At 38.9% G+C, this 57,671-nt stretch carries 45 protein-coding genes and 5 pseudogenes (1 of these 50 running past the window's edge); 34 read left to right on the top strand and 16 right to left on the bottom strand.

Annotated elements, in window-relative coordinates:
- The 6 genes and pseudogenes from G6069_RS03725 to xerH all read left to right on the top strand — a co-directional run.
- Nucleotides 1–1,539: pseudogene (locus tag G6069_RS03725) on the top strand (type ISP restriction/modification enzyme) (it extends 3,291 nt beyond the left edge of the window).
- The gene (locus G6069_RS03720) at nucleotides 1,536–2,978 is read left to right on the top strand and encodes a P-loop NTPase fold protein (protein ID WP_197293418.1); all 1,443 of its coding nucleotides are present in this window, start codon (nucleotides 1,536–1,538) and stop codon (nucleotides 2,976–2,978) included. Before G6069_RS03725 ends, G6069_RS03720 begins: the two are co-directional and overlap by 4 nt.
- Nucleotides 2,979–3,200: 222 nt before the next feature.
- Nucleotides 3,201–4,013, top strand: a complete 813-nt coding sequence (locus G6069_RS03715) for an outer membrane protein (RefSeq protein WP_079369389.1) — start codon at nucleotides 3,201–3,203, stop codon at nucleotides 4,011–4,013.
- A 159-nt stretch (nucleotides 4,014–4,172) separates the two neighbouring features.
- Nucleotides 4,173–5,345 carry a pyridoxal phosphate-dependent aminotransferase gene (locus G6069_RS03710; protein WP_147780964.1) on the top strand — a complete coding sequence of 391 codons (1,173 nt, stop codon included), beginning with the start codon at nucleotides 4,173–4,175 and terminating at the stop codon, nucleotides 5,343–5,345.
- A 298-nt stretch (nucleotides 5,346–5,643) separates the two neighbouring features.
- Nucleotides 5,644–6,019: pseudogene (locus G6069_RS07965) on the top strand (hypothetical protein); the annotation flags it as partial.
- A 20-nt stretch (nucleotides 6,020–6,039) separates the two neighbouring features.
- A complete protein-coding gene (xerH, locus tag G6069_RS03705; RefSeq protein ID WP_197293417.1) occupies nucleotides 6,040–7,110 on the top strand; it encodes a tyrosine recombinase XerH in 1,071 nt (356 codons plus the stop codon).
- Nucleotides 7,111–7,196: 86 nt separating this feature from the next.
- Here the strand turns inward: xerH and G6069_RS03700 are convergent, their stop codons facing one another.
- The 7 genes from G6069_RS03700 to glmU form a co-directional block, all read right to left on the bottom strand.
- On the bottom strand, nucleotides 7,197–7,679 hold the full coding sequence (locus G6069_RS03700; protein WP_197293416.1) for a methylated-DNA--[protein]-cysteine S-methyltransferase: 483 nt from the start codon (nucleotides 7,677–7,679) through the stop codon (nucleotides 7,197–7,199).
- Nucleotides 7,679–8,446 (bottom strand): sulfite exporter TauE/SafE family protein, encoded by a 768-nt coding sequence (locus G6069_RS03695; RefSeq protein WP_197293415.1) that lies wholly within the window; start codon nucleotides 8,444–8,446, stop codon nucleotides 7,679–7,681. Before G6069_RS03695 ends, G6069_RS03700 begins: the two co-directional genes overlap by 1 nt.
- A gap of 121 nt (nucleotides 8,447–8,567) precedes the next feature.
- Nucleotides 8,568–9,515 (bottom strand): Gfo/Idh/MocA family protein, encoded by a 948-nt coding sequence (locus tag G6069_RS03690; RefSeq protein ID WP_197293414.1) that lies wholly within the window; start codon nucleotides 9,513–9,515, stop codon nucleotides 8,568–8,570.
- A 61-nt stretch (nucleotides 9,516–9,576) separates the two neighbouring features.
- The gene (locus G6069_RS03685; protein ID WP_197293413.1) at nucleotides 9,577–11,943 is read right to left on the bottom strand and encodes a ribonucleoside-diphosphate reductase subunit alpha; all 2,367 of its coding nucleotides are present in this window, start codon (nucleotides 11,941–11,943) and stop codon (nucleotides 9,577–9,579) included.
- Nucleotides 11,944–12,108: 165 nt separating this feature from the next.
- Nucleotides 12,109–12,603: a hypothetical protein gene (locus tag G6069_RS03680; RefSeq protein WP_197293412.1), complete on the bottom strand. Its 495-nt coding sequence runs from the start codon at nucleotides 12,601–12,603 to the stop codon at nucleotides 12,109–12,111.
- 39 nt (nucleotides 12,604–12,642) lie between these two features.
- Nucleotides 12,643–12,963, bottom strand: coding sequence for a pantothenate kinase (locus G6069_RS03675; RefSeq protein ID WP_197293411.1), 321 nt, complete (start codon nucleotides 12,961–12,963; stop codon nucleotides 12,643–12,645).
- A gap of 289 nt (nucleotides 12,964–13,252) precedes the next feature.
- A complete protein-coding gene (gene glmU / locus G6069_RS03670; protein WP_197293410.1) occupies nucleotides 13,253–14,554 on the bottom strand; it encodes a bifunctional UDP-N-acetylglucosamine diphosphorylase/glucosamine-1-phosphate N-acetyltransferase GlmU in 1,302 nt (433 codons plus the stop codon).
- A 95-nt stretch (nucleotides 14,555–14,649) separates the two neighbouring features.
- On the opposite strand from glmU, the gene fliP reads away from it, so the two are divergent.
- A complete protein-coding gene (fliP, locus tag G6069_RS03665; protein WP_197293409.1) occupies nucleotides 14,650–15,396 on the top strand; it encodes a flagellar type III secretion system pore protein FliP in 747 nt (248 codons plus the stop codon).
- Between the two features lie 38 nt (nucleotides 15,397–15,434).
- On the opposite strand, the gene G6069_RS03660 is transcribed toward fliP, so the two are convergent.
- Both G6069_RS03660 and feoB read right to left on the bottom strand, forming a co-directional pair.
- On the bottom strand, nucleotides 15,435–17,738 hold the full coding sequence (locus tag G6069_RS03660) for a TonB-dependent receptor family protein (RefSeq protein WP_197293408.1): 2,304 nt from the start codon (nucleotides 17,736–17,738) through the stop codon (nucleotides 15,435–15,437).
- A gap of 247 nt (nucleotides 17,739–17,985) precedes the next feature.
- Nucleotides 17,986–19,914: a ferrous iron transport protein B gene (feoB, locus tag G6069_RS03655; protein WP_197293407.1), complete on the bottom strand. Its 1,929-nt coding sequence runs from the start codon at nucleotides 19,912–19,914 to the stop codon at nucleotides 17,986–17,988.
- 142 nt (nucleotides 19,915–20,056) lie between these two features.
- On the opposite strand from feoB, the gene G6069_RS03650 reads away from it, so the two are divergent.
- The 18 genes and pseudogenes from G6069_RS03650 (at nucleotide 20,057) to G6069_RS03565 (ending at nucleotide 38,308) form a co-directional block, all read left to right on the top strand.
- Nucleotides 20,057–20,869 (top strand): 3'-5' exonuclease, encoded by an 813-nt coding sequence (locus G6069_RS03650; protein WP_197293406.1) that lies wholly within the window; start codon nucleotides 20,057–20,059, stop codon nucleotides 20,867–20,869.
- Nucleotides 20,870–21,152: 283 nt separating this feature from the next.
- Nucleotides 21,153–22,328 (top strand): acetyl-CoA C-acetyltransferase, encoded by a 1,176-nt coding sequence (locus tag G6069_RS03645; protein ID WP_197293405.1) that lies wholly within the window; start codon nucleotides 21,153–21,155, stop codon nucleotides 22,326–22,328.
- Between the two features lie 10 nt (nucleotides 22,329–22,338).
- Complete coding sequence (locus G6069_RS03640; protein ID WP_001045194.1) at nucleotides 22,339–23,037, top strand: CoA transferase subunit A; 699 nt, start codon at nucleotides 22,339–22,341, stop codon at nucleotides 23,035–23,037.
- A complete protein-coding gene (locus tag G6069_RS03635) occupies nucleotides 23,034–23,657 on the top strand; it encodes a 3-oxoacid CoA-transferase subunit B (protein WP_128025588.1) in 624 nt (207 codons plus the stop codon). Before G6069_RS03640 ends, G6069_RS03635 begins: the two co-directional genes overlap by 4 nt.
- A gap of 19 nt (nucleotides 23,658–23,676) precedes the next feature.
- Nucleotides 23,677–25,041, top strand: a complete 1,365-nt coding sequence (locus tag G6069_RS03630; protein ID WP_000479419.1) for a TIGR00366 family protein — start codon at nucleotides 23,677–23,679, stop codon at nucleotides 25,039–25,041.
- 123 nt (nucleotides 25,042–25,164) lie between these two features.
- On the top strand, nucleotides 25,165–26,175 hold the full coding sequence (locus tag G6069_RS03625) for a lipid A deacylase LpxR family protein (RefSeq protein ID WP_197293404.1): 1,011 nt from the start codon (nucleotides 25,165–25,167) through the stop codon (nucleotides 26,173–26,175).
- A gap of 233 nt (nucleotides 26,176–26,408) precedes the next feature.
- A complete protein-coding gene (locus tag G6069_RS03620; RefSeq protein ID WP_197293403.1) occupies nucleotides 26,409–28,550 on the top strand; it encodes a hydantoinase/oxoprolinase family protein in 2,142 nt (713 codons plus the stop codon).
- Between the two features lie 11 nt (nucleotides 28,551–28,561).
- A complete protein-coding gene (locus G6069_RS03615; protein WP_079353520.1) occupies nucleotides 28,562–30,859 on the top strand; it encodes a hydantoinase B/oxoprolinase family protein in 2,298 nt (765 codons plus the stop codon).
- 16 nt (nucleotides 30,860–30,875) lie between these two features.
- Nucleotides 30,876–31,376, top strand: a complete 501-nt coding sequence (locus G6069_RS03610; protein ID WP_040164045.1) for an acetone carboxylase subunit gamma — start codon at nucleotides 30,876–30,878, stop codon at nucleotides 31,374–31,376.
- Nucleotides 31,377–31,577: 201 nt separating this feature from the next.
- Nucleotides 31,578–31,771 (top strand): annotated as a pseudogene (locus G6069_RS03605) (DUF262 domain-containing protein).
- Nucleotides 31,772–31,780: 9 nt separating this feature from the next.
- The gene (locus G6069_RS03600) at nucleotides 31,781–32,809 is read left to right on the top strand and encodes a hypothetical protein (protein WP_197293402.1); all 1,029 of its coding nucleotides are present in this window, start codon (nucleotides 31,781–31,783) and stop codon (nucleotides 32,807–32,809) included.
- A complete protein-coding gene (locus tag G6069_RS03595) occupies nucleotides 32,802–33,188 on the top strand; it encodes a diacylglycerol kinase (RefSeq protein ID WP_197293401.1) in 387 nt (128 codons plus the stop codon). The genes G6069_RS03600 and G6069_RS03595 overlap by 8 nt, the downstream gene beginning before the upstream one ends.
- Before the next feature lie 15 nt (nucleotides 33,189–33,203).
- Nucleotides 33,204–35,705: a DNA topoisomerase (ATP-hydrolyzing) subunit A gene (gene gyrA, locus G6069_RS03590; RefSeq protein ID WP_197293400.1), complete on the top strand. Its 2,502-nt coding sequence runs from the start codon at nucleotides 33,204–33,206 to the stop codon at nucleotides 35,703–35,705.
- On the top strand, nucleotides 35,705–36,178 hold the full coding sequence (locus G6069_RS03585; protein ID WP_197293399.1) for a hypothetical protein: 474 nt from the start codon (nucleotides 35,705–35,707) through the stop codon (nucleotides 36,176–36,178). The genes gyrA and G6069_RS03585 overlap by 1 nt, the downstream gene beginning before the upstream one ends.
- Entirely contained in the window at nucleotides 36,175–37,320 is a 1,146-nt protein-coding gene (gene flgR, locus G6069_RS03580) for a transcriptional activator FlgR (protein ID WP_197293398.1), read from the top strand. Before G6069_RS03585 ends, flgR begins: the two co-directional genes overlap by 4 nt.
- 171 nt (nucleotides 37,321–37,491) lie before the next feature.
- The gene (locus G6069_RS03575) at nucleotides 37,492–37,779 is read left to right on the top strand and encodes a hypothetical protein (RefSeq protein ID WP_097551689.1); all 288 of its coding nucleotides are present in this window, start codon (nucleotides 37,492–37,494) and stop codon (nucleotides 37,777–37,779) included.
- A gap of 64 nt (nucleotides 37,780–37,843) precedes the next feature.
- The gene (locus G6069_RS03570; RefSeq protein WP_097551690.1) at nucleotides 37,844–38,026 is read left to right on the top strand and encodes a hypothetical protein; all 183 of its coding nucleotides are present in this window, start codon (nucleotides 37,844–37,846) and stop codon (nucleotides 38,024–38,026) included.
- A gap of 3 nt (nucleotides 38,027–38,029) precedes the next feature.
- Nucleotides 38,030–38,308 carry a hypothetical protein gene (locus G6069_RS03565; RefSeq protein WP_097551697.1) on the top strand — a complete coding sequence of 93 codons (279 nt, stop codon included), beginning with the start codon at nucleotides 38,030–38,032 and terminating at the stop codon, nucleotides 38,306–38,308.
- Between the two features lie 648 nt (nucleotides 38,309–38,956).
- On the opposite strand, the gene uvrA is transcribed toward G6069_RS03565, so the two are convergent.
- A complete protein-coding gene (gene uvrA, locus G6069_RS03560; RefSeq protein WP_197293397.1) occupies nucleotides 38,957–41,782 on the bottom strand; it encodes an excinuclease ABC subunit UvrA in 2,826 nt (941 codons plus the stop codon).
- Between the two features lie 175 nt (nucleotides 41,783–41,957).
- Here uvrA and hopE point away from each other — a divergent pair, with 175 nt between their 5' ends.
- From hopE to G6069_RS03530, 6 genes are all read left to right on the top strand, one after another.
- Nucleotides 41,958–42,779: a Hop family outer membrane protein HopE gene (hopE, locus tag G6069_RS03555; protein WP_197293396.1), complete on the top strand. Its 822-nt coding sequence runs from the start codon at nucleotides 41,958–41,960 to the stop codon at nucleotides 42,777–42,779.
- Between the two features lie 176 nt (nucleotides 42,780–42,955).
- Nucleotides 42,956–43,882, top strand: a complete 927-nt coding sequence (gene rsmH / locus G6069_RS03550) for a 16S rRNA (cytosine(1402)-N(4))-methyltransferase RsmH (protein WP_197293395.1) — start codon at nucleotides 42,956–42,958, stop codon at nucleotides 43,880–43,882.
- 20 nt (nucleotides 43,883–43,902) lie between these two features.
- Nucleotides 43,903–44,247, top strand: a complete 345-nt coding sequence (locus G6069_RS03545; protein WP_060473163.1) for a hypothetical protein — start codon at nucleotides 43,903–43,905, stop codon at nucleotides 44,245–44,247.
- Between the two features lie 447 nt (nucleotides 44,248–44,694).
- Nucleotides 44,695–45,597 (top strand): SAM hydrolase/SAM-dependent halogenase family protein, encoded by a 903-nt coding sequence (locus G6069_RS03540; RefSeq protein WP_197293394.1) that lies wholly within the window; start codon nucleotides 44,695–44,697, stop codon nucleotides 45,595–45,597.
- Nucleotides 45,598–45,868: 271 nt separating this feature from the next.
- The gene (locus tag G6069_RS03535; protein WP_197293393.1) at nucleotides 45,869–47,848 is read left to right on the top strand and encodes a porin family protein; all 1,980 of its coding nucleotides are present in this window, start codon (nucleotides 45,869–45,871) and stop codon (nucleotides 47,846–47,848) included.
- 190 nt (nucleotides 47,849–48,038) lie between these two features.
- Complete coding sequence (locus G6069_RS03530) at nucleotides 48,039–49,259, top strand: HD domain-containing protein (protein WP_197293392.1); 1,221 nt, start codon at nucleotides 48,039–48,041, stop codon at nucleotides 49,257–49,259.
- A gap of 73 nt (nucleotides 49,260–49,332) precedes the next feature.
- On the opposite strand, the pseudogene G6069_RS03525 reads toward G6069_RS03530, so the two are convergent.
- From G6069_RS03525 to G6069_RS03500, 6 genes and pseudogenes are all read right to left on the bottom strand, one after another.
- Nucleotides 49,333–50,280, bottom strand: a pseudogene (locus tag G6069_RS03525) (outer membrane protein); the annotation flags it as partial.
- Nucleotides 50,281–50,598: 318 nt separating this feature from the next.
- Nucleotides 50,599–51,843 (bottom strand): RNA polymerase factor sigma-54, encoded by a 1,245-nt coding sequence (locus tag G6069_RS03520; protein WP_041051390.1) that lies wholly within the window; start codon nucleotides 51,841–51,843, stop codon nucleotides 50,599–50,601.
- A gap of 2 nt (nucleotides 51,844–51,845) precedes the next feature.
- Nucleotides 51,846–52,568, bottom strand: coding sequence for an LPS export ABC transporter ATP-binding protein (lptB, locus tag G6069_RS03515; protein ID WP_000353241.1), 723 nt, complete (start codon nucleotides 52,566–52,568; stop codon nucleotides 51,846–51,848).
- 12 nt (nucleotides 52,569–52,580) lie between these two features.
- Nucleotides 52,581–52,982, bottom strand: a complete 402-nt coding sequence (tsaE, locus tag G6069_RS03510; RefSeq protein ID WP_079373854.1) for a tRNA (adenosine(37)-N6)-threonylcarbamoyltransferase complex ATPase subunit type 1 TsaE — start codon at nucleotides 52,980–52,982, stop codon at nucleotides 52,581–52,583.
- A complete protein-coding gene (locus G6069_RS03505; protein WP_197293391.1) occupies nucleotides 52,979–54,748 on the bottom strand; it encodes a DNA polymerase III subunit gamma/tau in 1,770 nt (589 codons plus the stop codon). The genes tsaE and G6069_RS03505 overlap by 4 nt, the downstream gene beginning before the upstream one ends.
- Before the next feature lie 66 nt (nucleotides 54,749–54,814).
- Nucleotides 54,815–55,447, bottom strand: coding sequence for a LysE family transporter (locus G6069_RS03500; RefSeq protein WP_000498379.1), 633 nt, complete (start codon nucleotides 55,445–55,447; stop codon nucleotides 54,815–54,817).
- 267 nt (nucleotides 55,448–55,714) lie between these two features.
- Here G6069_RS03500 and G6069_RS03495 point away from each other — a divergent pair, with 267 nt between their 5' ends.
- The 3 genes and pseudogenes from G6069_RS03495 to G6069_RS03485 form a co-directional block, all read left to right on the top strand.
- Nucleotides 55,715–56,137 carry a DUF1104 domain-containing protein gene (locus G6069_RS03495; protein ID WP_120929608.1) on the top strand — a complete coding sequence of 141 codons (423 nt, stop codon included), beginning with the start codon at nucleotides 55,715–55,717 and terminating at the stop codon, nucleotides 56,135–56,137.
- A 28-nt stretch (nucleotides 56,138–56,165) separates the two neighbouring features.
- Nucleotides 56,166–56,624: a sialic acid-binding protein gene (locus G6069_RS03490; RefSeq protein WP_041051396.1), complete on the top strand. Its 459-nt coding sequence runs from the start codon at nucleotides 56,166–56,168 to the stop codon at nucleotides 56,622–56,624.
- A 323-nt stretch (nucleotides 56,625–56,947) separates the two neighbouring features.
- Nucleotides 56,948–57,671, top strand: a pseudogene (locus tag G6069_RS03485) (SabA family sialic acid-binding adhesin); the annotation flags it as partial.

Raw genomic sequence — 57,671 nt, 5'->3', positions numbered from 1 at the left:
TCTAAAAGCGGCGATGGGTTCAGGAAATGCGTGGCACAAGAATTTTCGCGCCTTTATGCGCTGAATTTGAGGGGCAATGCTAGGACTTCAGGGGAAACTTTTAAAAAAGAGGGAGGGAAAATATTTGATAGCGGATCCAGGGCGACGGTAGCGATCATCTTTTTTGTGAAAGATAAGGATGCCCCCAATCATACGATTTTTTACTATGAAGTGGGAGATTACTTGAAAAGAGAAGCCAAACTCCACTTGCTCGCGGGTTTTGAAAATCTGGATTCGGTGCCTTTTAAGGAGATCACCCCAAACGCCAAAGGCGATTGGATCAACCAAAGGAATGACGATTTTGAAAAGCTCATCCCTTTGAAAAGAGACAAAAAACTCAAAATATTCAATACTATTTTTGATCTCAATTCTAATGGGGTGGCAACTAATCGTGATCCTTGGGTGTATAACTTTTCTCCAAAAATTTTAACCCAATCGGTGCAAACATGCATTGACACCTACAACGCTGATTTGAAGCGCTTCAATGAGGTTTTTAGGGAAGCTTTCAAACAACGCGCCAAAGGCGTTAAATCAGCCGAACTTTATAAACACCTTAATGATAAATAAATCACCGCCGATAAAACGAAAATTTCTTGGACTGATGACTTGAAAAACAAACTCATCAACAATGAAAACCTGCCAGCAAGCGGCATGGAGCGCGCAAGGTTAGCCCTGTATCGCCCCTTTAACAAACAATGGCTTTATTGGGATAAGGATTTAATAAGCAGACAAAGACGATTTTCAAAAATTTTCCCGGACAAAGACGCTCAGAATGTGGTGATTAATACCAGTTCAATGGCTTCAAGAAATTTTTCTTGCTTGATTGCAAACGAGATTACTGACATCCAAACAATGGCGAACACCCAAGCTTATCCCTTGTATTATTACGACGATTTGGGGAATCGCTATAACGCTATCAGCGGCTATGCGCTCAACCTCTTCAGGAGGCATTACCAAGATGACTCTATCGTTGAAGAAGAAATTTTTTACTACATTTATGCGATTTTCCACCATAAAGGCTATTTGGAAAAATACAAAAATTCCCTCGCCAAAGAAGCGCCGCGAATCGCTTTGAGCGAAGATTTTAAAGAACTCTCTATGCTTGGCAAAGAATTGGCCGAATTGCACTTGAATTATGAGAGCGGGGAAATGCACAAGAGCGTTAAACATAACCTACTAGAGAGCGCCGAAGTGGAGGGTTATTATGATGTGATCCAAATGAAAAAGGATAAAAAAGGGGATCGCATCCAATACAACCACCATATCACCATCACTCAAATCCCCAAAAAAGCCTTTGACTATGTGGTGAATGGCAAGAGTGCGATTGACTGGGTGATCGAACGCTATTCAATCACTAAAGATAAAGACAGCTTGATTGAAAACAACCCGAACGATTACGCCGGCGGCCAATATATTTTTGAACTCCTTTGTAGGGTCATCAAACTCTCTGAAAAAAGCGTGGATTTGATTGAAAAAATTAGCGAGAAGAGGTTTGAGTGAGCGAAAATAGTATCATAGAAATTAAAGAGCGAGAGATCTTAAAAGAAAAAATTATTGAGCTTCTAAAAAAGAGCGAGGATCAAAATAAGCCTGTCGCTATTGCCATCAATGGGGAGTGGGGGATAGGAAAAACCTATTTATGGAAAAATGGATTAGCTCCACTCATTAGAGAAGAACTTAAAAAAAATCCCATTTACACCTCTGTTTTTGGAAAAAAAGATGAGCAAGCGATCATTGAAGATCTAGTCGCTCAATTTTTAAGCGCTGAAAAACAAAAAACTAATTCAATAAGAAACATCATTAATGGGATACTTTCATTTCTTAGTGTGCATTTTGGAGTAAAAATAAATGTTAATGTTGATTTTTTATTTAAAATGCTTAAAAAAGAGCATATGGAAAATACCATTGTGTGTATTGATGAGTTTGAAAGACTATCTGATAAGATTCAAGCGCAAGATATTTTGGGGTTGATTTCTGAACTCAAGGAACATAAGGGGTGTTGTGTTATTGCGATTTACAATAACCTTAAGCTCTTTACTGATGAGACACAGAATGAACAAAAAAGAAAAATATTTGATGCTTATTGTGAAAAAGTTTTTGACAGAATTTTTAACTTTTCTCCTTATACAAAAGAACAAATTGAAGTAATGGGCGATCATCCAATTAAAACTGATTTTGAAGCTTATCCCTATATGAAAGATATTTTCAATATTGATGATAACACAATCAATCTTAGAACATTTCAGAAATTAAATAATATATATGATGAATTGCAACTAAAAGAATATCCAAATGATGACTTTAAAAAAATATACCAATATTTACTATATTCAATATTATATATATACTATTTTAATTTATATGATAAATATTTTATTCCACCTAAAGATCTAAGACCAATAACAAATCTCTTTTCTCCAAACTCTACAATCTTTAAAGAAGTGATGGAGCAACAATCACTAACAATAAAAAATGGTATAGAGAGTATAAAAACAAACGCTTCTTATAATCCAAAAGAACTCCAAAATTGCCTTAAAAACATGACAAATAAAATCATTCAAGATACAAAATACCACAATGATTTTTTAAAAACATGTCAAACAAGCAAAGACTTTGAAGAGGCATCAATTGAGTTTTTTCTTGAAAATAAAGACAATCTCAAAGCTTTCCCTTATATTTTTGGTTTTAGAATTCTTAATTATAACTCTAATTTTTTATTAAGGGCAGTTATGGAAAATCATAGAGATGAATGTTTGGAATTAATGGAAAAATGGTATAAAAGTGCATCCCAATATCGCAATGAAAATCAGCAAGATTTGGGGGAATATTTTTGGATCAACGATCACACTTTTAGTTTGCCACTAAAATATACAATTGAGCAACTAGACATCAATCTTCCAAAAGATTTTCTTTTATATTCATACAACCACCCACTTTAATTGATTTTCTCAAATTAAAAAACGCATTTTTCCAACTATCCTAAACGACTTATCCCAAAATCCCCCCAAAAACAGAAAAAATCACCGAGCCAAACCGCTAAAACCCCCTAGAAAATTTAAAATTTTAAGTTTTAGGGGTGTTTTTCTTAAGAATTTAGGTTTTTTATAGATTATTATGTTATTATTATACGAAATGTAGACTTTTAGAAGGAAAAATGTTGTATGAAAAAGTTTGTAGTGTTTAAAACGCTCTGTTTATCGGTAGTGTTAGGTAATAGTCTTTTGGCAGCAGAAGGTAGCACAGAAGTGCAAAAGCAATTGGAAAAGCCAAAAGACTATAAAGCAGTGAAAGGCGAGAAAAACGCTTGGTATTTGGGGATCAGCTATCAAGTCGGTCAGGCTTCGCAAAGCGTTAAAAACCCCCCCAAAAGCAGTGAATTTAACTACCCTAAGTTCCCTGTGGGTAAAACCGACTATTTGGCCGTTATGCAAGGCTTAGGGCTTACTGTGGGTTATAAGCAGTTTTTTGGGGAGAAGAGATGGTTTGGTGCGCGCTATTACGGCTTTATGGATTATGGGCATGCCGTGTTTGGAGCGAACGCTTTGACATCAGATAATGGTGGGGTGTGCAAACTCAATGAGCCATGCGCGACCAAAGTAGGGACTATGGGCAATCTGTCTGACATGTTCACTTATGGTGTGGGTATTGACACTTTATACAATGTCATTAATAAAGAGGATGCGAGTTTTGGTTTCTTTTTTGGGGCTCAAATCGCGGGTAACTCTTGGGGTAATACGACAGGGGCCTTTTTGGAAACTAAAAGCCCTTATAAGCACACCTCTTATAGCCTTGATCCGGCGATTTTCCAGTTCCTTTTTAATTTAGGGATTCGCACCCATATTGGTCAGCATCAAGAATTTGACTTTGGCGTGAAGATTCCTACTATCAATGTTTATTATTTTAACCATGGGAACTTGAGCTTCACTTACCGCCGTCAATACAGCCTTTATGTAGGATATCGTTACAATTTCTGATTTAAAACGCTTGTTTTTCTCTAATTGAAGTTTTTCAATTAGAGTTTTCTCCATAGACCACCGCTTTCTTTTGAAATATTTTTGAAAGTTTTTTGAAAATTAGAATTAAAATCTTTTTGATCATGTTATGATAATCCAAAAATTTAATAAGGATTAAGCATGCCCTATTCTTTTAAAGTCCAATCCCTTTCAGAATCCGCAACGATCGCTATCAGCACGCTCGCTAAAGAATTGAAATCGCAAGGAAAAGATATTTTGAGTTTTTCAGCGGGCGAGCCTGATTTTGACACCCCACAAGCGATTAAAGATGCGGCTATAAAAGCCCTAAATGACGGCTTCACCAAATACACTCCAGTGGCTGGAATCCCTGAATTACTCAAAGCGATCGCTTTTAAATTGAAAAAAGAAAACAACCTGGATTATGAACCGAGTGAAATTCTAGTGAGCAATGGTGCTAAGCAAAGCTTGTTCAATGCGATTCAAGCTTTAATAGAAGAGGGCGATGAGGTGGTTATCCCTGTGCCTTTTTGGGTAACTTACCCTGAGCTTGTGAAATACAGCGGAGGAGTGAGCCAATTCATTCAAACCGATGAAAAAAGCCACTTTAAAATCACTCCCAAACAGCTTAAAGACGCCTTAAGCCCCAAAACAAAAATGCTCATTCTCACCACCCCATCAAACCCTACCGGCATGCTTTATAGTAAGGCGGAGTTAGAGGCTTTAGGCGAAGTTTTGAAAGACACCAAAGTTTGGGTGCTTAGCGATGAAATTTATGAAAAGCTTGTCTATAAAGGGGAGTTTGTTTCTTGCGCGGCGGTGAGCGAAGAGATGAAAAAACGCACCATTACCATTAATGGCTTGAGCAAGTCAGTGGCGATGACAGGCTGGCGTATGGGCTATGCGGCGAGCAAGGATAAAAAATTAGTCAAATTGATGAACAACTTGCAAAGCCAATGCACTTCCAATATCAATTCTATCACGCAAATGGCTTCTATTGTGGCGCTTGAAGGGTTAGTGGATAAGGAAATTGAAACGATGCGTCAGGCTTTTGAGAAGCGCTGTCATTTAGCCCACGCAAAAATCAATGCGATTGAAGGGCTGAACGCTTTAAAACCTGATGGGGCGTTTTATCTGTTTATTAATATTGGCAGTCTTTGTGGGGGGGATTCGATGCGATTTTGCCATGAGCTATTAGAAAAAGAAGGCGTGGCGTTAGTGCCTGGAAAGGCTTTTGGATTGGAAGGCTATGTCCGTTTGTCTTTTGCATGCTCAGAAGAACAGATTGAAAAGGGGATTGAACGCATCGCTCGCTTTGTCAAATCAAAGGGATAAAAAAATTGGTATTTAAAAAAAAGGGGGGGGTTAATCTTGTGGGATTTTATCTTGGAATTTTATATTGTAGTTTAATTGTAGTTTAGCGGCATAGTGTGGTATAATGGTTAGATTTAAAAGTTTGAAAAGTGCAGTTTTCATAACTAAATGAATTTTTGAGAGGAATAGAGGAATAATTATGGCAGTAAGATTTGATAACAACAATAACTCTGAATGGTATGGAAGAAATGCGAATGTTTTTTGGCAAAATCAATAATGGCTCGCCTTACTTCTAAGTGCAAAAAGTCATGATTTTGGAATGGATGATGAGAATTTAAAGGATTTAAAAAAGTTGCTATCACAAGATCAAATAAATCTATCAAATGTTATTGTAAAACTCATCAATCAAGAAGTAAGTCTTACAGAGAATGTAAATGGGATAAATCTTACTTCCGCCATAATTGACAAGATTGAATACCATTTCCATGATAACACATTCCATTTTATCTTTAATGTTAGCAATAACTTCTTAAGCGGAAAATCAAGATTAACTATTGAAGTGCCTAGTAGCATTAGAAAATATTAAGTTACCTAACATGAAAGAAATATATGTTAATCAATGGTATATAAACATTTTTGGAAATATGTTGATATACTTTATCAATGAAGGCTCTTATATACTGACAGGCGTTTGAAAAAATAATCTAAAACCCCAATGAAACACCCCCTAGAAGAATTAAAAGACCCTATAGAAAATCTTTTGCTATGGATTGGGCGCTTTTTGCGTTATAAATGCACAAGCCTATCTAATTCCCAAGTGAAAGATCAAAACAAGGTTTTTGAATGCTTGAACGAATTCAATCAATCGTTCATCAATTCAAGCCAATTGGAAAAAGTTTGCAAAAAAGCCCGCAGTGCCGGATTACTAGGGATCAACACCTACGCACTGCCCCTACTCAAATTCTACGAATACACCAAAAAGATTTCTTTAAAATCGCTCAAAAGCATTGATGAAGTCATGTTGGCTGAATTTTTGAGTATTTATACCGGGGGTTTGAGTTTAGCCACTAAGAAAAACTACCGGATCGCCCTACTAGGGCTTTTTAGCTATATAGACAAGCAAAATCAAGATGAAAATGAAAAATCTTATATCTATAATATCACGCTCAAAAACATCAGCGGAACCAATCAAAGCGCGGGCAACAAGCTCCCTACTCATTTAAACAATGAAGAATTAGAAAAATTTTTAGAGAGCATTGATAAAATAGAAATGTCCGCTAAAGTGCGCGCACGAAACCGCCTGCTCATTAAAATCATCGTTTTTACAGGCATGCGTTCTAATGAAGCCTTGCAGCTTAAAATAAAGGATTTTACTTTAGAAAATGGCTGTTATACGATTTTAATTAAAGGTAAGGGCGATAAATACAGAGCGGTGATGCTCAAATCTTTCCACATTGAGAGCCTTTTGAAAGAATGGCTGATAGAAAGGGAATTATATCCCGTTAAAAATGATTTATTGTTTTGCAACCAAAAAGGCAGCGCTTTAACGCAAGCTTATTTGTATAAGCAAGTGGAGCGTATTATCAATTTTGCCGGACTCAGGCGGGAGAAAAATGGGGCACACATGTTAAGGCATTCTTTTGCGACCTTGCTTTATCAAAAACGCCATGATTTGATTTTGGTTCAAGAAGCTCTAGGGCATGCGAGCTTGAACACGAGCAGGATTTACACGCATTTTGACAAAGAGCGTTTAAAAGAAGCGGCGAGCATTTGGGAAGAAAATTAAAACACCCCCTTACCCCCTTAAAAAAAGGATTTTTACCATAAAACAACTAAAACCCCATTTTTTTAAGAAATTAAAGAGTTTTTAGCTTACTCATTTAAAATTTTGCTTTCAAATTCTAACAGCCACTTTTTGACTTCTATGCCCCCATTATACCCCCCTAAAGCGCCATTTTTACGCACCACTCTATGACAAGGCACGATCAAAGAAATAGGGTTATTATAATTAGCGTTGCCAACAGCTCTGCAAGATTTAGGGTTATTGATGAGCTTTGCGATTTCATCATAACTTTTTGTCTTGCCATAAGGGATAGTCATTAACGCAGACCAAACTTGTTTTTGAAAAAAAGTCCCTATCAAATCTAAAGGCACATCAAATTCAAAAAGTTGTCCCAAGAAATAACGCTCTAAGGCTTGAACGCTGAGTTTTAATGGGGTATTCATAGGGGTGTTATGAGAAAAATTGGCCGTATCAAAATCCAATCTCAATAAATGGCTCTCATTAGCGTACAAATGCAAATACTCTAAAGGGAAACCCTTAGGGGTCTTAAAATAGTAGTGGTATAAAGTCATCAAAAAAAGATTTTGTATAAAACAATCAATAGCGACAAACCATACACCCCTAAAATCAAAGCTTTATGCATCTTTTCATTCAAAAGCCCTATGATCCATTTAATCCCAATGCTCACGCCCATAACTGATCCTAAGCCCACAATCGCCCCTGCTAAAAGCACCTCTTTATTGATGATGTGATGATACATTAAAGAAAAAGCTCCTGAAATGGAAGAAAACAGAATAAAAAATAACCCCAACGCCACGCATTTTTTAGAATCATACCCTAAAAAATAATGCATCAAAGGCACCATGAGCATTCCCCCACCAATCCCTAAAGTGATGGCAAAAAACCCTGTGAGCGCGCCAATTAAAAATAATTTTAAACCTTGCAAATGGTAGCGTTTATTATCCGCTATCAAATCTTTTTTTTTGGGTTTCAAAACAAATTGGATCATAGAATACACGACTAAAAGAGCGAAAATAACCATTAAAATTTTACTGGAAACGATTTTTAAAACAAATCCGCTAAAACTCGCCCCTATCAGCCCCCCTGTCCCTATCAACAAGCCTAAAGAAAAATCAAGCGATTTTTTTTTGAAATTCAAAACAGATCCCACGAACGATGAAAGCGCCATTTGCAAAATGGAAATCCCAATGGATTCTTCAAAAGAATGCCCGGTTGCGAGCATGATAGGGACAATGATCAACCCCCCACCAATGCCAAAAATCCCTGATAGAATGCCAGTAAAAAGCCCTATCGCTATGTATAACGCATAAATATCCATAAAAACCCTTAAAAAAGTAAAAACCCCCTATAAATCTCTCTAAAAGAAAATTAAAAACAACCCTATTCTAATCAAACGCTAATACCAAACCCTCCTAAACAACGCTTTTAAAAGTGGTGCTTTATTGGTCTGTTTTGTTTTTGCAACACAAAGCATGCGAATCATCATTGGGTTCGCTAAGAGAGAGATTCCTTAATTCATAAGCCAATTTAATAGACGCCGTAGCTTCATCCAAGCCAAACCCCCCTTGAGCTAAAATCTGTTTGTAGCTTTCTATATACAGGTTATCAAAGCTCTGCGTGAGATTGACTTCTTCACCCTCTAGGATCATTTTATGATAAACCTTTTCTTTAGCCACTCCCATGTGTTCTGGATTGATGGAAAAAAACCATCTTATTTTGGCATGCTCTAAAAAGAGTATCCCGCACACGCAGTCAGGCTCTTCTCTATTGATAACCTTGTCTTTAACGCCTCCAAACAAATACAATAAAGCATCAAAGATATTCACTCCCATTTGAGTGGCTAGCCCCCCACTCCTATTCACATCCGCTCGCCATGAAGAAAAATACCATTTCCCTTGAACGCTAATATAAGTGAGCGTGATGTCAAACACCTTTTCAGGGTTTTTGTCTAATTCGATCTTAATTTTTTCTTTCAAAGCCAGCGTGTCGCAATGCAAGCGCAAGGGCAAAAGACTGAACACCCTTTTTTGGTGTTTCACCTCTAAATCTTTCAATTCTTGTATTTCGCCAGGGTCTAAAACTAAGGGTTTTTCACAAATCACATGCATGCCGTTTCTCAACCCGAAACGGATGTGATCAAAATGCGTGTGCGTGGGCGTGCAAACACTCAAATAGTTGATTTCTTTACCCATAGCCCTAGACTGCTCTAAATGCTTTTCAAAATCTTCAATATTGGTAAAAAACTCTGATTGCGGGAAATACTCATCTAAAACCCCCACGCTATCATGAACATCAAAAGAGCAATCCAAAAAATGCCCTGTATCTCTAATCGCTTGCAAGTGCTTGGGCGCGATAAACTCCCCTGAACCAATCATAGCAAAAAGCATTCATCTTCCTTAAATAATTTTGAATCTCATTTTAGCAAAGATTAGCTTATTTAAGCTTATATTATTGGCAATTAAAACACTCCACCGAGCGATCCAACACGCTTTTTTCATCTATGCTAGGGCTTTCGCTGCGCAAATAATAAGTGGATTTGAGTCCCAATTTCCAAGCGAGCGTGTAGATTTCATGCAAGGTTTTACCGCTAGCGTTTTCTATGCGTAAAAACACATTGATGCTTTGGCCTTGATCGATCCATTTTTGACGCACGGCCGCTGCTTTAATCAAATCTTTAGCGTCAATATCATAGGCTGATGTGTAAAAATTCCATGTTTCTACATTCAAATTAGGCACTACCACAGGAATTAGCCCGCTCAAATTTTCTTCAAACCATTTTTTCTTATAAATGGGTTCAATCGTTTGGGTTGTGCCTACTAAAATAGAAATGGAGCTTGTGGGAGCGATCGCCATTAAATAGCCATTACGCATGCCATTAGTTTTGACTTTTTCCCTCAAACCTTGCCAATCGCAAGCGTGATTGAAAAGCCCTTTTTCGGTGAGCTTTAAGGCTTCATTGTTGGCTTTATCAATAGGGAAAATCCCCTTACTCCATTCTGAATTTTCAAAATCCTTATAAACCCCTTTTTCTTTCGCTAAATTCGCGCTCGTGTCAATCGCATGGTAGCTGATTTGCTCCATTAAAGCGTCAATTTTTTCTAAATGCTCTTTAGACCCCCAAGCGATTTGGTGTTCTGCGAGCATTTGCGCTTCACCCATAACCCCTAACCCTATGGCCCTATTTTGTAAATTAGTGGCTTTGACTTTGCGGTTAGGGTAGAAATTCAAATCAATCACATTGTCTAAAAGCCTAACCATGATCGGCACAACCCTTTTAATGTCTTCTTCGGTGTTGATCTTGCTTAAATTGATGCTCGCTAGATTACACACCGCCGTTTGCCCATCTTTAGCGACTTTAGTAGCGATATAGATTTTTTTGCCTTTTAGAATATCCGTGCTAGTGAGCTTGTTAGCGCATTTAGTGATATTATTATCTGTCGTTACCAACTCTTTTTCTTCAAAAAACTCTATGGCACCATCGGTGTATTCTATTTGCATGTAGTAGTGGTTGGGTGCGGTATTTTGAAAAATCTCCGTGCACAGATTGCTGGATCGAATGATTCCTGCATGAGCGTTTGGGTTGCACCGATTGGCGTTATCTTTAAAGGCTAAGAAAGGCAAGCCGGCTTCAAAATAATTCATTAAGATTTTTTTCCATAAATCTTTAGCGTTAATGTATTCCTTAATGATTTTGGGATCTTTTTCATACTCTAAATAGCGTTTTTCAAAATCCTGCCCATAAAGCTCAGTCAAATCCTTACACTCATAAGGGTCAAACAAAGTCCACATCGCATCTTCTAAAACCCTTTTCAAAAACAAATCGCACACCCAAAGAGCCGGGAATAAATCATGCGCTCTTCGCCTTTCATCGCCGCTATTTTTCCTTAAATCAATGAACTCCATCACATCAATGTGCCAAATTTCCAGATACACCGCAATCGCACCCTTTCGTGTGCCTAATTGATCCACCGCAATCGCCACATCATTAGCGATCTTTAAAAAAGGGATCGTGCCAGCGCTCGCATTTTTATGCCCATCAATATAACTCCCAATAGAGCGCACCAAAGAAAAATCCCAGCCAATCCCCCCGCCGTATTTAGACAATAACGCCATTTCCTTATAGCTGTCAAAAATCCCCTCAATATTATCCGGCGTGCTGCCAATATAGCATGAGCTTAGCTGGTGCTTGGTGGTGCGAGCGTTCGCTAGAGTGGGAGTTGCGCACATCGCTTCAAATTTGCTTAAAACTTCATAAAATTCCAAAGCGATTTTGTTAGGTTCTTGTTCGTTTTGCGCTAAAAACATCGCAATGCTCATAAACATGTGTTGGGGCAGTTCAATAGGGTGATTGTTAGCGTCTTTTAACAAATAACGATCATACAAGGTTTTAATCCCTAAATAATTGAATTGGAAATCCCTTTCAGGCTTGATCTGGCTATTTAAAAACTCTAAATCAAATTTTTCCTTAAAGCCCTTAAGGATGCGGCCCTTTTCTTCAGCGTTTTCAAAATACTCTTTCAAATGCCTATACCCTGTAAAACCACTTACTTTATGGTATAGATCATACAAAAAAAGCCTTGAGGCGACAAAGCTCCAATTAGGCGTGTCAATATCTATTTTATCCACAGCGGTTTTAATCAAAGTTTGTTGGATTTCTTCAGTAGTGATCTTGTCTCTAAATTGCAACCTCGCATCCACTTCCAGCTCACTTTGGCTCACGCCCTCTAAATTGTCCGTAGCGTCCTTAGTGTATTTTTGGATTTTTGTAATGTCCAAAGGCTCAATGCGCCCGTTCCGTTTAACCACCGTAATCAAAATTTTTCCTTAAATTTGAATTAAATCGTTTGTTTTTTAAATTTGGAATTGTATCAATAAAAAACTTAAGAAAAAGAAAAGTTCAAGTTGGATCTGTTCTATTAATGAGAATGAGTTTTAAAGTTTTTTAATTTTTTATACCCCCTCCATTTAATGGCACTTAAATCACCACCCTAATTTAGCGCAAAGCTTAAGAAAACCTTGAAACCCCAAAATGACCAAACACTCTACAAGAAAGTTGCTAGGGTGCCCGCAATACGCTGAAATTTCATGCATAGCGATAGCAAAGGGCATCATTGAAAGCACCATATAAAAATCCCTTAGTCTCGCTCCTAACACAGCGTCATAAAACGTGCCAAAAAACCTAGCCTTAAAAATGGCTTTAAAAAACTTGGGGAACCCTTGGAAAGATTTATAACGATCCCTGCCTCGTGGGTCAAATAAAAGGTTAGACAATAGAGTCGCTATTAAGAGTGTTAGCCACATATAATAGCTATTTTTAGGGTCAAAGGTCGAATCGCTAGCTGAACCATTGATCTCAAACAGAATGCTAGTGACCATGGAGAGACATCCCCCATAGACTAGAGCCACTGCCCATCGATATTCGGTATTGCTCAAACGCTTTTTTGAGCCATTCAAGTTCTCTTTTGTAGTATCCATATTATTTCCTTTCCCCCCATCACCTTGGCTCATTTAAGATTACCAAGCATGCCCAAAACTATAGCCGTAATCATAAAAATCACGGATAGGTTCTCTTGGGGCTTGTGGTTCTCTAGTTTGAGGCTCTCTATCAACGCCACGGATATAATCTTCTACCCTATCGCCTATTTCAGACCCAATATATCCTCCTATTGCACCACCAACAAATCCGCCCATTTTATCACCAACAAAACCCCCAACACCACCCCCTATAAATTTGCCTAATTCACCCCTTGCTTCTATTTTAGGACCAGCTATAGCCGTATTAGCCATTGCACCGCATAAAACCAACACACAACTAAATGTTTTCAATTCACTCATAACAAATCCTTTCATAAAATTGAGATTCAAGGCATGTTCGGCACACCTTGATAAGAATATTTATACCACAATCCTATTTAAAAGCATTGTTACAGATCAGCGAAATATCACAAAAAAGATAAGTAAATGTTTTGTTTATACACAAATTACAGGATTAAAGTAAATAATTATAATAATTTTTGGGTTTTTCATTATTGAAGCAAATTCAAAAGGATAAAAAGAGAACTTTTTAATCCATTAAAAATACGCTCAATAAAGTTTTAAAACATTACAATTCTTTTCAAGCTCTTTAAGGCTTCTTAAAAAACTTAAAATACCCATTTTCAATGTTAATTTGAGGGAGGCGTGAAAGGCTCAACGAACCGCTAGGAATGTCTTTAGTGATGGTGGTGCCGCTGCCGATTAAGACATTAGAGCCGATATTTATGGGGGCGACTAGCTGGCTATCGCTCCCTATAAAGACATTTTCACCGATGATCGTTTGGTGTTTCTTTTTACCATCGTAATTGCAAGTGATCACGCCAGCCCCTATATTTGTGTTTTTCCCTATCTCGCAATCCCCTAAATAGCTCAAATGCCCTGCTTTAGCGCCTTGAAGTTTGGCGTTTTTAGTCTCTACAAAATTCCCCACATGGCTATCACAAATCACGCTTTTAGGGCGCGCATGGGCAAACGGCCCCACACTGCTATTAACAATCTGGCTCTCTTCTATCACGCTATAAGCTTTAATATGCGCGTTTTCTATCAAACAATTCCCAATCAAACGCACCCCTTGCTCTAAAACGCACTCCCCCTTAAAACTCACGCCTTTTTCTAAATAAATGCTATTAGGCAATTGCATCACTACCCCCAAGTCCATGGCGTTTTTTCGCAACCTTTCTAGCATGATTTCTTCAGCCTTCGCTCTTTCTGTTTGGCTATTCACCCCTAAAAAACACTCTTCTTCTAAAAAAATAGCGTTAATTTTTTCATTCCCCTTAATACCCAAAGCGATTAAATCCGTGAGGTAGTATTCTTTTTGGGCGTTTTGATCGTTTAGTTGGGGCAAATATTTTTCTAGAAAATCCCTTTCAAACCCATACACGCCAGCATTCACGCTTTTAATGGTTTTTTCTTCATCATTAGCGTCCTTTTCTTCTACAATCTTTTTAACCTGATGGTTTTCTAAAACAACGCGCCCATAACCTTTAGGGTCAGCTAAATGCAGTAAGCCTATGGCGTTATTCTTGCTTTCTAATAAGGGGGTGAGAGCGCCTTTAGTGATTAAGGGCATGTCCGCATTCAAAATCAAAACCCGATCATGTTTGGTAAGAATAGGCGTTTTATTTTCTTGCATGATAGCCCCACCTGTCCCTGAATATTTTTCCACGATTTGAGTGTGAAAGATTACGCCCTTAAAACGCTCCAACACCGCTTCTTTAATGCGTTCTTGTTGGTGGTGTAAGACAAGATGCACATCATTACTGATTGAAAAAGCCACTTCTAAAATGTAAAATAACATAGGCTCTCCGCAAATCGTGTGTAAAGTCTTAGGCAGGCTAGAACGCATGCGAGTGCCTTTGCCAGCGGCTAGTATGATTACAGAAAGCATTAAAATCCTTCAATTTATGGGGTTATTTTAGGGAATTTTAACATGCCTTATCTTATAATTTGACCTTGTTTTTATTAAAGATTTAAGGCTAGAATTTGCGTTTTTTTATTTTTTTAATTCTCATTTGCCCTTTAATATGCCCTTTAATGAGCGCTGATAGCACGCTGCCTAGCGTCAACCTCTCTTTAAACGCTCCTAGTGATCCTAAACAGCTTGTAACCACCTTTAATGTCATCGCCCTGCTCACGCTTTTAGTTTTAGCCCCATCGTTGATCTTAGTGATGACGAGTTTCACCCGTTTGATCGTGGTGTTTTCTTTTTTAAGGACCGCTTTAGGCACGCAACAAACCCCACCCACTCAAATTTTAGTCTCGCTCTCTTTGATATTGACTTTTTTCATCATGGAACCTAGCTTGAAAAAGGCTTACGATACAGGGATCAAGCCTTATATGGATAAAAAGATTTCTTACACCGAAGCGTTTGAAAAAAGCGCTCTGCCTTTCAAGGAATTCATGCTTAAAAACACACGAGAAAAGGATCTAGCGCTTTTTTTTAGGATCAGAAACCTGCCTAACCCTAAAACCCCTGATGAGGTGAGTTTGAGCGTTTTGATCCCGGCATTTATGATAAGCGAGTTGAAAACAGCGTTTCAAATCGGCTTTTTACTCTACTTGCCTTTTTTGGTGATTGATATGGTTATCAGCTCTATTTTAATGGCGATGGGCATGATGATGCTCCCGCCTGTAATGATTTCTCTGCCTTTTAAAATTTTAGTGTTTATTTTAGTGGATGGGTTTAATTTATTAACCGAAAATTTAGTGGCGAGTTTTAAAATGGTTTGATATTAAAAACATTCAAGCTATAAAAGCTTGAAATTAATTTAAAACTCATAATTCAAATACGCTGTAATGGAGCGTCCTGGTGCGGGCTCTCTCCCTGTAGGGCTTGTGCCAATTCCCCTAAAATAATATTTCATGTTAAAAAGGTTATTGATTTGCAAACTCCCTGTGATTTTATGCCTACCGCTTTGCCATAAGATTGAGCTTACTTGAACGTTCAACACAAAATACAAGGGCAATAACCCCACTGAATTACAACCATACTCTAACCCTCCTGTGTATTCTGGGTTTAAGGGCAGGCACACGGTTTGGCTTTTAGCTTGATTGAGCATGGAACTATAAGCGCGGCTATAAAAATAGCTACTGATTCCAAAAGTCGTGTGCTTGTAAGTATACATCATGTCAAATATGAATTGGTTAGGACTCACATAAGGCAAACGCTTCCCTTTAATGTCAAAGGGTTTATTGACAATGCCTGTAAAATAATAAGCAATATCATCAGCGTTAGAAGTGATGCACGCATCAATGTAAGTGTAAGCCACATGGAATTGCAAACCCCTAATCGGCGCGTAATACAATTCCAATTCCACCCCTTGGCTCCTAGCATTCACAGGCTGTGGACTATAACCTCCCGCATAGTAACGATTGGCAAAAATCACAAAATAATTGGTATTAAAACTCAATAGATTCTTATAACTATAGCGTTGCCCCACTTCAATTTCATTAAAAATTTGGTTGTAATTAGTCCTAGTAATGCCTACCATTGTGTGTTGTGGGGGGATAAAACTGCGGCGGTAGTTCGCATACCATATCCAATTTTCCATAGGTTTATAGCCAATATTAAGGGCAGGACTCCATTCGTTTTGACGCTGTTTTTTACTGGTCCATACGGAAAAATCGTGCTTTTCTGGCTCTTTGTTGTTATAGTTCAAAAAAGTGTATCTAAGCCCTGGAGTTATCACCAATTTAGAATCAAAAAGCTCTATTTTATCGCTCAACCATACCGCTGTATAGTTGTTAAACATTTCTTGATTATTATTAGGCGTTTTAGAAAGGACATAAGGGGGCATGTGGCACACCCCATTGATAATATCTGTTTTTTCGCATGTGCTTTGATCGGATCTAATGAACATGTCCATCGTCATGAAACGCATGCCCACATTAAAAGTTTGCTTAACTTTATTGGTATTGACAACTAAGTTCAAATTAGGCTCAAAAGCGTTCATCACATAACGCCTTAAATGATCGAAGATAAAAAATCCTGGATAATTTTGATTGGTATAAACAGGGCCTAATTTAGGATTGGTATTGACATTTAAATAGTTAGAATCAAATTTAAAATCCCTTGACATGTCATGCCCATAGTAACTGAAAGTGAAATCCCCCCCTACCCTATCCGTGTCCCCAAAAAAGTTTTGATACACAGCCCCCCATCGTTTCGCTCTCCCGCTTTTATCGTTATTGGGGCGGTTATTTTGAAAACGATTTTCATTATAGGCAGCTATACCTAAAGACCCAGGGTCTGTTAAAAAATAGCTGTAATATTGAAAAAAAGCAGTGATTTTATTGCTATCATTGATTTGATACAACGAATCTAGCAAGTAGTTTTGAATGTTGGTAGGGCTGTTGTATCTAAACCCTTGCCCTTTGAGCCAATTGACTTGAGCTTGGATTCCAAAATGCTTATTCATCATACCCCCAGTTCTTAAATAGGTGTTAAAAAGCATGTTATTAACTAAGCTTTTATCAATGTTTTTAGAATTTTGATTGAAAAACCCCCCATTTTCAGATTTACCCCAAAAAGTGGTCCTCTCGCTCACCTGACTTTCCCAATTGGTAGGAATACCTTTGGTGATAATGTTGATCACACCGCCAAAAGCGTTAGGGCCATAACGCACGCTCTCCCCACCCTTGGTTACACTGATTCTATCCACAGATTGAAAGGTTACAGGAAAAATAACCGTGCCAATTTCAACATAGGGTGCGACATAAATAGGAATCCCATTGACTAGAATCATTCCCGTATTAGAATGCCCTGGGCCTCCCGCACCAAACCCCCTAATGGAAATGCTAGGCACAGCTCCAATACCTGTAGAGTTTCTAATATGCACGCCTGGCACATTTTGCAAAGCTTCTTCAATGCTTTGATTCGCACTTTTAGTGAGCTGCTTGTTAGAAATCACCGTGCGAGAACCCATATAGTTTCTAACTTCCTTGCTCCTCCAGCTTAAAGGCGCTTCTTTATCGTTAGCCACCCCTGAAGCTTCCACCCTTTCCAAATTATGAGTTTTGACAGCATGCGCGCTATGACTCAAAACAGCCAAAGAGACTAAAATTCTTTTCATTTACCACCTTTTATGAAAAATGTTCTTTTTTACAACAAGGTGAAATTTATAATAACCATTATTAGTTCTAGCTTAAATTTTTAAAAAATTATTATTTAGATAATATTAATGACTTTTTTTATCAAAAATACCGATTAATGCGAATGTTGATAGAAAAGATTGGGAGAAAAATAAAAATTTTTTAATATTTCTAATGAGATGAATTTTAAACAAATAAAGGGTTTAAAAACTCTTTTATGGCTAGCCTTTAAACCAAAATTTGAGTCGCATAAAAAGCTATCAAGGAAAACGCATACGCTACAACGGTTGTGAAGATGAATAAATACGCTACAAACTTTATCCCTCCAGCTTCCCTACCAAAAGTAATGGTCGCTGCAAAACAAGGGATATAAAACATCACAAACACGATAAAAGCGATCCCGCTAGGCACGCTGACTTCTTTTCTTAAAATTTCTCTAAAAGCGTCAGATTTTTCATTTTGATCCCCTAAAGAAAACAACACGCCCAAAGTAGAAACCACCACCTCTTTAGCCATAAATCCGGTTACAAGCGACACACTCAAACGCCAATCAAAATCCATAGGGCTAAAGACTTTTTCTAAATACGCCCCACCTCTCCCTACAATGCTATTTTTTAAATTCTTTTTATCCAATTCTGCTTTTAATTCTTTTAATTTTTCTTCTTTGGCTTCGCTTGAAAGAGTGGTGTTTTTATCCACTAACAAGCTTTCTTGTTTATAAGTTTTCATAGCCGTATCGCTTTTAGGGTATTGAGACATAAACCAGATTAAAATCGCTCCCACTAAAATATAAGTCCCGGCCTTTTTAAGGTAAGAAAGCGATTTGGTGTAGATACTGAAATAGACCATTCTCCAACTGGGAAAGCGGTATTTGGGCATTTCCATAATAAAAGATTCGGTTTGTCCTTTAAACACGCTTAATTTGAGTAATTTGGCCATCACTAACGCCACAACCGCCCCCAAAATATAAATGCAAAACAGCACAAACCCAGCGCTTGAAGAAGGGAAAAACGAGCCTACAAACAGCACATAAATAGGCAGCCTTGCCGAGCAACTCATAAAGCCGATCACAAAAAGCGTGATCAGTCGTTCGTTATAATTTTGTAAGGTTCTTGTCGCCATGTAAGCGGGCACAGAGCAACCAAAACCGGTGATTAAAGGGATAAAACTCTTCCCATGCAAGCCAAATTTATGCAAGATCCCATCTAGTAAAAACGCTACCCTACTCATATAGCCTGTCGTCTCTAGTAAAGAAATCCCAAAATACAACACCACAATTAAAGGCAAGAATGAAACCGTCGCTCCCACTCCCCCAATAATGCCATCGCCCACCAAAGATGCTAAATCTTCATTAGCCACATTTTCTTTGATGCCATCGCTCAAAAATTTAAACCCTGCTTCAAGCGCTTTTTGCACTCCCCCCCCTATTAAAAAGCTCAAGGAAAAAATGATAAACATAAACCCTAAAAAAATGAAAATCCCATAACGCGGGTGCATTAAAATCTTATCAATCTTATAAGTGTGTTCAAAGCTCGCGTTTTGTTGGTTTTCACTGATCACTAATTGAGCGATTCTTTGAGCACTCTGGCTGTATTTTAAAGACTCCTTAAAGCTTTGAGACGGGACTTTTATGTTTTCATTGTTTATAGTGTTTTGAGAATAAAGTCTGACAATTTCATCTAATAAAAGCTCTGTATTCAAGCGATCTTCTTTGGATCTTGCGCTTGTAGGCACGCACACAACCCCTAATTCTTTAGAAAGCTTTTCTGTATCAATTTTAACGCCTTCTTTTTGCGCCTCATCCCACATGTTGAGCGCAAGAAGCATTTTTTTATTCGTGTCTAATAGCTGAGCGCTTAAGGCTAAATTACGCTCTAAATTGGTGGAATCCACCACATTAAGAATGAGATCGTATTGCCCTTTTTCTAAAAAATCTTTAGTAACCTTTTCTTCAGTGGTGAAATCATTGAGCGCGTAAGTGCCCGGTAAATCAATGATAGTGATTTGATGCTCTTTGTGTATCAAACCCACTTCCATTTTATCCACGGTAACCCCGGCAAAATTCCCCACTTTCAAATGGGCGTTACTCAAAGCGTTGATGAGGGATGATTTCCCTACATTAGGCTGGCCCACAAGGGCGATAGTGATTTCTTTCATTGGGTTTGAATGCTCCACATTAAAGTTTTTTAATTTTTAGTTATATCGTTTTTAGATTAAAAGTCAGCACTATAGCGCTATAAGACTAATTGTTATATAATAAAAGCGAGACAAGAATGTTAAAAAATGAAAGGAGCGTGTGATGTTGTGCGTGTTTGATATAGAAACCATTCCTAGCGTGAGCTTGTGTAAAGAGCATTTTCAATTAAAAGAAGATGATGCGCTAAAAATCTGTGAATGGAGTTTTGAAAAGCAAAAAGAAAAAAGCGGGAGCGAGTTTTTGCCTCTTTATTTGCATGAAATCATCTCTATTGCAGCAGTCATTGGCGATGATTACGGGCAGTTTGTCAAAGTGGGGAATTTTGGTCAAAAACACGAGAATAAAGAGGGTTTTACAAGCGAAAAAGAGCTTTTAGAGGACTTTTTCAAATACTTTAACGAAAAGCAACCGCGCCTAATAAGCTTCAATGGCAGAGGTTTTGATATACCCCTACTCACGCTCAAAGCCCTTAAATACAATTTAACTTTAGACGCTTTTTACAGCCAAGAAAATAAATGGGAAAATTACCGCGCGCGTTATAGCGAGCAGTTTCATTTGGATTTAATGGATAGCTTGAGCCATTATGGATCCGTTAGGGGGTTGAATCTAAATGGCGTTTGCTCTATGATGAATATTCCTGGTAAATTTGATGTGAGCGGGGATTTAGTGCATGCGATTTATTACAACCCGCATTTAAGCCAAAAGGAGAAAAAAGACATTATTGATGGCTATTGCCAAAGCGATGTGCTTAACACTTACTGGCTTTTTTTAAAATACGAAGTGCTGAAAGGGGCTTTAAATAAGGAGCAATACCTTGGGCTATTGAGCGATTTTTTAGCCAAATTCCCTAAAGAAAAATCCTATTCAAGCGTTTTTATTAACGCTTTAGAGAAAGAAATTAGGGAGTTTGCTTAAAACCCTATTAAAACCCTGAAACTAGGTAAAGACTGCTTAGAAAGAAATTTTTTTAAAGCGTTAGAGAAACATGAGCCTAAAGTGCATATCTGCTTGATTTTAGATCCCCACTTGAAGCTATAATTATGCAATAATTATTGAACGATAAGAATAATATTTTTGTGAAAAAAATAAACGGATCGCCCTCAATCCAAAACAAAACCTAAAACAAAATCCAACCTGTTAGGGCGTCAATTATCTAAAAGTGATACTATGACTGATAAATCAACTTAAAGGCAAAGACATGAATGAAGTGGTTGTAGTGGCGGCAAAACGGAGTGCGGTGGGGAGTTTTTTAGGCTCTCTAAAGAATGTAGGTGCTAGAGAAATGGGTGTTTGCGTGCTTAAAGACGCTTTGAATGCGAGCTCTCTTAAGCCTAGCGATGTGGATTCTGTCATTTTAGGCAATGTTTTAGGCGCTGGTTTGGGTCAAAATATCGCCAGGCAGATCCAACTAGACGCCGGCATCCCTAATGACAGAAACGCTTTTAGCGTCAATATGGTTTGTGGATCGTCAATGAAAGCCATTCAATTAGCGCATGATGCCATCATGCTTGGGCGCGATGAGGTGGTGGTGTGCGGTGGCGTGGAAAACATGAGCATGGCACCTTATTTGTCGTTTGACATGCGAGAGGGGAAAAGAATGGGGAATGCGAACATGATAGACTCCATGATACATGACGGATTATGGGACGCGTTCAATGATTACCACATGGGGATCACCGCTGATAATGTCGCTCAAGCATACCACATAAGCCGAGAAGATCAAGATAATTTCGCACTCCAATCGCAACTCAAAGCAAGAGCCGCCATTAATGCAAAGAAATTCCAAGAAGAAATCACGCCTATTGAAATAGCGAATAAAAAAGGCGTGGTGGTTTTTAAAGAAGACGAATACCCTAGAGACACGACGCTAGAATCCCTTGCAAAGCTCAAACCCGCTTTTAAAAAAGACGGATCGGTAACGGCAGGAAATTCATCAGGGATCAATGATGGCGCGAGTATTATCATTTTATGCAGCGCTAAAAAAGCGCAAGCATTGGGGTTAAAAGCCATGGCCACTATCAAGGGGTTTGGTTTGGGGGGTTGCAGTCCGGATATAATGGGTATATGCCCTAGTATTGCGATTAAAAACAACCTTAAAAATGTCAAAATGAATCTCAACGACATCAATCTTTTTGAACTCAATGAAGCTTTTGCCGCGCAAAGCATCGCCGTGTTAAAAGAGCTTGAATTAAACCCCAATATAGTGAATGTGAATGGAGGTGCGATAGCGATTGGCCACCCTATTGGCGCGAGCGGCGCTAGGATATTGGTTACTCTCTTACACGAGATGAAGCGTAGCGGTCATGGCGTGGGCTGTGCGTCGTTGTGCGTGGGTGGCGGGCAAGGGCTATCAGTGGTAGTGGAACAAAAATAAGGAGAATGAGATGAATAAGGTTATAACCGATTTAGACAAAGCATTGAGCGGATTAAAAGACGGGGATACTATTTTAGTGGGCGGTTTTGGGCTGTGCGGGATACCTGAATACGCCATTGATTACATTTATAAGAAAGGCATCAAGGATTTGGTTGTTGTGAGCAATAATTGCGGCGTTGATGACTTTGGGCTTGGCATTCTTTTAGAAAAAAAGCAGATTAAAAAGATTATCGCTTCGTATGTGGGGGAAAATAAGATTTTTGAATCGCAAATGTTGAATGGAGAAATTGAAGTCGTTTTGACACCGCAAGGCACGCTGGCTGAAAACTTGCGCGCTGGAGGGGCTGGAATACCCGCTTATTACACCCCAACAGGGGTTGGGACTTTAATCGCTCAAGGCAAGGAATCAAGGGAATTTAACGGCAAGGAGTATATTTTAGAAAGAGCCATAACAGGCGATTATGGGCTTATTAAAGCCTATAAAAGCGATACTCTTGGGAATTTGGTGTTTAGAAAAACGGCCCGAAATTTCAATCCCTTGTGCGCGATGGCAGCAAAAATATGCGTCGCTGAAGTGGAAGAAATTGTCCCGGCCGGGGAATTAGACCCAGATGAAATACACTTGCCAGGAATCTATGTGCAGCACATCTATAAGGGCGAGAAATTTGAAAAACGGATAGAAAAAACCACCACAAGGAGCGCGAAATGAGAGAGGCTATCATTAAACGAGCGGCAAAGGAATTGAAAGAGGGCATGTATGTGAATTTAGGGATAGGCTTGCCCACGCTGGTGGCTAATGAAGTGAGCGGGATGAATATCGTTTTCCAAAGCGAGAACGGGCTATTAGGGATTGGCGCTTACCCTTTAGAGGGGAGCGTTGATGCGGATCTTATCAATGCAGGAAAGGAAACTATAACCGTGGTGCCGGGCGCTTCGTTTTTCAATAGCGCGGATTCGTTTGCGATGATTCGTGGGGGGCATATTGATTTAGCGATTTTAGGAGGGATGGAAGTCTCACAAAATGGGGATTTGGCTAATTGGATGATCCCTAAAAAGCTCATAAAAGGCATGGGAGGGGCTATGGATCTTGTGCATGGCGCTAAAAAAGTGATTGTCATCATGGAGCATTGCAACAAATACGGGGAGTCTAAAGTGAAAAAAAAATGCTCATTGCCCTTAACGGGAAAAGGCGTGGTGCATCAATTGATAACGGATTTAGCGGTGTTTGAGTTTTCCAATAACGCCATGAAATTAGTGGAATTGCAAGAAGGGGTCAGCCTTGATCAAGTGAAAGAAAAAACAGAAGCTGAATTTGAAGTGCACTTATAGCTTGTAAAAGGGGGTGTTGATGTTTTTATTAAGGCATTTGACTTCAGCATGCGTGTTTTTAGCGTCTAAATGTTTGCCGGACTCCTTTGTCTTGGTCGCTCTTTTATCGTTTGTCGTGTTTGTTCTTGTTTATTGCTTGACAGGGCAAGACGCTTCATCTGTCATTTCTAGTTGGGGGAATGGTGCTTGGACGCTTTTAGGTTTTTCTATGCAAATGGCCCTTATTTTGGTGTTGGGTCAGGCTCTAGCTAGCGCTAAATTAATCCAAAAACTTTTAAAATACTTGGCGTCTTTGCCTAAAGGGTATTACACGGCTTTATGGTTGGTTACTTTTTTATCATTAATCGCTAATTGGATCAACTGGGGTTTTGGCTTAGTGATCAGCGCGATTTTTGCAAAAGAGATCGCCAAAAATGTTAAGGGGGTGGATTACAGGCTACTCATTGCTAGCGCTTATTCGGGTTTTGTGATCTGGCATGGGGGTTTATCAGGATCTATCCCTTTAAGCGTTGCCACCCAAAATGAAAATCTGTCCAAAATAAGCGCTGGGGTGATTGAAAAAGCTATTCCTATCAGTCAGACGATTTTTTCTTCTTATAATTTGATCATTATAGGGATCATTCTTGTAGGGTTACCCTTTTTAATGGCAATGATCCACCCTAAAAAAGAAGAAATCGTTGAGATTGATTCAAAGCTTTTAAAAGACGAATACAAAGAAACAGAACTCATTAGCCACCAACAAGATAAAACGATCGCGCATTTTTTGGAAAACAGCGCTTTGCTTTCTTATCTTTTGGTTTTTTTGGGTTTTGGGTATCTGGGTATTTATTTTTTTAAAGGGGGAGGGATTAGTTTAAACATTGTCAATACGATTTTCCTTTTTTTAGGGATTTTGCTCCATAAAACCCCTTTAGCTTATGTGAAAGCGATCGATCGTTCCGCTAGGAGCGTGGCTGGGATTTTATTGCAATTCCCTTTTTACGCTGGGATTATGGGGATGATGGCAAGCCATAGCGTGGGGGGGCATTCTTTAGCGCAAATGCTTTCTTTAGCTTTCACGCACATCGCTAATGAAAAAACTTTCGCGCTCATGACTTTTTTAAGCGCTGGGATTGTCAATATTTTTATTCCGTCTGGCGGAGGGCAATGGGCGATTCAAGCTCCTATCATGCTTCCGGCTGGGCAAAGCTTGGGGGTGGATCCGGGCGTGGTTTCTATGGCTATCGCTTGGGGAGACGCTTGGACGAATATGATACAGCCTTTTTGGGCTTTGCCCGCTTTAGCCATTGCGGGTTTGGGCGCTAAAGATATTATGGGCTATTGCGTTTTGACTTTAATTTTTGTCGCTTTAGTTGTGTGTGGGGTGTTTTATTTTTTAGTGTGAGTTTTTTATGCCTAAAACCACGCTCTTTTCAATGGGGTAAGTTTTCTCTTTTTACCCTTTAAACGCTCTTGTAATTAAGCCTTATTTCGTTACAATAACCCCATAATAACCTAAGGAAGTGTTTTGTTTTTTAAATTTATTTTATGTTTATTATTAGGAACGTTTGTATGGGCAAAAGAGATTATTCCCACCCCTTCAACCCCATTAACGCCCTCTAAACGCTATTCTATCAATTTGATGACTGAAAATGATGGTTATATCAATCCTTACATTGATGAGTATTATACCGCAGGCAATCAAATAGGCTTTTCTACTAAAGAGTTTGATTTTTCTAAAAATAAAGCGATGAAATGGACTTCGTATTTAGGTTTTTTCAATAAAAGCCCTAGGGTTACTCGTTTTGGTATTTCTCTCGCCCAAGACATGTATACCCCTTCGCTTAAAAACAGAAAACTGGTGCATTTGCATGACAACCACCCTTATGGGGGGTATTTACGGGTGAATTTGAATGTGTATAACCGCCATCAAACTTTCATGGAGTTATTCACGCTTTCTTTAGGCACGACAGGGCAAGATTCTTTGGCCGCTCAAACGCAGCGTCTCATTCATAAATGGGGCCATGACCCCCAATTTTATGGCTGGAACACACAGCTCAAAAACGAATTTATCTTTGAATTGCACTACCAATTGCTCAAAAAAGTCCCTCTTTTAAAGACTCGTTTTTTTTCTATGGAGTTAATGCCCGGGTTTAATGTGGAATTGGGTAATGCAAGGGATTATTTCCAACTCGGCTCGCTCTTTAGGGCTGGGTATAACCTGGACGCTGATTATGGTGTCAATAAGGTCAATACCGCTTTTGATGGGGGCATGCCTTATAGCGATAAATTTTCTATCTATTTTTTTGTAGGGGCTTTTGGGCGCTTCCAACCCCTTAACATCTTCATTCAAGGCAATAGCCCTGAAACTAGGGGCATTGCTAATTTGGAATACTTTGTTTATGCCAGTGAAATAGGAGCAGCTATGATGTGGCGCAGCCTCAGGGTGGCTTTTACGATCACTGATATTAGTAAAACCTTTCAATCCCAGCCTAAGCACCATCAGATCGGTACTTTAGAATTGAATTTCGCCTTTTGATTTAATATCAGTTTAATATTTTTCTTCCTATATGATATTTATATGATATTTTTGGGTAATTTAAGATGAATATCAGTAGCATTTTAAATGAATTTGTTACTACTTTTCACTTTATTACACCAAAATTTCCCTTATTACAAACAACTTTGAAATAAACGATTTCTATTTAAAAATCAGCCTTATACTTCTAATAGGTTGCCTTGAGCAACACTTTAATACAAGGAGTCTAAAAAATGAAAGACGCAAGAGTTCAGGTGATGGGTATTGATGCCGGTGGCACCATGACGGACACATTTTTTGTGAAAGAAAATGGCAGTTTCGTAGTTGGTAAAGCCCAAAGCAACCCAGAAGATGAGAGTTTAGCTATTTATAATAGCTCGCAAGACGCTTTATCGCATTGGAAATCGGATGTCAGTAAGGTTTATCCAGAGTTGGTCACTTGCGTGTATTCAGGCACGGCGATGCTCAATCGGGTCGTCCAAAGGCGCGGAATGGAAGTGGGCCTGATTTGCAATAAGGGTTTTGAGCAAATGCATTCTATGGGCAGGGCGTTGCAATCCTACTTGGGGTATGCGCTAGAAGAAAGGTTGCATATCAACACGCACAAGTATGATGATCCGCTGATTCCTTTAAAAAGGATTAGAGGCGTTACAGAAAGAACCGATGTCAAGGGGCAAGTGGTTATCCCAGTGCGCCAAGAAGAGGTTGAAGTTGCTGTTAAGGAGCTTTTAGAAGCAGGTGCAAAGGCCATTGTGATTTGCTTGTTGCAATCTCATAAAAACGCTGAAAGCGAGCGGATCGTTAGGGATATAGCGTTAAAAGAAATTGAAAAATTGGGTAAAAATATTCCTGTATTCGCTTCTGTGGATTACTACCCTCAAAGAAAAGAAAGCCACAGAATGAACACCACTATCTTAGAAGCTTATGCGGCTGAGCCAAGCAGACAAACCCTCTCTAAAGTCAGCAACCGCTTCAAAGAGCATGGCGCTAAATTTGATCTTCGTGTGATGGCAACGCATGGAGGCACCATTAGTTGGAAAGCTAAAGAGCTCGCTAGGACTATTGTGAGCGGCCCTATTGGAGGCGTGATTGGATCTAAATTGCTAGGCGAAACGCTTGGTTATGACAATATTGCATGCAGCGATATTGGCGGCACGAGCTTTGATATGGCGCTTATCGTTAAGAGCAATTTTAATATCGCTTCTGACCCTGATATGGCGCGTCTTGTCTTATCTCTACCGCTTGTGGCTATGGATTCTGTTGGTGCGGGTGCGGGGAGTTTTGTGCGCATTGATCCGCACAGCCGATCGGTCAAACTAGGGCCTGACAGCGCGGGGTATAGAGTTGGCACTTGTTGGAAAGACAGCGGTTTAGACACGGTTTCGGTAACCGATTGCCACATTGTTTTAGGCTATTTGAACCCGGATAATTTCTTAGGCGGTTTGATCAAATTAGATGTGGATAGGGCTAAAAAACACATTAAAGAGCAAATCGCTGACCCGCTAGGCATTAGCGTAGAAGATGCGGCTGCGGGTGTGATTGAGTTGCTTGATTTGGAGCTTAAAGAATACTTGCGATCCAACATTAGCGCTAAAGGGTATAGCCCGTCTGATTTTGTGTGCTTTTCATATGGTGGTGCGGGGCCTGTGCATACCTATGGCTATACAGAAGGCTTAGGGTTTAAGGATGTGGTAGTGCCTGCGTGGGCGGCTGGATTTAGTGCTTTTGGTTGCGCTTGCGCTGATTTTGAATACAGATACGACAAGAGCGTGGATATTGCCATTCCGCAGTATTCTTCAGACAAGTCAAAAATAGAAGCATGCAAGATCATTCAAGACGCATGGGATGAATTGACCCTTAAAGTGATTGAAGAGTTCAAGATCAATGGATTCTCTGAAAAAGATGTGATCTTAAGACCTGGATACAGGATGCAGTATATGGGGCAATTGAATGACTTAGAGATCACTTCTCCTGTATCAAAAGCTGCAAGCGTGGCTGATTGGGAAGAGATTGTCAAAGAATATGAAAAAACCTACGCTCGCGTTTATTCTGAATCAGCGTGTTCTCCAGAGCTTGGTTTTAGCGTGACCGGCGTGATCATGCGTGGTGTTGTGGCTACGCAAAAACCTGTGATTCCGGTTGAAAAAGAGCATGGTGCTACGCCCCCAAAAGAAGCCAAAATAGGCGTTAGAAAATTCTATCGGCATAAAAAATGGGTGGATGCAGATGTGTGGCAAATGGAAAAATTACTGCCTGGAAATGAAGTCATAGGGCCTGCGATCGTGGAATCAGATGCGACCACTTTCGTGATACCCAAGGGCTTTGCGACAAGACTAGACAAACACCGATTGTTCCACTTGAAAGAAATTAAATAAAGGAGTTCAAAATGGCAAATTTATTGAAAAACGGCAAAACTTTAAAACAAGCTAGAGATGAAATCCTAGCCAGGACAGAAAAAACAGGGCATTATAATGGTCTCAAAAAACTAGAGTTTAAAGAAAGAGATCCGATCGGTTATGAGAAAATGTTCTCTAAATTAAGAGGCGGTATCGTGCATGCCAGAGAAACAGCTAAAAGGATTGCTGCAAGCCCTATTGTTGAGCAAGAGGGGGAATTGTGCTTCACGCTTTATAACGCTGTGGGCGATAGCGTGCTGACTTCTACGGGTATCATTATCCATGTAGGCACTATGGGATCAGCTATCAAATACATGGTAGAGAATAATTGGGAAGACAACCCAGGCATCAATGATAAGGATATTTTCACCAATAACGACTGTGCGATTGGGAATGTGCACCCATGCGATATTATGACTCTTGTGCCTATTTTCCACGATGAAAAATTGATTGGGTGGGTAGGCGGTGTTACGCATGTGATTGATACCGGATCAGTTACTCCAGGATCGATGAGCACCGGGCAGGTTCAAAGATTTGGGGATGGATACATGATCACTTGCCGTAAAACAGGGGCGAATGATGAGAGCTTTAAAGATTGGTTGCATGAATCTCAAAGATCGGTTCGCACGCCTAAATATTGGATTTTGGATGAAAGGACTAGGATTGCAGGATGCCATATGATTAGGGATTTAGTGATGGAAGTCATTAAAGAAGACGGCATTGATTCTTACATGCGATTTATTGATGAGGTGATTGAAGAGGGGAGGAGAGGTCTTATCTCTAGGATCAAATCCATGACCATACCAGGCAAGTATAGAAAGGTAGCGTTTGTGGATGTGCCTTATGCGCATAAGGATATTGGCGTGTGCTCTGAATTTGCTAAGCTAGACACGATCATGCACTCTCCTGTGGAAATCACTATCAATAAAGACGCTACATGGAAATTGGATTTTGATGGCGCGTCCAGGTGGGGATGGCACTCTTTCAATTGCAACCAAGTGTCTTTCACTAGCGGTATTTGGGTGATGATGACTCAAACGCTGATACCCACTTCTCGCATCAACGATGGTGCTTATTTTGCGACTCAATTCAGACTCAAAAAAGGGACTTGGATGAATCCAGATGACAGGCGCACCGGGCATGCTTATGCGTGGCATTTCTTGGTATCAGGCTGGAGCGCTTTGTGGAGAGGCTTGTCTCAAGCGTATTACAGCCGAGGGTATTTAGAAGAGGTCAATTCCGGGAACGCTAACACTTCCAATTGGTTGCAAGGCGGTGGTATCAACCAAGATGGAGAAATCCATGCGGTGAATAGCTTTGAGACGAGTTCTTGTGGGACTGGAGCTTGCGCGATAAAAGACGGCCTAAATCACGCAGCGGCTATTTGGAATCCAGAGGGCGATATGGGCGATGTTGAAATTTGGGAAATGGCAGAGCCTCTTCTTTATTTAGGTAGGAATGTCAAAGCCAATACCGGTGGTTATGGGAAATATCGAGGCGGTAACGGGTTTGAAACCTTAAGAATGGTGTGGGGTGCGCATGATTGGACCATGTTCTTTATGGGTAATGGCTATATGAATAGCGATTGGGGTATGATGGGGGGCTATCCAGCGGCTAGTGGCTATAGGTTTGAAGCGCACAACACCGATTTAAAAAACAGGATTAAAAATAACGCCAGCTTGCCTTTGGGGGGCGATTTTAACCCAACGGATAGAGATTATGAAAAGCACATTTCTCATGCGTCTCAAGTCAAAAGGGATAAGCAATGCATCACCACTGAGAACTGCTTTGACAATTATGACTTGTATTTGAATTACATCAAAGGCGGGCCTGGATTTGGCGATCCGATTGAAAGGGATTTGAACGCGATTTTAGAAGATCTCAACAGCAAACAGCTATTGCCAGAATACGCTTACAAGGTTTATGGTGCGATTGTGAGCCAGAATAAAGACGGCATTTGGGTGGGTGATGAAGCTAAAACGAAAGCCAGAAGAAAAGAAATTCTTGAAAACAGAAAGGCTAGATCCATCCCTGTAAAAGAATGGATGGAGCAAGAAAGGAACGCTATCCTTGAAAAAGAGGCTTCCAAACAGGTTAAGCACATGTATGCGACTAGCTTTGATCTCTCGCCCAAGTTTTTAAACGATTTTAAAACATTTTGGAACTTGCCAAAGAGCTGGAGCATGAAAGAAGATGAGCTTGGCGTATTCACCTATGGATCTAAATACAGGATGGATTTGAGCAAATTGCCTGATGTGCGCACAGTTCTGTTGGTTGATGAGAAGTAAAGAAAGGAGAATGGTTATGTCAAAATACACACAAGAACAAATTAAAAATTTGGTAGAGGGGAACTTGGATTGGAACACTGTCTTAAAAATGCTGAGCATGCCTAAAGATCATGAAAGGTTTCAAATGTATTTGAAGGTGTTGCAAGATAAGGTAGATTTTGATGACAAAATCGTCTTACCCTTGGGGCCGCATTTGTTTGTGGTGCAAGATCCTCAAAAGAAGTGGGTTATTAAGTGTTCATGCGGTCATGCGTTTTGCGCTCCAGAGGAGAATTGGAAATTGCATGCAAACATCTATGTGCGCGATACAGCAGAAAAAATGGAAGAGGTGTATCCTAAACTCTTAGCCAGTGATACTCACTGGCAAGTGTATCGGGAGTATATTTGCCCGGATTGCGGCGTCCTTTTAGATGTTGAAGCCCCAACTCCTTGGTATCCTGTGATCCATGATTTTGAGCCTGATATAGAGGTGTTTTATAAAGATTGGCTAGGCATACAGCCCCCAGAAAGACGCTAAAATCGCTCAATCCTTTTTATGAAGAGACTTTATGTCTCTTTGACGCATTAAAAAGCTTGGGTTAATTCAACTCAAGCAAATTCTTTCAATCCCAACAAATTCAGCCACAAATTAGGACTTTTTCAAAATTTTAAGCTCTTTTTCTTTTTTTTTTGATTTAATACTAGGTATAATTTTAATTCCACCTAACAAGGAAAAGCTATGAAAGTAACACAAGGCATTGCTAACGACTTTTTTGCCCTAACAAACACGATATTTTCTACTCTTATATACACCAGCGAAACTACACTTGGGAAGAAAAAAATTGTGGAAAATTACTGCAAGATATTGTCAATACCTCTAAAAATAAGAAAATGTATTTTATGGGTTCTATCACTATACTTTCAATAAAATAAAGGGTGTTTTTGACTAAAAAATTCATGTCTTGGATGGTGGTTATTGGGGCTTTCATTTGCGTGCTTTTAGGGGTGTTTATCTTCTTTACTAGCATGTCGGTTAAAAAATCTTTAAGCACTTATCTTAACGCTTATTTAGATCAACGCCCCCATATTAAGGGCATGGGGATTGCAGGCACTCCTTTTGAATGCGAAGGGTTTTTTAAAATTGCATGCGTTTCTAAAGAGCTCAGTTTTTTAGACTCTCAAAACTCCCCTATTATGGATTTTAAAAATTTAAATATCAAGCTCCATTCTTTAGATAAAAGCTCTCTTGTCCTTTCTATCAGCTCTCAAATCAAATCCCCTATTTTAGAACAAGATATTCAGCAAAAAATCAGCCAAATCCCCCTAAAAGACTTGAATGCCTTATTGGAAAAAATTAAACCCACACGCTTGAATTGCTCTTTAAAATTCAACGCTTTAGATGAAAAAACCTTAAACGACAACTTAAAATGCGATTTGACTAATGCGGAAAATATCCTTGCTTACACTTTTTTTCAAGAGGGTTTAATGGAGGCACAAGAAAATCTATCCCTTAAAAATATTTTTAAAACCTTGAGTTCTAAAGACGCTAAAGCCATAGAAGAGTTGCAAGACAAACTGCGTTTTTCAGTGCCAAAGTTGGGCGTTTCTATCCAAGCGCGCCATCTTAAAAACCTTTTAGAAGCCTTTTATTACCAAAATAAAGAGAGTTTGAGCTTTTTTTCCCCTTATTTTAGCTTGCGTTCTCAAACCCCTAGCGTCTCTTATGAAAGTGCGTTAGCTTCTTTAGAAAACTATTTTATGGCCTTGTTCCAATCCCATTTTAAAGACGATACCGCACTCCAACAAAATTTTAAAGGATTGTTGCAAGCCTTTGTTTCTATGGCTAAAGACAAACAATCCCAGATCACTCTTAACGCCCAAGCTAAAGACAACGCCAAGCTGACTTTTAACGCCTTGTTGGATAGCCTTAGCGTGAATTTCTTTCAATCTTACAAAATAAGCCATGAGTGATTTCAAAGTCCCCCCCAAAGCTAAAGGGTTTAAACGCCTTTTTAAAGCCCTTTTTTATTCTAAAGACGGGCTTAAATGCGCATGGGCTGAAGAGAGCGCGTTCAGGCAAATTATTATCTTGGCTCTTTTTTGTATCACTCTAGCGAGCTATCTAGCTAAAGATTTTTTAGAATGGGGGCTATTGATTGCGCCTTGTTTTTTATCGGTGGTGGTTGAACTCATCAACAGCTCCATTGAAAAGGCTGTGGATTTTACCAGCACAGAGTTCCACCCTTTAGCCAAAAAGGCTAAAGACATGGCCAGTGCAGCCCAACTGATAGGGCTTATTTTTTGGGCTTTGATTTGGGGGCGTTATCTTATAACGCTTTATTTTAATTAAATTTTAGGGAGACACATGCAAGATAATTCAGTCCAAGATAATTCAGTCAATGAAACAAAAAATATTGTAGAAGTGGGGATTGATTCTTCTATTGAAGAGAGCTATCTAGCCTATTCCATGAGCGTGATCATAGGGCGCGCTTTACCGGACGCTAGAGATGGCTTAAAGCCTGTGCATAGGCGTATTTTGTATGCGATGCATGAATTAGGCCTTACTTCCAAAGTCGCTTACAAAAAAAGCGCTAGGATCGTGGGTGATGTGATCGGTAAATACCATCCCCATGGCGATAATGCGGTTTATAATGCGCTAGTGAGAATGGCGCAAGATTTTTCTATGCGTTTGGAATTAGTGGATGGGCAGGGCAACTTTGGCTCTATTGATGGCGATAACGCTGCGGCGATGCGTTACACTGAAGCCAGAATGACCAAGGCGAGTGAAGAAATTTTAAGGGATATTGATAAAGACACCATTGATTTTGTGCCTAATTACGATGACACCTTAAAAGAGCCAGATATTTTACCAAGCCGTCTGCCTAACCTTTTAGTCAATGGGGCTAATGGGATCGCTGTGGGGATGGCGACTTCTATCCCCCCCCACAGGATGGATGAAATCATAGACGCTTTAGCGCATGTCTTAGAAAACCCTAACGCTGAATTAGATGAAATTTTGGAATTTGTCAAAGGGCCTGACTTTCCCACCGGTGGGATCATTTATGGTAAAGCAGGGATTATTGAAGCCTATAAAACGGGGCGAGGGCGCGTGAAAGTGCGGGCCAAAGTGCATGTGGAAAAGACGAAAAATAAAGAAATCATCGTTTTAGATGAAATGCCTTTTCAAACCAATAAAGCCAAATTAGTGGAACAAATCAGCGATTTAGCGCGAGAAAAACAAATTGAAGGCATTAGCGAAGTGCGCGATGAGAGCGATAGAGAGGGCATTAGAGTGGTGATTGAATTAAAAAGAGACGCGATGAGTGAAATTGTCTTAAACCACCTTTACAAACTCACCACCATGGAGACTACTTTTAGCATCATTCTACTCGCTATTTACAATAAAGAGCCTAAGATTTTCACGCTTTTGGAGTTGTTGCACCTTTTCTTAAACCACAGAAAAACCATTATTATAAGACGCACGATTTTTGAATTGGAAAAGGCTAAGGCCAGAGCGCATATTTTAGAGGGTTATTTGATCGCACTAGACAATATCGATGAAATCGTGCGACTCATTAAAACAAGCCAAAGCCCAGAAACGGCTAAAAACGCCTTAATGGAGCGTTTTAGTTTGAGTGAAATCCAAAGCAAAGCCATTTTAGAAATGCGTTTGCAGCGCTTAACAGGTCTTGAAAGGGATAAGATCAAAGAAGAATACCAAAACTTATTAGAGCTTATTGATGATCTCAATGGCATTTTAAAGAGCGAAGATCGCTTGAATGAGGTCGTCAAAACAGAGCTTTTAGAAGTCAAAGAGCAATTTTCTTCTCCAAGGCGCACTGAAATTCAAGAGTCTTATGAAAGCATTGACACAGAAGATTTGATCGCTAATGAGCCTATGGTGGTGAGCATGAGCCATAAAGGCTATGTGAAAAGAGTGGATTTAAAAGCTTATGAAAAGCAAAATCGTGGCGGTAAAGGCAAGCTTTCAGGCAGCACTTATGAAGACGATTTCATTGAAAACTTTTTTGTGGCTAACACGCATGATATTTTACTCTTTATCACCAATAAGGGGCAATTGTATCATTTGAAAGTCTATAAAATCCCAGAAGCGAGCCGGATCGCTATGGGTAAAGCTATTGTGAATTTAATTTCGCTCGCTCCTGATGAAAAGATCATGGCAACCCTAAGCACTAAAGACTTTAGCGATGAACGCTCTTTAGCTTTCTTCACGAAAAATGGGGTGGTGAAGCGCACCAATTTGAGCGAATTTGGCGGTAATAGGAGTTATAGCGGTATCAGAGCGATTGTTTTAGATGAAGGCGATGAATTAGTGGGCGCAAAAGTTGTGGATAAAAACGCCAAGCATTTGCTCATCGCATCTTATTTGGGCATGTTCATTAAATTCCCTTTAGAAGACGTGCGCGAAATAGGAAGACATACTCGTGGGGTTATGGGGATTAGACTGAATGAAAATGATTTTGTTGTCGGTGCGGTCGTCATTAGCGATGATAGCAACAAGCTTTTAAGCGTGAGCGAGAACGGGCTTGGCAAGCAAACCTTAGCCGAAGCGTATAGAGAGCAATCTCGTGGAGGTAAGGGGATCATTGGCATGAAGCTCACTCAAAAGACCGGTAATCTAGTGGGCGTTATCAGCGTGGATGATGAGAACCTGGATTTGATGATCCTTACTGCAAGCGCGAAAATGATTAGAGTTTCCATTAAAGACATTAGAGAAACCGGAAGAAACGCTAGTGGGGTAAAACTCATAAACACCGCTGATAAAGTCGTGTATGTCAATTCTTGCCCTAAAGAAGAAGAGCCAGAAAATTTAGAAACCTCTTCAGCGCAAAATTTGTTTGAGTGATGCGTTTCTTTTCATTCTTTTATTTTTTATTGTATTTTTTAGGGGTTTCTTTGCATGCTCTCAGCCCCCTAGAAAATCAAGAATTTTTAATTTCGTACCGCTTGAAAATCGTTGATTCTAGAGTGATGGGTGAAGAGTACTCTGTCTCTAAACCTATTGTTAGCCGCATTAAAACAGCCCCCTATGTTTTAGACTATCGTTGCTCCATCATCACTCGCAACCCACCTAATTTGAAAGACCCCTTGCCCCAAATAAAATTAGAACGCTTCCTTTTAGAAATAGCGTTAAAAAAAGAAAAAGAGCGAGTCATAGACTGCATTTTAAAAAGCCAAGTCGCTATCACGCATTATGATCATAGCTATAAAAACGGCACCACTACCACAAGCATTCTTAACCTCAAAGCCTTAAGCGTTAGAGCGAGTTTAGTGGGGGACATGCTGTTTTTAGATATTTTTAGAAAGGAAGAAGAATGAAAATCGCTATCGTAGAAGATGATATTAACATGCGTAAAAGCCTGGAGCTTTTTTTTGAGCTTCAGGACGATTTAGAGATTGTGAGTTTTAAAAACCCTAAAGACGCTTTAGCGAAACTTGATGAAAGCTTTGATTTAGTCATCACGGATATTAACATGCCCCATATGGACGGCTTAGAATTTTTACGCCTTTTAGAAGGCAAATACGAATCCATTGTGATTACCGGTAACGCGACCTTGAATAAAGCCATTGATTCCATTCGTTTGGGCGTGAAAGACTTTTTCCAAAAGCCTTTTAAACCAGAATTGCTTTTAGAGTCCATCTATCGCACCAAAAAAGTTTTAGAATTTCAAAAAAAACACCCTTTAGAAAAACCCTTAAAAAAACCACACAAACACAGCTTTTTAGCCGCTTCAAAAGCGTTAGAAGAGAGCAAACGGCAGGCCTTAAAAGTCGCAAGCACGGACGCTAATGTCATGCTATTAGGCGAAAGCGGGGTGGGTAAGGAAGTTTTTGCTCATTTTATCCACCAGCATTCGCAACGCTCTAAACACCCTTTTATTGCGATCAACATGTCCGCAATCCCAGAGCATTTATTAGAAAGCGAGCTTTTTGGGTATCAAAAAGGGGCGTTCACGGACGCCACAGCGCCTAAAATGGGGCTTTTTGAGAGCGCTAATAAAGGCACGATCTTTTTAGATGAAATCGCTGAAATGCCCCTTCAATTGCAAAGCAAACTTTTAAGAGTGGTTCAAGAAAAAGAAATCACGCGCCTTGGGGATAATAAGAGCGTTAAAATTGATGTTCGTTTCATTTCCGCTACCAACGCCAACATGAAAGAAAAAATCGCTGCGAAAGAATTCAGAGAAGATTTGTTTTTCCGCTTGCAGATCGTGCCTATAACTATCGCGCCTTTAAGAGAGAGGGTAGAAGAGATTTTGCCCATTGCTGAAATCAAGCTTAAAGAAGTGTGCGACGCGTATCATTTGGGGCCAAAATCCTTTTCAAAAAACGCCGCAAAACGCCTTTTAGAATACTCTTGGCATGGGAATGTGCGAGAGCTTTTAGGCGTGGTGGAGAGAGCGGCGATTTTAAGCGAAGGATCAGAAATCCAAGAGAAAGATTTGTTTTTGGAAAGGTAGTTTGTAGGGCTTCTTTATAAATCATCTGCAACCATGTAAGTTTAATAAGTTTGAGCGATCACGCTATAATTTCATGGAGTTATTAAAAAAAGCATTTATTAGAAACGCTTAATTTGGGATTTTTGCTTAAAAGGGGTTTAAAGATTGGGGTTCAATTAATGGGGAGTTTTTATGTTAGCGGATGATTTTATGGTTAAAAAATTAAAAAACAAGGAATTACATGGTTTGTTGTGTAACAAATTGAGTAAAAGAGTGGATAGATTTGGCTATAGAGCGATTGGTGTTGGAGCGGATAAAGAGACTAACGAAGTTATTATCCAGTTGAGTAAGGAAACGATGGTTAGATTGAGTAGCAAGACCGCTTTAGCAAATGATGATGATCTCATGGCGGGTATTTTTGATGAATTTAATGAATTAAAGGCTAATAAAGAATCACAGAAACCTAACTCGATCTATTAATGGTAGCTCTTATAAAATCATTGATGTTCTTAACGATAAGGATGGTGATTTTATCAATTGCAGATTGTTTATCGTTAAGGAATTAGGGGTTAATGAGTGTTTAGGGTTTTATACGCCCCCTATGATTGATAATAACAACACCACTCTTGCTGATTTGCTTGAAAATGGCGAGCCTGCAATATATTATGAAGTTAATTCTGCGAATATCAGGCGTTTTTTGGACAGAGTGTCTTACAACATTGAGTAGTTGATGAGGAAGTATTTGGAGGTTGGGTTTAGGAGTTGTAAGGTAGAGCGGATACGAGAAACGGAATTTGTGATCAAATTCCGCTATAAAAAGTGGGGATCTATGATTGATAGAGAAGTTAAAATGCAATTCCCCAAATATCTTAAAGACTCAAAGAAGACAGCCGTTAAAATAACAAGCAAGGTGTTTTACGAGTTGCTGAGGGGGCCTTTGTTTGGCAACCTCCTTGGCAAAGATCCCATTCAGGCGATTATCATGCGGAAGGAAAACAATAATAAATAAAATCTTGTTGAATCTTAATCTTCTTATTTTTTAAATTAAAAGTCATTTTTTAACCCCTAAGACCACGCTACAAAAATTATCGTGCGATTAAAATCAAGATCTTTACTATTGATTATAAAAAATGTTTTTTAGCATTTTTTATAATTTATGATTAACACTTAATGATAATAAAGCCTTATTAGTAGTTTTTGTGTGGGACTAAAAATAGTGAGTTTAGGGGTTTTTTTAACCCTACCCCTTGTAATTTGGGCTACAGGGCGAAAATAATAGTGCCCACTCTCACGATTATGGATTTAGCTATGGCGCATTTTTCTTGCTTCATTCGTTGTGACTCTTGTGTTTTAAATTCGTTTGTGGTAGGATTATTCCCATTAAGGTTTGAAACGCTATTGCCGTTTCTGTAATGATTAGAGAGTGTCGGCTTGGTCTCTATTTTCCTTAATATTTTCTCATTTTTCAAACTCTCATGCGATGGATTTTAAAGGCATGGCTTCCTTGCTAACTCTTGCATGATCAAGTGGCTATTATTGCCTCTAGCCTTGTAATTTTGAAACCATGACGCAATAGTGCCTCTGCTTATCTAATATTTAGCTGTCTGTTATTTTATTCAGCCCTACATCGTTTTAACAAACAAACTCCATGCACAAGCTATTTCAATTCCAAAGCTAAAAATTTTCCCGTATAGCTTTGGGTTTTTTCGCAATTTTTTGCCACCTCTAAAGGCGTGCCGCTCGCAATGACTCTCCCGCCCTTATCCCCCCCATCAGGCCCCATGTCTATAATGTAGTCAGCGTTTTTGATAATGTCTAAATTATGCTCAATCACTAGCATGGAATTGCCTAACGCCACCAAAGAATGCAAGACTTGTAAAAGGTGATTCACGTCTTCAAAATGCAAACCGGTGGTAGGCTCATCTAAAATATAAAGGGTTTTGCCTGTGTCTTTTTTACTCAATTCTTTAGCTAATTTGATCCTTTGAGCCTCCCCCCCACTTAAAGTCGTAGCGTTTTGCCCTAAAGTGATATAGCCTAAGCCCACATCTATAAGCGTTTTTAACTTCACAGCGATTTTAGGGAATTTAGCAAAAAATTCATAAGCCTCTTCCACGCTCATGTTCAACACATCGGCAATGGATTTGCCTTTCACCTTGATTTCTAAAGTTTGGGGGTTGTATTTAGCGCCCTTACAGCTATCGCATTGGACTAACACATCAGGCAAAAAGTGCATTTCTATTTTAATATCCCCATCGCCCTGGCATTTCTCACACCGCCCCCCTTTAACATTAAAGCTAAAACGGCTCGCGCTATAACCTAAAATTTTAGCTTCTTTTTGCTCGGCAAATAAAATCCTGATTTCATCCATCACTCCCGTGTAAGTGGCAGGGTTGCTTCGTGGGGTTTTGCCTATGGGGGCTTGATCTAAATAAATCACTTTATCCAAATGTTCCAACCCTACAATCTCCACCCCATTCAAGCTTTGAGCTTTTTTAGCATGGTTTAAAAGGGTTTGAGCGGTGGGTAAAAGGGTTTGTAAAATCAGCGAGCTTTTACCGCTCCCGCTCACCCCCGTAATGCACACTAATTGTTTTAAAGGGATTTGAACGCTCAAATTCTTAATGTTATTGATATTGACATTTTTAATTTCTAAAAAATGCTTTTCTTTAGGGGGTTCAAATTTAGGGCGCTCAATCTTTTTAGTGCCGTTGAGATACAAGGCGGTAGAATGGTTATTTTGCAATAACTCTTTTACGCTCCCGCTAAAAACCACTTCACCCCCATGCCTTCCAGCCTTTGGCCCAATATCCACAACAAAATCCGCATGCTTAATCGTCTCTTTATCATGCTCTACGACAATGAGCGTGTTCCCTTTTTTTTGTAAATTCCTAAGGGTGTTGATGAGTTTGAGCGTGTCTTTTTCATGCAAGCCAATGCTAGGCTCGTCTAAAACATACAAAACCCCTGTCAAACCACTCCCAATTTGACTAGCGATTCGTATCCTTTGACTCTCCCCTCCGCTAATCGTTCGCGCATCCCTCCCTAAAGTCAAATACCCTAGCCCCACATCGTATAAAAAAAACACCCTTTCTAAAATCTCTTTTAAAATCGGTTCAGCGATCTTTTTTTCTTGCTCGTTAAGATAGCTAAAATGCGTGGGATCATTAAAAAAATGATAAACTTCTTCAATGGGCTTAGTTAAAAAATCCGCCATTTTCAAGCCAGCGACTTGGACGCTCAAACTGGAAGCTTTCAAACGATGCCCCTTGCATGAAGAACAGGTTTTTTCGCTCATGTAATCGCTCAGATCCTTTTGCTCTTTAAACATGTCATAAGCGATTTGGATAATGCCTTTCCAGGGGCGTTTCAAGGGGCTGTTTTTAAAATGAAAGCTGATTTCAGTGCCATTCCCATACAAAAGAGCGTCCTGTTGCTCTTTATTCAATTCGTTAAAACAAAGTGCGCTGTCAATACCATTATATTCGCAAAAGCCTTCAAACATTTGAGCGTAATAACTGCGGTTATACCCAAAAATCACTTTAATCGCTCCTTGATTTAAAGGCGTGTTAGGATCTAAAATCTTACTAATATCTAGGCTAAATTTTGTCCCCAAACCCAAACAGCTCTCGCACGCCCCTTTAGGCGAATTGAAGGAAAAACTCAAAGGCTCTAATTCTTCAAAACTCATCTTACACTTAAAACATGCCTTATGCTCGCTGTAATGCTTCCTAATGCTTGGCGCGTTGTCTTGCAAGATTTCCACTTCTAATTCCCCATAGCTTTCTTTAAGGGCTTTTTCTATTGCACTAGCGATCCGTGAAGCATTTTCGCTATTGATAACCACCCTATCCACCACCGCTTCAATGGTGTGTTTTTTGGTTTTGTGCAAATGGATTTCTTCATCTAAACGCACCATCACCCCATCAACAAAAGCCCTCACATACCCCTTCAAACGCAAACTCTCTAATTTATCGTTAAACGAACCTTTTTTATCTTTAATAATGGGGGCGAGAATAATGATTTTAGAATTTTCTTCTAAATGACAGATTTGAGAAATAATATCGCTCGCGCTCATAGAACTAATGGGTTCTAAACATGTGGGGCAAAATTGCTCCCCAACCCTTGCAAACAGCAACCTTAAATAATCATAAATCTCAGTGATCGTCCCCACAGTGGATCTAGGGTTTTTAGAAGTGGTTTTTTGATCAATAGCGATCGCTGGGGTTAGCCCTTCAATTTTATCCACATTAGGCTTACCCACTTTGTCTAAAAATTGCCTCGCATAGCTGGACAAACTCTCTAAATAGCGCCTTTGGCCTTCAGCGTATAAAGTGTCAAACGCCAGAGTGGATTTACCCGAACCGCTCAATCCGGTAAAAACAACAAACTGGTTTTTAGGGATTTCTAAAAAGATATTTTTGAGATTGTTTTCCCTAGCCCCTTGAATAATGATCTTATCCATAATGGTTTTATGTTGCAAGAGTTTCCTTAAATTTCCTTAAAATTAAGAAAGTGGATTAAAAGGAGCTATTATACTTCAAAAAAGAATGGTTTTATTATCATTTCTTATTCATAAGAGTTAAAAATATTTGCTTGATTAAGGATAAACATGCTATTATTTTATGAGACAATTTTAAAGATAGGAATGTAAAGGAATGGAATTTATGAAAAAGTTTGTAGCTTTAGGGCTTCTATCCGCAGTTTTGAGCTCTTCGTTGTTAGCCGAAGGTGATGGTGTTTATGTGGGGGCTAATTACCAGCTTGGACAAGCCCGTTTGAATAGCAATATTTATAATACAGGGGATTGCACAGGGAGTGTTGTAGGTTGCCCCCCAGGTCTTACCGCTAATAAGTATAATCCGGGACATACCAATATCAATTGGCACTCCAAATACGCTAATGGGGCTTTGAATGGTTTTGGGTTGAATGTGGGTTATAAGAAATTCTTCCAATTCAAGTCGCTAGATATGACAAGCAAGTGGTTTGGTTTTAGAGTGTATGGGCTTTTTGATTACGGGCATGCCGATTTAGGTAAGCAAGTTTATGCACCTAATAAAATCCAGTTGGATATGGTTTCTTGGGGTGTGGGGAGCGATTTGTTAGCTGATATTATTGATAACGATAACGCTTCTTTTGGTGTTTTTGGTGGGGTCGCTATCGGCGGTAACACTTGGAAAAGCTCAGCGGCAAACTATTGGAAAGAGCAAATCATTGAAGCTAAAGGTCCTGATGTTTGTACCCCTACTTATTGTAACCCTAACGCTCCTTATAGCACCAACACTTCAACCGTTGCTTTTCAAGTCTGGTTGAATTTTGGCGTGAGAGCCAATATCTACAAGCATAATGGCGTAGAGTTTGGCGTGAGAGTACCCCTACTCATCAACAAGTTTTTGAGTGCGGGTCCTAACGCTACTAATCTTTATTACCATTTGAAACGGGATTATTCGCTTTATTTGGGGTATAACTACACTTTTTAAACCCTTTAAAAGGGTGTCTTTAAACCCTTTTTAGTCTTTATGAAAAGGGTTTTAGTTTGAATTTTCACACCTTAAAAAGCTGAGATCAATTAAAAAAATTTTTGAGCGTAACCAACAAAACCAACACCATTGAGTGAGCATTTGGAAAATTCATCTAGGGGTTTTAAGGGGGTTGTTTGCAAGAAATAGAGAGTTTGCACCAAAGCGTTTTGTTGCAAGAAGTTTTGCAAGCGTTCACGCCTTTAGAAGAAGGGGTTTTGATAGATTGTACTTTAGGGTTAGGGGGGCATTCTAAAGCGATTCTATCCCAAAAACCGCACCTGAAACTCATTGGCATTGATAAGGATAAGTTCGCTCAAGAAATCGCTAAAGAACGATTGAAAGCCTTTGAAGGGCGTTGTAATCTCTTAAGTGGAGGGTTTGCCAAACGCTTTAAAGAAGCCCTAGAGATTCATGGCGAGCGAATCAAGGGGGTTTTAGTGGATTTAGGGGTGAGTTCCTTACAGCTTGATGATGATGACAGAGGGTTTAATTTCCGCTCGCACGCTTTGGATATGCGCATGGATTTGGAAAGCGAATTGAACGCTCAAAAAGTCATCAACTCTTATCCTGTAATAGCGTTAGAAAAAATCTTTAGAGACTATGGCGAAATCAAGGAATACAAAAAAATCGCCCACAAAATTGCAGAAAGGCGCACTAAAAAACCCTTTAAAGACGCTAAGGATTTGAGCGAGTTTTTAAGCTCCCTTTCTAAAAATAAAAAAATCCACCCAGCGACACTAGTGTTTCAAGCCGTCCGCATAGAAGTCAATAGCGAATTAGAAGAGTTAAAAGAGTTTTTACAAAGCGCTAGAAACCTTAAGGGAGCGATTTTGTGCGTGATTTCTTTTCATTCTTTAGAAGATGCGTTAGTGAAAAACGCCTTTAAAGATTACGCCAAAAATTGCATTTGCGATCCTTCAAGTTTCAAATGCGCTTGCTCTAACAATCACGCTTTAGGTACAATTTTAACTAAAAAGCCCATCACTCCAAGCCCAGAAGAAATTAAAAACAACAGGCGTTCACGAAGCGCTAAAATGAGGGTGTTTCAATTCAAGCCATGAGTAAGTTATATGAATAAGCCATGAATATCAAAACCCATTCTTCAAATGAAAAAGAACGCTTTGTGCGCATAGAAGAGGACGAAAAGAAAGAATTATTCGCCGAAGCTACAAATGAAAATTCGCATGGTCTTTCTTTAATGAATTTAATAGGGGTATTGGTTTTTGGGGGCGCGTTTTTAGCTCTGTTAGTGCCTAAAATTTATTTGAGCAATAATATCTATTATATTAGCCGTAAAATCAACACCCTAGAAGATCAAAAACGCCTGCTTTTAGAAGAACAACAAATCCTAAAAAACGAATTAGAAAAAGAGCGTTTTAAATACTATATAGAAAATAGTGAAAACATTGGCGATATTGCGTTTTAATGAAAAAATGCCAGAAAACATTTTTTAAACTAAATATAAACTAAATATAAAAAAGCTTGCGTCAAGCAAGGTCTCTTATAAAGTGCTCTTAGGGGGCATTAAGCGCAAAATATCCCCCTATGCGTTCATGATTTTACTATCAAACAAAGCAACTTTTTTAGAAAAATTAAGGGGGGATTAAAGGTTTTGGGTGTCAAGTTTTTATTAAAAATGGCCTAATTAACGCTAAATTAACCTTAAAACAAAAACTTGTTTTTAAAAATTTGTTTCTATTTAGATGTAAAGCCCCTTTAAACCCTTGATTTTTAGGAAAAACCCCTCTTAAATAGTATAATAGAAATTCCAAAAGTCCATAAAAGTTAATCAAGGAGCAACCATAAAAAATATTCACTTCGCTTTTGTTATTCAGTATATAACACAACACTAACATCAGATAAGGAAATATAGATGAAAAAAACGATTTTAGCGTTGTTTTTATCAACGTGTATAGGGTTATCGTCTGTTCATGCGGATAACGCTTTGATTTTACAGACAGATTTTAGCCTGAAAGATGGGGCTGTCTCGGCGATGAAAGGCGTCGCTTTTAGCGTTGATTCTAATCTTAAAATCTTTGATTTGACGCACGAAATCCCCCCGTATAACATTTGGGAAGGTGCTTACCGCTTGTATCAGACCGCTAGTTATTGGCCAAAAGGTTCGGTATTTGTGAGCGTAGTGGATCCGGGCGTAGGCACTAATCGTAAATCGGTGGTGCTAAAAACTAAAAACGGCCAGTATTTTGTTTCGCCGGATAACGGCACGCTGACTTTGGTGGCGCAAACTTTGGGGATTGATAGCGTGCGCGAAATTGACGAAAAAGCTAACCGCTTGAAAGGTTCTGAAAAATCCTATACTTTCCATGGTCGTGATGTGTATGCTTACACTGGGGCGCGCTTGGCTTCTGGGGCGATCACATTCGAGCAGGTCGGGCCAGAGCTTCCCGCAAAAGTCGTTGAAATTCCTTACCAAAAAGCGAAAGCCACAAAAGGGGAAGTGAAAGGCAATATCCCGATTTTGGATATTCAATATGGCAATGTTTGGAGCAATATCAGCGATAAATTACTCAATCAAGCAAAAATCAAACTCAATGACACGCTGTGTGTAACGATTTTTAAAGATTCTAAGAAACAATACGAAGGGAAAATGCCGTATGTTGCGAGCTTTGGCGATGTGCCAGAAGGCCAGCCGTTGGTTTATCTAAACAGCTTGTTGAATGTTTCCGTGGCGCTGAATATGGATAATTTCGCGCAAAAACATCAAATCAAATCCGGTGCTGATTGGAATATTGATATAAAGAAGTGCGCTAAGTAAGGCGCTTTTTAGAAAAATTAAGGGGCGTGAAACGCCCTAACTGCTAAAGATGTGCAAGTTTTTGCTAGGGGGTTTTAAGGGTTTTGAGTGTCAAGTTTTCATTAACACAGCCTAATTAATGCTAAATTAACCCCTAAACAAACACTCGTTGTTAAAATTTTGTTTCAATATGAAATACTAATCCCTTGTAAAAGCGTTAAATTTCAAAAAACAAACAAACAACCCCCTTAAACTGTATAATAAAGGTGCTATAAACTAAAAAGAGATAACCATGAGAAAACTATTCATCCCACTTTTATTATTCAGCGCTTTAGAAGCGAACGAGAAAAACGGCTTTTTCATAGAAGCCGGGTTTGAAACTGGGCTATTAGAAGGCACGCAAACGCAAGAAAAAAGACACATCACCACAAAAAACACTTACGCGACTTATAACTATTTACCCACAGATAGCGTTTTAAAAAGAGCGGCTAATTTGTTCACAGACGCTAAATCCATATCGCAATTAAACTTTTCATCTTTATCCCCTATTAAAGTGTTGTATATTGGTGGTAAATTAACTATAGAAAATTTCTTACCTTACAATCTAAGCAATGTTAAACTGAGTTTTACAGACCCTCAAGGCAATGCGATCGATTTGGGCGTGATAGAGACCATCCCCAAACACTCTAAGATTGTTTTACCCGGGGAGGCGTTTGATAGTCTAAAAGAGGCGTTTGATAAAATTGGCCCCTATACTTTCTTTTTTCCAAAATTTGAAACCACTAGCACTTCTATTTCTGATACTAACACGCAGAGGGTGTTTGAAACGCTCAATAAGATTAAGACAAATCTTATAATGAAATATAGTAATGAAAATCCAAACAATTTCAACACTTGTCCTTACAATAATAATGGTAATACCAAAAATGATTGTTGGCAAAATTTCACCCCACAAACCGCAGAAGAATTCACTAATTTGATGTTGAACATGATCGCTGTTTTAGACTCCCAATCTTGGGGCGATGCGATTTTAAACGCTCCTTTTGAATTCACTAACAGCTCAACAGATTGCGATAATGATCCTTCAAAATGCGTAAATCCCGGAGTAAATGGGCGTGTTGATACTAAAGTCGATCAACAATATATACTCAACAAACAAGGTATTATTAATAATTTTAGGAAAAAAATAGAAATTGATGCGGTTGTTTTAAAAAATTCAGGGGTTGTAGGGTTAGCCAATGGATATGGTAATGATGGTGAATATGGCACATTAGGAGTAGAAGCCTATGCTTTAGAACCCCAGAAACTCTTTGGCAACAACCTTAAAACCATCAATTTAGAGGATTTAAGAACCATCTTGCATGAATTCAGCCACACTAAAGGCTATGGGCATAATGGGAACATGACTTATCAAAGGGTGCCAACCGGTCAAAATGAAAATGGCAAACCAAAAGACTCTGATGGTCTCCCCTATAATGTGTGTTCGCTTTATGGGGGTTCTAATCAGCCCGTTTTCCCTAGCAACTACCCTAATTCCATCTATCACAATTGCGCGGATGTTCCGGCTGGCTTTTTAGGGGTAACAGCAGCGGTTTGGCAGCAGCTTATTAATCAAAACGCTTTACCCATCAATTACGCTAATTTGAGCGCTCAAACAAACTACAATCTAAACGCTAGTTTGAACACGCAAGATTTAGCCAATTCCATGCTCAGCACCATTCAAAAAACCTTTGTCACTTCTAGCGTTACCAACCACTATTCTTCAAGCGCTTCGCAAAGCTTTAGAAGCCCTATTTTAGGGGTTAACGCTAAAATAGGCTATCAAAATTACTTTAATGATTTCATAGGGTTGGCTTATTATGGCATCATCAAATACAACTATTCTAAAGCCGTTAATCAAAAATTCCAGCAATTGAGCTATGGTGGGGGGATAGATTTGTTACTGGATTTCATCACCACTTACTCCAATAAAAATAGCCCTATAGGCGTTCAAAGAAACTTTTCTTCATCTTTTGGTATCTTTGGGGGGTTAAGGGGCTTGTATAACAGCTATTATGTGCTCAATAAAGTCAAAGGGAGTGGTAATTTGGATGTGGCTACTGGATTGAATTACCGCTATAAGCATTCTAAATATTCTGTAGGGATTAGCATCCCTTTAATCCAAAGAAAAGCTAGCGTCGTTTCTAGTGGTGGCGATTATGCGAACTCTTTTGTTTTTAATGAAGGGGCTAGCCATTTTAAGGTGTTTTTTAATTATGGGTGGGTGTTTTAGAGTGTGAAATGAATTGATAGAAATAACATTTTTTTAAATAAAAGCCTTATTTTTATCTTTTTTTCGTATAATAAAATTTAAGTTAGTATTGATAGTGGTGCGTTAAGATTTTTCAATCTTGTGCGATAAAATCAACGCTTCTTAATAAGATCATAGCTTTAATATTCAAAATAGTATAAAAAGGAAAGTTATGTATGCGGCTCATCCTATTAAACCCCTAAAAGCCCCCAAACTCAAAACTCAATTTTTAAGGCGTGTGTTTGCGGGTGCGTCTATTAGGCGCTGGAATGACCAAGCATGCCCTTTAGAATTTGTGGAATTAGACAAACAAGCCCATAAAGCGATGATTGCGTATCTGCTCGCTAAAGATTTAAAAGACAGGGGTAATGACTTAGATTTGGATCTTTTAATCAAGTTCTTTTGCTTTGAATTTTTGGAGCGCTTGGTTTTAACCGATATTAAACCCCCTATTTTTTACGCCCTCCAACAAACGCACAGCCAAGAATTAGCCTCCTATGTTGCGCAAAGTTTGCAAGATGAAATCAGCGTGTATTTTTCTTTAGAGGAATTAAAAGAGTATTTAAGCCACAGGCCTCAAATTTTAGAAACTCAAATTTTAGAGAGTGCGCATTTTTATGCGTCCAAATGGGAGTTTGATATTATTTATCATTTTAACCCCAACATGTATGGCGTGAAAGAAATTAAAGATAAAATTGACAAGCAACTCCACAATAACGAGCATTTGTTTGAAGGGCTTTTTGGGGAAAAAGAAGATCTGAAAAAATTGGTGAGCATGTTTGGGCAGTTGCGTTTCCAAAAGCGCTGGAGCCAGACCCCAAGAGTGCCGCAAACCAGTGTCCTAGGGCATACCTTATGCGTGGCGCTTATGGGGTATTTGTTGAGCTTTGATTTAAAAGCTTGTAAAAGCATGCGGATCAATCATTTTTTGGGCGGGCTTTTCCATGATTTGCCCGAAATTTTAACCCGAGACATTATCACACCCATCAAACAAAGCGTTGCAGGGCTTGATAACTGCATTAAAGAAATTGAAAAAAAGGAAATGCAAAACAAAGTCTATTCTTTTGTGTCTTTGGGCGTTCAAGAAGATTTGAAATATTTCACCGAAAACGAGTTTAAAAACCGCTACAAAGACAAGTCTAACAAAATCATTTTCACTAAAGACGCTGAAGAATTGTTCACGCTTTATAACAGCGATGAATATCTTGGGGTTTGTGGGGAGCTTTTGAAGGTGTGCGATCATTTGAGCGCGTTTTTAGAAGCCCAAATCTCTCTTTCTCATGGCATTTCCAGTAACGATTTGATTAAAGGGGCTCAAAACCTTTTAGAATTGCGATCCCAAACAGAACTGCTTGATTTGGATTTAGGGAAATTGTTTAGGGATTTTAAGTGATTTATAGATCTATTTGATAGCGTATTGGTTATAAGATCTAAAAAATACTCAAAAGCATGTTTAAGACAACCAACTAAAGAGCATTAAAAAGCATGTTTTTAAAGTTAAAGTTATATGTATAGTTAAGATAAACGCTCACCACTCTTTTATAATCCAATTTATCCCCATAATTATCGCTATAGTAATTGACTTTAAAAGCTGGCACTTTAACCCCTAATTCAACACTAAAACTTATAGGAAACCCTTCAAAAGTATATGTTTCACGATTCCAACGAACGCCAAATTTTCCTTGCAACTGAAAAATCGTGCGACTCTTGACTTGATTGAAAGGGTTGAGATTTATACTTGAAAACGGATAGAGGTTGTTACTTGAAAACCAAGTGATAGCCCCTATATCCATGCCAATCACAAGCCCTAAAGAATCCTCTCTGAATGCACGCCTTGATGCTCTTTCTAATGCGTTAGCGTCTAGCGTTCTGCCGGATTCTTGGGACGCTCGCTTATCGATTAAATTGATAAGCAAATCCGTATTGAAACCATAGGGTAAAAAAGCTATTGAACCGATATCAGAATAAGAAATAGAACTAAAAGCGGGCAAACTCAAGGGTGAAACAGCTATTAAACTGGCGAAAGGAGCATAAGCAAGCTTACTGACTTGGTAACCGAAAAAAAGAGAGTGCCTAAACCCTATAATCCTTTTTTTACCCAAAAAATATTTATACCCAAAGCTGATTTCATTAAGAATACCGCCCGTTCCACCATTTCCTTTAAATTGGATAGCGACTTTGTTTGAATCTTTCACTTTGTTTAAAGCGTTTTGCGCGTCTTCTACATCTTTTGCTAATTGTTTGAGAAAGGGGTAATTGTTTGCGTTTTTGATCGCTTGATTTAAGGCGTCTTCTGCTAAAATTCTTTCGCCGATACTACCTTGTTCTTGAATGTAGCTTCCTTCTAGAGCATTTAAACCTACATAAAATCCATTCCTTTCAGCGTGGAGCCAAAACGAGAGAGAGTAAGAGAGCTTTTTTCATGGTTTTCCTTGAGTTTAGGATTTTGTTATTAGTGAGTATTTTATTATAAAAATAAGATTTTAGTTATTGGGTTTTAATGAAAAACAAAAAAATTAAAATGAAATAGCCACAAAACCACCACTTAATGAATATTAAATTAAAAACATGTTAATCTTTGGTTATTTTTAAATTTAGGAAACCCCATGCATCAAAACAATAAAACTTTTAACCAATCCGCTCACCTCTCTAAAATCATTCTTTTTATATGTTAGGGTATAGCTTAAGCGGATTTTTTCTGATCCATTTGAGTAGAACTTGATTGGTTATTTTCAAGCACGCATCAAATAGAGCCTTTTCCTCTCGCTTGAAGAAGCGATGTTGAGCAATTGGCGGTATTTGGTGATCGTTCTTCTTACCATTTTCAAATGGAATTTTTCTTCAATGAGTTCTAAAATCTTAGCGTCGCTCAAAGGCTCTTTTTTGTCTTCGTTTTTGATCAATTCTAAAAGATAGTCTTTAATCACAGCGTTTGAAGTCTCGCTATTGTCTAAGGCGATGCTAAAGAAATGTTTAATAGGGAAAACCCCCCTTTCGCATGCCAAATATTTATTAGAAATGGCCCTTGAAATCGTGCTTACAGAGTGGTTAAACTCATTGGCTAAATCCAATAATTTTAAAGGGCGCAATTCCTTACCCTTAAAAAAATCGTATTGATACTCTAAAAGCATCAGACCGATTTTATAAATCGTGGCTTTTCTCAAATTTAACGCATCAATCAAATCTTTAGCCTCTTTTAATTTTTCTTTCAAATAATCGCTATCCTTAAAGCGATTTTCTTCTAAACTGATCGTCGGGTAGCTCTCATCGTTCAAACGCACAATCATTTCATTATCCACTTCTAAAATAAAAAGCTCAGGAATGACTTCTATTTCTTTTTCTAAAAACTCAATAGCTGGGGGGTTTTTAAAGGATTTTAAAATCTTTAAAGCCTTTTCATAATAAAAATCTTTAGAAAATTCATGGTGTTTTTCTAAATTTAAAATGATCTTTCGCGCTTCTTCATAAAGCTCGTTATTGTCCAATTCCCTACTCTCTAATTGGAATAAAAAGCTCTCTTTCACGTCTTTAGCGCCAATGCCAGCGGGATTAAGGTAACTAAAACGCTTGCGCACTTTTTCATAAACTTCGCTCTCCACCCCTAAAATTTTAGCCCTTTCTTCAATGTTTTCTTCAAAATACCCTTCACTATCCAGCCCGCTGATAATATCCATAGCGATTTTTTGAGAGGTTTCAGTAGGAAAGAGAGGGGGAATGATTTGAGCTTCTAGGGTTTCAAAAAGGCTTTTAGATGCGATTGCGAAATTTTCTAAATGATCGCTGCTCTTTTTAGCGCTAAAACGATCGCTAAAATTTTTGATGCGTTTGTTTTCAATTTTGATTAAGGGGTTATCTAAAGCATTTTGTTTCAACACTTCTTCTAAATCTTCAAGCTCGCTTTGTAAAATGGGGAGCCACCCTTTTAAAGTAGCGTTTAATTTGTTTTTAGGGCTAAGGTTTGCGCGTAAGATCGCCATGTTTATACCTTAAAATTTTCCCCTAAATAATACTTACGCACCAAAGCGTTTTCATAAATTTCATTAGCGTTCCCGCTCGCTAAAAGCGTGCCGCTTTTAATCACATACGCCCTATGGCACACGCTCAAAGTCTCTCGCACATTGTGATCAGTAATCAACACGCCGATGTTTAATCCAATCAAGCTTTCAATGATTTTTTGAATGTCAATCACCGCAATCGGATCCACGCCCGCAAAAGGCTCATCTAATAATACGAATTTAGGATTTTTCATTAAAGCCCTAGCGATTTCTACGCGCCTTCTTTCTCCCCCACTCAAGCTCATGCCCTTGCGCTCTCTTATGGCTTGGATATTAAAAGCATCAAGCAAGCTTTCCATTTTTTCTTCGCTCTCTTTAGAGTTTTTAAAAGTGCTCTCCCCTGCTAGGGCCAGATTCTCTTCCACGCTCAATTCTTTAAAAATACTGGATTCTTGGGGCAAGTAGCCTATACCTAAGTTAGAACGCTTGTGTAAGGGGTATTTAGCTAAATTGACATCGTTTAAATAAACGCTCCCCCCACTAGGCTCTAAAAGCCCACATATCATATAAAAGGTGGTGGTTTTACCCGCCCCATTAGGCCCTAAAAGCCCCACCACTTCGCCGCTTTTCACTTCTAAAGAAACATCTGAAACGATTTTGGTTTTTTTAATCTGTTTGTTTAAATGCTCTGCTTTTAAAATATCCATTCAAACGGCCCTTTAAGCGATCTTTATTGTATAAAAACGGCTAGTTGATTCGGTTTTGATTTCCACAACCTTAATAGCTAAATCGTATTTTTTTAAAATTTTTTCTAATTTTTCATCGCCCCATTCCACAAAATGGATCCCCTTTTCTAACAAGCACTCCAACATGCCAAGCTCCAAACAAGCCTTTAAATCGTGCATGTAAAAATCATAATGGAACACGCTCTCGCTATAAGCATGCATTAAGCTAAAGGTGGGCGAAGTCGCTTGAATGTCTAACCCCAAGTGTTTCAAGCACGCTTGAACCAAAGTCGTTTTACCGCTCCCCACAACGCCTTTTAAAAGCACCACCCCCTTAAAATCATCTTTTAAAATTGCAGTAGCCACTTTGTCTAACTCGTCTAAATCCGCTCTCATAACAATTCCACGCTTTTGATTTCAAACTCGCTCTTAATCTCTTCAATCAGCTCAGAGTGGTTAGCCATAAATTCTTGCAAGGCTGTTGGGGCTTCTTTGGGTTGGGTTTCTTTAGTCTCTTTAGTTTCGTTTTCTTTAATTTCTTTTTCTTGAACCTCTTTAATTTCGTTTTCTTTCGTTTGAAGCGCTTTTCCAACCGCTTCTTTAGTATCGTTTTCTTGCATTTCAGCCGTCGTTTCGGTGGTTGGTTTGGGCTTTGAATAAGGGAATTTAAACTCTTTAACCACTTCTGAAGCGCTTTTATTTTCTGAATGATTTTTTAAAGCGATTTTGATATTTTCGCCCTTGCCAAAAACCCCATCAACGATGCTTTTCACGATTTTAAAACGCTCTCTTAAAAGCTCTTTATCTTTATGGGTGGCTAAAGACTCCCAAGTCAAGGTTTTAGTCTGGCTGTCAAAATCAATGAAACGGATATTTTTTTCAAACACCGCCCCTAATTCATAGTTGCGCTCATAAACCAATGTTTGAACTTGTTTGAAAAGGTTGTGAAAAATGCGATCTTTGGCTGAAAGCATGGGAGTTTGCGGGGTTTCTGTGCTCTCTCTTTTTTCTGCGCCCTCTCTTTTTTCTGGCTTTTCTATTTTTTCTGCGTTTTTGGGTTCTTGTTTAAAGGCGTTAGCGTTTTGGTTTAAGGGCTTTAAAGCGCTTTCTTTACTTTGCTCTAATTCCAAAATCGCATCGTCTAGGGCTTTGAGTTTTAAAGCTTCTTTGAATTTCATTTTCAATAACAACAGCACAAAACTGGCATTAGCCCCTTCTTTTAAAAGGCTCAAACCGCTCATAATGATTTTAAAAAAGCGCTCTATCAAAAGGATGGAATAAGTATCATGGCTTAATAATTTCGCTTTCAAAAAAAGCATCATTTCTTCTAAAACGCTCTCGGTTTCATAATTTTCTAAAATGGCATAACGCTCTTGCAATCGCGCTTCATCTTGGTTGATTAGGCTTTGAAAAAAATCTTCTAAAACGCTCCTGTCAATCGCTCCTAACATTTCAGCCACTTTGCTTTCTGTGATAGCGTTATCGCAATAATTGATGGCTTGCTCTAAAAGAGTGATCGTGTCCCTCAAACTCCCTTGCCCGCTGTGAGCGAGTTTTTCTAACGCGCTACTTTCATAGCTCACTTGTTCTTTTTCTAAAATGGTTTTTAAATGAGAAATAACGGAATTTTCAGGGATTTTTTTAAACCTGAAATGTTGGGTGCGGCTGAGTATGGTAGCGGGCAATTTCAAAGCGTCCGTTGTCGCTAAAAGGAATTTCACATGGCTAGGAGGCTCTTCTAAAGTCTTTAAAAGCGCGTTAAACGCTTCGGTGGTGAACATATGCACTTCATCAATGATAAAGATTTTATAACGCCCAAAGCTTGGTTTGTAGCGCGTTTGCTCTATGAGGTTACGGACATCATCAATCCCCCTATTAGACGCCCCGTCCATTTCTATAATATCTATGTGGTGGTTGTTTAAAGCGCTCTGGCATTGGATGCAAGTATCACAAGGCACGGCTTTTGGCCCTGTTTCGCACATTAAAGCCCTAGCAAAAATCCTAGAAGAGCTGGTTTTACCCGAACCCCTTAACCCGCTGAATAAATAAGCGTTAGCCAAACGCTGGTTGTCTAGGGCTAAAGAAAGCGTTTTAGCCACGCTCTCTTGACCGACTAGCTCGCTAAAATGTTTGGGGCGGTATTTTAACGCTAAAACTTGCATTGATCCTAATCCTTAAAACTCATTTAGGGGTATTGTAATGCAAAATGACTTAAAACTAGCCCCTTTTTAGGTTTTACTCAATAACGCTAAAAAATCCCTGAATAAAGTAACGCTAAGCGTTCCCATGATAGCGGTTACAAAGAGATTCACGCCCATAAAGATTTTTTGGTTGTTTAAAAGTTTGGAGCCATAGCGTAAGGACAGGGTGCATAACAATAAAAGCCAAGAAAAAGCCGCCGATAAAGTGCCAGCTAGAAAGACAAATTTTTGCACTAAATCAAAAGACAAAGCACTCGCGCCAATTAAAAACACCATTTCCAAATACACTTGAGGGTTGAGTAAGGTAACGCCTAAAGTGAACAATAAGGTCTTTTTTAAGGATAGTTTTTTGGGGGTTTGGACTTGCTTCTTTTTAAAGGTTTGAAAAAGGGTTTTTAAAGCTAAAAAAGCGTAAAATCCGGTAAAAACCGCCCCAAATAAATTCAAAAACAAGCTCAAATAAAGATTTTTCGCAAAATAAGCCCCCACGCCAAACACGCCCATGCTCATCAATACAATATCGCACATAAAACACAGAGCGCAAATCAAAAACACATAGTTCCTAGCCATGCCTCTTTCCACAATAAACAAGGATTGCGCCCCCACCGCCGCGCACAAAGAAATCGCTAAACCAAAACCTTCTATAAAAACCACAAACATCTTGCTTAAATCCTTTCACTCAAAATAAGCCAAAAACTACCAACGCCATGCAAACCAATCATTCAAAATGGTATTTTAAAATTTTAGGGTTTAAAACGACCTTTATAAATAAAAATTAAATGATGATACACAATGGTTGCACGAAATTTAAAAACCCCATTTTTTACCGCTCTTAGTGGCGTTTGAGAATAAATTAAAATTAACATGGTAGAATGCCAAAATTTGCTGTCGTTGTGTGGCAAAAATTTAGACAACAAGGAATTGGGAATGAGAAAGAGTTTGGCTTTTTGCCTGTTAGCTTTGCTTGGATTACAGGTTTTAAGCGCTAGAGATTTTTCGCAACTCAAAGATAAGGAGCTTTTAGAATTAGCAGGCACTCTGCCTTCTAATGAAGCGATTGATTATCGCATGGAAGTGTCTAAACGCCTTAAAGCTTTAAACGCTGAGGATGCTAAGAAATTCCGCGCGAATTTCAGCCGGATCGCTAGGAAGAATCTTTCCAAAATGAGCGAAGAGGATTTCAAAAAAATGCGTGAAGAGGTGCGTAAAGAATTAGAAGAAAAAACCAAAGGTTTGAGCGCTGAAGAAATTAAGGCAAAAGGACTTAATGTGAGCGTTTGTAGCGGCGATACGAGAAAAGTTTGGTGTAGGGCTGTTAAGAAAAAAGACGAACATTGTTCTCCTAAGTGAGATAAAATTTAATTTAAAAGGATAAAAAATGAAAAAAGCGTTGAAAATACTTTCTGTTAGCGCGTTGTTATTTGTGGCTTTGAACGCCAAAGATTTCAGCAAAACAAGCGATGAAGATTTGGCTAAAATGGCTGGCGTTGTCGCTCCGCAAGATATTGTGGATTACACAAAAGAGTTAAAAAAGCGCATGGAAAAGATGCCTGAAGACAAGAGAAAGGCGTTCCATAAACAATTGCATGAATATGCGACTAAAAACACAGACAAAATGACCGTAGCGGATTTTGAAGCCCGCCAAAAAGCCATTAAAGAAGCGCTTAAAAAAGGCAATATGGAAGACATGGATGATGATTTTGGGTTGAGATCATGCAAGCATGGGAAAAAGCACAAACACGATAAGCATGGCAAGAAGCATGGCAAAAAACATGACAAAGATCATGACGATAAAGACCATGACCACCATGATGAAGATCACAGCGATAAGCACTAAAGCTTAAACCACACCACTTTTTCTATCAAAGCTTCAAATTCTTTAAGCAGAAATCCTAAACGCTCTGTGGCGTTTGGGGTAAATGCGTTCTGTTAAGCGTTATCAAAATTCTGTTCTCATTAAATATTGCTTATAAGATTCAAAAGATGGTTTCATTATTACAAAAATTAACACTCCAAAGATAAATAGTTAAAAAACACCCAAAAATCTTTTTTTTTTTTTTTTTGAAATCCAATCAATTTATGGTAAAGTTAAACATATTGTAAATAAATTTTCATTTCTATTCATGTTTACAATAAAAACATTACTTTAAGGAACATTTTATGAAAAAACGATTTTTACTCTCTCTCTCTCTCTCTCGCTTCATCGCTTTTAAACGCTGAAGACAACGGCTTTTTTGTGAGCGCCGGCTATCAAATCGGCGAAGCGGTGCAAATGGTCAAAAACACCGGTGAATTGAAAAACTTGAACGACAAATACGAACAATTAAGCCAGTATTTAAATCAACTGGCTTCGTTAAAACGAAGCATTCAAACGGCGAACAACATTCAGGCTGTCAACAATGCTTTAAGCGATTTAAAAAGCTTTGCGAGTAACAACCACACAAACAAAGAAACATCGCCCATCTACAACACCACGCAAGCCGTTATCACTTCAGTATTGGCTTTTTGGAGTCTTTATGCAGGGAACGCTCTCAGTTTTTTTGTGAACAATTTGAATGATGGATCTAATGCTCCTCTTGGAAGAATCCATCAAGATAGGAACTGCACAGGATTACAACAATGTTTTATGAGCAAAGAAACTTATGATAAAATGAAAGCGCTTGCCGAAAACCTCCAAAAAGCTCAAGGCAATCTCTGTGCCTTATCAGAATGCTCTAGCGATCAATCAAATGGAAACAAAACTTCCATGACTACAGCTCTTGAAACCGCGCAACAGCTTATGGATTTAATCGAACAAGCCAAGGTTTCTATGATGTGGAAAAATATCGTCATCAGTGGTGTTTCAAACGCACCCAGTGCTATCGAATCCACTGGCTACCCAACG

It is taken from the genome of Helicobacter pylori, assembly GCF_017594925.1.
Classification (GTDB): Bacteria; Campylobacterota; Campylobacteria; order Campylobacterales; family Helicobacteraceae; genus Helicobacter; species Helicobacter pylori_DP.
The sequence above is the reverse complement of the archived record's forward strand: the minus strand, read 5'-3'. Positions and strand labels throughout refer to the sequence as shown.

Bases quoted from the DNA above. Each gene is read 5' to 3' on its own strand.
- G6069_RS03715 (WP_079369389.1), top strand. From the start codon at position 3,201: ATGAAAAAGTTTGTAGTGTTTAAAACGCTCTGTTTATCGGTAGTGTTA.
- G6069_RS03710 (WP_147780964.1), top strand. From the start codon at position 4,173: ATGCCCTATTCTTTTAAAGTCCAATCCCTTTCAGAATCCGCAACGATC.
- xerH (WP_197293417.1), top strand. From the start codon at position 6,040: ATGAAACACCCCCTAGAAGAATTAAAAGACCCTATAGAAAATCTTTTG.
- G6069_RS03700 (WP_197293416.1), bottom strand. From the start codon at position 7,679: ATGACTTTATACCACTACTATTTTAAGACCCCTAAGGGTTTCCCTTTA.
- G6069_RS03695 (WP_197293415.1), bottom strand. From the start codon at position 8,446: ATGGATATTTATGCGTTATACATAGCGATAGGGCTTTTTACTGGCATT.
- G6069_RS03690 (WP_197293414.1), bottom strand. From the start codon at position 9,515: ATGCTTTTTGCTATGATTGGTTCAGGGGAGTTTATCGCGCCCAAGCAC.
- G6069_RS03680 (WP_197293412.1), bottom strand. From the start codon at position 12,603: ATGGATACTACAAAAGAGAACTTGAATGGCTCAAAAAAGCGTTTGAGC.
- G6069_RS03675 (WP_197293411.1), bottom strand. From the start codon at position 12,963: ATGAGTGAATTGAAAACATTTAGTTGTGTGTTGGTTTTATGCGGTGCA.
- glmU (WP_197293410.1), bottom strand. From the start codon at position 14,554: ATGCTTTCTGTAATCATACTAGCCGCTGGCAAAGGCACTCGCATGCGT.
- G6069_RS03660 (WP_197293408.1), bottom strand. From the start codon at position 17,738: ATGAAAAGAATTTTAGTCTCTTTGGCTGTTTTGAGTCATAGCGCGCAT.
- feoB (WP_197293407.1), bottom strand. From the start codon at position 19,914: ATGAAAGAAATCACTATCGCCCTTGTGGGCCAGCCTAATGTAGGGAAA.
- G6069_RS03650 (WP_197293406.1), top strand. From the start codon at position 20,057: ATGTTGTGCGTGTTTGATATAGAAACCATTCCTAGCGTGAGCTTGTGT.
- G6069_RS03645 (WP_197293405.1), top strand. From the start codon at position 21,153: ATGAATGAAGTGGTTGTAGTGGCGGCAAAACGGAGTGCGGTGGGGAGT.
- G6069_RS03640 (WP_001045194.1), top strand. From the start codon at position 22,339: ATGAATAAGGTTATAACCGATTTAGACAAAGCATTGAGCGGATTAAAA.
- G6069_RS03635 (WP_128025588.1), top strand. From the start codon at position 23,034: ATGAGAGAGGCTATCATTAAACGAGCGGCAAAGGAATTGAAAGAGGGC.
- G6069_RS03630 (WP_000479419.1), top strand. From the start codon at position 23,677: ATGTTTTTATTAAGGCATTTGACTTCAGCATGCGTGTTTTTAGCGTCT.
- G6069_RS03620 (WP_197293403.1), top strand. From the start codon at position 26,409: ATGAAAGACGCAAGAGTTCAGGTGATGGGTATTGATGCCGGTGGCACC.
- G6069_RS03615 (WP_079353520.1), top strand. From the start codon at position 28,562: ATGGCAAATTTATTGAAAAACGGCAAAACTTTAAAACAAGCTAGAGAT.
- G6069_RS03610 (WP_040164045.1), top strand. From the start codon at position 30,876: ATGTCAAAATACACACAAGAACAAATTAAAAATTTGGTAGAGGGGAAC.
- G6069_RS03595 (WP_197293401.1), top strand. From the start codon at position 32,802: ATGAGTGATTTCAAAGTCCCCCCCAAAGCTAAAGGGTTTAAACGCCTT.
- gyrA (WP_197293400.1), top strand. From the start codon at position 33,204: ATGCAAGATAATTCAGTCCAAGATAATTCAGTCAATGAAACAAAAAAT.
- G6069_RS03585 (WP_197293399.1), top strand. From the start codon at position 35,705: ATGCGTTTCTTTTCATTCTTTTATTTTTTATTGTATTTTTTAGGGGTT.
- flgR (WP_197293398.1), top strand. From the start codon at position 36,175: ATGAAAATCGCTATCGTAGAAGATGATATTAACATGCGTAAAAGCCTG.
- G6069_RS03575 (WP_097551689.1), top strand. From the start codon at position 37,492: ATGTTAGCGGATGATTTTATGGTTAAAAAATTAAAAAACAAGGAATTA.
- G6069_RS03565 (WP_097551697.1), top strand. From the start codon at position 38,030: ATGAGGAAGTATTTGGAGGTTGGGTTTAGGAGTTGTAAGGTAGAGCGG.
- hopE (WP_197293396.1), top strand. From the start codon at position 41,958: ATGGAATTTATGAAAAAGTTTGTAGCTTTAGGGCTTCTATCCGCAGTT.
- G6069_RS03545 (WP_060473163.1), top strand. From the start codon at position 43,903: ATGAATATCAAAACCCATTCTTCAAATGAAAAAGAACGCTTTGTGCGC.
- G6069_RS03540 (WP_197293394.1), top strand. From the start codon at position 44,695: ATGAAAAAAACGATTTTAGCGTTGTTTTTATCAACGTGTATAGGGTTA.
- G6069_RS03535 (WP_197293393.1), top strand. From the start codon at position 45,869: ATGAGAAAACTATTCATCCCACTTTTATTATTCAGCGCTTTAGAAGCG.
- G6069_RS03530 (WP_197293392.1), top strand. From the start codon at position 48,039: ATGTATGCGGCTCATCCTATTAAACCCCTAAAAGCCCCCAAACTCAAA.
- G6069_RS03520 (WP_041051390.1), bottom strand. From the start codon at position 51,843: ATGGCGATCTTACGCGCAAACCTTAGCCCTAAAAACAAATTAAACGCT.
- lptB (WP_000353241.1), bottom strand. From the start codon at position 52,568: ATGGATATTTTAAAAGCAGAGCATTTAAACAAACAGATTAAAAAAACC.
- tsaE (WP_079373854.1), bottom strand. From the start codon at position 52,982: ATGAGAGCGGATTTAGACGAGTTAGACAAAGTGGCTACTGCAATTTTA.
- G6069_RS03505 (WP_197293391.1), bottom strand. From the start codon at position 54,748: ATGCAAGTTTTAGCGTTAAAATACCGCCCCAAACATTTTAGCGAGCTA.
- G6069_RS03500 (WP_000498379.1), bottom strand. From the start codon at position 55,447: ATGTTTGTGGTTTTTATAGAAGGTTTTGGTTTAGCGATTTCTTTGTGC.
- G6069_RS03495 (WP_120929608.1), top strand. From the start codon at position 55,715: ATGAGAAAGAGTTTGGCTTTTTGCCTGTTAGCTTTGCTTGGATTACAG.
- G6069_RS03490 (WP_041051396.1), top strand. From the start codon at position 56,166: ATGAAAAAAGCGTTGAAAATACTTTCTGTTAGCGCGTTGTTATTTGTG.